This window comes from Providencia sp. UF-224, assembly GCF_058245955.1.
This window is the reverse complement of sequence record NZ_JBSICC010000014.1, coordinates 56700-98943: the sequence shown is the minus strand read 5'-3', so window position 1 is coordinate 98943 and position 42244 is coordinate 56700. Positions and strand designations below refer to the sequence as shown.

At 42.6% G+C, this 42244-nt stretch carries 31 protein-coding genes and 1 tRNA gene; 13 read left to right on the top strand and 19 right to left on the bottom strand.

The annotated features are described in order from the left end of the window. Nucleotides 1–47 precede the first annotated feature (47 nt). The 5 genes from AC4IFO_RS14480 to AC4IFO_RS14460 form a co-directional block, all read right to left on the bottom strand. The gene (locus AC4IFO_RS14480; protein WP_490735364.1) at nt 48–578 is read right to left on the bottom strand and encodes a fimbrial protein; all 531 of its coding nucleotides are present in this window, start codon (nt 576–578) and stop codon (nt 48–50) included. A gap of 604 nt (nt 579–1182) precedes the next feature. Then, entirely contained in the window at nt 1183–2649 is a 1467-nt protein-coding gene (gene glnG / locus AC4IFO_RS14475) for a nitrogen regulation protein NR(I) (protein WP_490735362.1), read from the bottom strand. A gap of 9 nt (nt 2650–2658) precedes the next feature. Further along, nucleotides 2659–3708: a nitrogen regulation protein NR(II) gene (glnL, locus tag AC4IFO_RS14470; protein ID WP_490735360.1), complete on the bottom strand. Its 1050-nt coding sequence runs from the start codon at nt 3706–3708 to the stop codon at nt 2659–2661. Nucleotides 3709–3863: 155 nt separating this feature from the next. After that, nucleotides 3864–5273, bottom strand: coding sequence for a glutamate--ammonia ligase (glnA, locus tag AC4IFO_RS14465; protein ID WP_219245394.1), 1410 nt, complete (start codon nt 5271–5273; stop codon nt 3864–3866). A 356-nt stretch (nt 5274–5629) separates the two neighbouring features. Beyond that, nucleotides 5630–6526, bottom strand: coding sequence for a PadR family transcriptional regulator (locus AC4IFO_RS14460; RefSeq protein ID WP_490735358.1), 897 nt, complete (start codon nt 6524–6526; stop codon nt 5630–5632). Between the two features lie 432 nt (nt 6527–6958). On the opposite strand from AC4IFO_RS14460, the gene typA reads away from it, so the two are divergent. Beyond that, nucleotides 6959–8782, top strand: coding sequence for a ribosome-dependent GTPase TypA (gene typA / locus AC4IFO_RS14455; protein WP_490735356.1), 1824 nt, complete (start codon nt 6959–6961; stop codon nt 8780–8782). A 47-nt stretch (nt 8783–8829) separates the two neighbouring features. On the opposite strand, the gene abgT is transcribed toward typA, so the two are convergent. From abgT to AC4IFO_RS14440, 3 genes are all read right to left on the bottom strand, one after another. After that, nucleotides 8830–10356 (bottom strand): p-aminobenzoyl-glutamate transporter, encoded by a 1527-nt coding sequence (gene abgT / locus AC4IFO_RS14450; RefSeq protein ID WP_225820126.1) that lies wholly within the window; start codon nt 10354–10356, stop codon nt 8830–8832. Between the two features lie 78 nt (nt 10357–10434). Beyond that, nucleotides 10435–11883, bottom strand: a complete 1449-nt coding sequence (locus AC4IFO_RS14445; RefSeq protein ID WP_490735353.1) for a M20 family metallopeptidase — start codon at nt 11881–11883, stop codon at nt 10435–10437. Then, nucleotides 11876–13198, bottom strand: a complete 1323-nt coding sequence (locus tag AC4IFO_RS14440) for a M20 family metallo-hydrolase (RefSeq protein WP_490735351.1) — start codon at nt 13196–13198, stop codon at nt 11876–11878. The genes AC4IFO_RS14445 and AC4IFO_RS14440 overlap by 8 nt, the downstream gene beginning before the upstream one ends. Nucleotides 13199–13461: 263 nt before the next feature. On the opposite strand from AC4IFO_RS14440, the gene AC4IFO_RS14435 reads away from it, so the two are divergent. The 4 genes from AC4IFO_RS14435 to fabY all read left to right on the top strand — a co-directional run bounded on the left by AC4IFO_RS14435 (nt 13462) and on the right by fabY (nt 16605). Beyond that, nucleotides 13462–14373: a LysR family transcriptional regulator gene (locus tag AC4IFO_RS14435; RefSeq protein ID WP_490735349.1), complete on the top strand. Its 912-nt coding sequence runs from the start codon at nt 13462–13464 to the stop codon at nt 14371–14373. Between the two features lie 180 nt (nt 14374–14553). Continuing rightward, entirely contained in the window at nt 14554–15168 is a 615-nt protein-coding gene (yihX, locus tag AC4IFO_RS14430) for a glucose-1-phosphatase (protein ID WP_490735347.1), read from the top strand. Between the two features lie 61 nt (nt 15169–15229). Next, nucleotides 15230–15667 carry a D-aminoacyl-tRNA deacylase gene (gene dtd / locus AC4IFO_RS14425; RefSeq protein WP_490735346.1) on the top strand — a complete coding sequence of 146 codons (438 nt, stop codon included), beginning with the start codon at nt 15230–15232 and terminating at the stop codon, nt 15665–15667. A 23-nt stretch (nt 15668–15690) separates the two neighbouring features. Continuing rightward, nucleotides 15691–16605 (top strand): fatty acid biosynthesis protein FabY, encoded by a 915-nt coding sequence (gene fabY, locus AC4IFO_RS14420; protein WP_490735344.1) that lies wholly within the window; start codon nt 15691–15693, stop codon nt 16603–16605. 65 nt (nt 16606–16670) lie between these two features. Here fabY and AC4IFO_RS14415 read toward each other — a convergent pair whose 3' ends face one another. Continuing rightward, complete coding sequence (locus AC4IFO_RS14415) at nt 16671–18443, bottom strand: AsmA family protein (RefSeq protein WP_490735342.1); 1773 nt, start codon at nt 18441–18443, stop codon at nt 16671–16673. Nucleotides 18444–18554: 111 nt separating this feature from the next. Then, nucleotides 18555–19943 carry a uracil-xanthine permease family protein gene (locus tag AC4IFO_RS14410; RefSeq protein WP_490735340.1) on the bottom strand — a complete coding sequence of 463 codons (1389 nt, stop codon included), beginning with the start codon at nt 19941–19943 and terminating at the stop codon, nt 18555–18557. Nucleotides 19944–20179: 236 nt separating this feature from the next. Here AC4IFO_RS14410 and gltS point away from each other — a divergent pair, with 236 nt between their 5' ends. Then, entirely contained in the window at nt 20180–21394 is a 1215-nt protein-coding gene (gene gltS, locus AC4IFO_RS14405; protein WP_206084875.1) for a sodium/glutamate symporter, read from the top strand. 98 nt (nt 21395–21492) lie between these two features. Here the strand turns inward: gltS and recG are convergent, their stop codons facing one another. From recG to gmk, 5 genes are read right to left on the bottom strand one after another with little or no spacing between them, the layout of a single operon-like run. After that, complete coding sequence (gene recG / locus AC4IFO_RS14400; RefSeq protein ID WP_490735337.1) at nt 21493–23574, bottom strand: ATP-dependent DNA helicase RecG; 2082 nt, start codon at nt 23572–23574, stop codon at nt 21493–21495. 15 nt (nt 23575–23589) lie between these two features. Beyond that, nucleotides 23590–24303 carry a tRNA (guanosine(18)-2'-O)-methyltransferase TrmH gene (gene trmH / locus AC4IFO_RS14395; protein WP_490735335.1) on the bottom strand — a complete coding sequence of 238 codons (714 nt, stop codon included), beginning with the start codon at nt 24301–24303 and terminating at the stop codon, nt 23590–23592. 5 nt (nt 24304–24308) lie between these two features. Next, nucleotides 24309–26426 (bottom strand): bifunctional GTP diphosphokinase/guanosine-3',5'-bis pyrophosphate 3'-pyrophosphohydrolase, encoded by a 2118-nt coding sequence (gene spoT, locus AC4IFO_RS14390; RefSeq protein ID WP_490735333.1) that lies wholly within the window; start codon nt 26424–26426, stop codon nt 24309–24311. Nucleotides 26427–26445: 19 nt separating this feature from the next. Beyond that, nucleotides 26446–26721: a DNA-directed RNA polymerase subunit omega gene (rpoZ, locus tag AC4IFO_RS14385; protein WP_006659598.1), complete on the bottom strand. Its 276-nt coding sequence runs from the start codon at nt 26719–26721 to the stop codon at nt 26446–26448. A gap of 57 nt (nt 26722–26778) precedes the next feature. Then, nucleotides 26779–27402, bottom strand: coding sequence for a guanylate kinase (gene gmk / locus AC4IFO_RS14380; protein WP_353243976.1), 624 nt, complete (start codon nt 27400–27402; stop codon nt 26779–26781). Between the two features lie 310 nt (nt 27403–27712). On the opposite strand from gmk, the gene ligB reads away from it, so the two are divergent. Further along, nucleotides 27713–29419 (top strand): NAD-dependent DNA ligase LigB, encoded by a 1707-nt coding sequence (gene ligB, locus AC4IFO_RS14375; protein WP_490735330.1) that lies wholly within the window; start codon nt 27713–27715, stop codon nt 29417–29419. A gap of 23 nt (nt 29420–29442) precedes the next feature. Here ligB and AC4IFO_RS14370 read toward each other — a convergent pair whose 3' ends face one another. After that, nucleotides 29443–30057 carry a trimeric intracellular cation channel family protein gene (locus AC4IFO_RS14370; RefSeq protein WP_206085224.1) on the bottom strand — a complete coding sequence of 205 codons (615 nt, stop codon included), beginning with the start codon at nt 30055–30057 and terminating at the stop codon, nt 29443–29445. A 143-nt stretch (nt 30058–30200) separates the two neighbouring features. On the opposite strand from AC4IFO_RS14370, the gene AC4IFO_RS14365 reads away from it, so the two are divergent. Beyond that, complete coding sequence (locus tag AC4IFO_RS14365) at nt 30201–31508, top strand: YidR family protein (protein WP_490735328.1); 1308 nt, start codon at nt 30201–30203, stop codon at nt 31506–31508. 292 nt (nt 31509–31800) lie between these two features. Here AC4IFO_RS14365 and AC4IFO_RS14360 read toward each other — a convergent pair whose 3' ends face one another. After that, nucleotides 31801–32121 (bottom strand): YceK/YidQ family lipoprotein, encoded by a 321-nt coding sequence (locus AC4IFO_RS14360; protein ID WP_490735326.1) that lies wholly within the window; start codon nt 32119–32121, stop codon nt 31801–31803. A gap of 391 nt (nt 32122–32512) precedes the next feature. Here AC4IFO_RS14360 and AC4IFO_RS14355 point away from each other — a divergent pair, with 391 nt between their 5' ends. Continuing rightward, nucleotides 32513–34171, top strand: a complete 1659-nt coding sequence (locus AC4IFO_RS14355; protein WP_490735324.1) for a putative transporter — start codon at nt 32513–32515, stop codon at nt 34169–34171. A 346-nt stretch (nt 34172–34517) separates the two neighbouring features. Here AC4IFO_RS14355 and AC4IFO_RS14350 read toward each other — a convergent pair whose 3' ends face one another. Further along, nucleotides 34518–35774 carry a valine--pyruvate transaminase gene (locus AC4IFO_RS14350; protein ID WP_490735322.1) on the bottom strand — a complete coding sequence of 419 codons (1257 nt, stop codon included), beginning with the start codon at nt 35772–35774 and terminating at the stop codon, nt 34518–34520. Between the two features lie 205 nt (nt 35775–35979). Next, complete coding sequence (locus AC4IFO_RS14345; RefSeq protein WP_490735320.1) at nt 35980–36543, bottom strand: DNA-3-methyladenine glycosylase I; 564 nt, start codon at nt 36541–36543, stop codon at nt 35980–35982. Between the two features lie 202 nt (nt 36544–36745). Here AC4IFO_RS14345 and glyQ point away from each other — a divergent pair, with 202 nt between their 5' ends. From glyQ to AC4IFO_RS14325, 4 genes are all read left to right on the top strand, one after another. Continuing rightward, nucleotides 36746–37654 carry a glycine--tRNA ligase subunit alpha gene (gene glyQ, locus AC4IFO_RS14340; protein ID WP_004262647.1) on the top strand — a complete coding sequence of 303 codons (909 nt, stop codon included), beginning with the start codon at nt 36746–36748 and terminating at the stop codon, nt 37652–37654. A gap of 9 nt (nt 37655–37663) precedes the next feature. Next, nucleotides 37664–39733 carry a glycine--tRNA ligase subunit beta gene (gene glyS, locus AC4IFO_RS14335; RefSeq protein ID WP_490735317.1) on the top strand — a complete coding sequence of 690 codons (2070 nt, stop codon included), beginning with the start codon at nt 37664–37666 and terminating at the stop codon, nt 39731–39733. A gap of 221 nt (nt 39734–39954) precedes the next feature. Beyond that, nucleotides 39955–40031 (top strand) — tRNA-Pro (locus AC4IFO_RS14330). Between the two features lie 239 nt (nt 40032–40270). After that, on the top strand, nt 40271–41836 hold the full coding sequence (locus AC4IFO_RS14325) for a ShlB/FhaC/HecB family hemolysin secretion/activation protein (RefSeq protein ID WP_490735315.1): 1566 nt from the start codon (nt 40271–40273) through the stop codon (nt 41834–41836). Nucleotides 41837–42244: the final 408 nt, after the last annotated feature.

Genomic DNA, 42244 nt, shown 5'->3' with positions numbered 1-42244 from the left:
AGTAATACAGGAATAAGGTTTAAGTCCGTTTAAACCTTAAAGTCCAATTAGTTATAATTGATTGTGAACGTTGCTGTTGAATTTGCTTGACCGACACCGACCGCATCAGACATCGCAATATAGCGCGCCGTAAAATCCAAATTGTTGACTGTATTTTGTTTTAATGCATAAGCACTAGACTCAGCAAACAGTGGAACGGTTGCACCGGTTACATCTTGAATTTGAATACCGACATTTTTAGCGGTTGTATTTGCCGTAGGGTCAGTTAGCTGGAGCACATTGTTGTCTCCTGCGTAGCTAATAGCATCAAACTTAACGGTTGCACTTGTGACTGTTTGTGGGCAATTTTCTAATTTAATGGTGAATTTAGTCGCGGCAGCTGTACTTCCTGTACTTGGTAAAGTTGTTTTTGACACTTTACCTAAGTTCACTGTAAATACATCTGAGCCTGTTGCCAGTTCACATGCTTGATCTGTGATTTCACCGGTAAATTCGATAGTACCGTCAGCGGCTAATACATTATTAATAGCAAAAATAGACGACGTCGCAATTAACGTTGCGATAATATTCTTTTTCATTTATGACTCTCCAATAAAGATATTTTATTTGATGTTATTGAGGGGGGTAAATATCGCCTTTCTCAATTGGTATGTATTTTGTCGTTTATTTTTATAATAAACAATATGCGAGTAATTTAGGTTTAATTATTTTGTTTTTAATATTTACGGGAGGTTTGTTTGGTATTCACATTATGGGTTGGGTGGTTTTTAACTAAGTTTCTCAAAGTTCAATTTTTATGTTTTTTATTGTTAAGGCTGTAATGAAAATAAATATTAAATATTTAAACTAATTTTAAATTGATATTTACATTTTATATTTCACGCATAATGTGTTCGTGGGGGATTTAATAATTACGCTGAGCTAAATAAGATGAGTGGTTTTGTTGAAAGGAATCATTAATGTATTGCATTAAATTGAATATCTTATTTCAATGTTCAATATAAGGAATGAAGTTGGAGCTGGATTATCTAAAATAGAGGGTGTTTATTTGTTCTAATATGAAACCTTAATATAACTCGGCCATAACTTTAATTTTTAACTAATAAAAAGGCGTAGAGTTTTCCTCTACGCCTTTTTAAATAATCACCAAAATCAAGTGAAGTGACTTAATTTTATTGTGGTTTATTCAATGCCGAGTTCTTTTAATTTACGGGTTAGGGTATTTCGCCCCCAGCCTAATAGGCGAGCCGCCTCTTGTTTATGCCCATCAGTATGTTTCAGTGCGCAGTTAAGCAGAGTGCGCTCTAATAGTGGGACTGTTTGTGTTAATAAATCGTCTTTACCTGCGGATAACGCATGATCAGCCCACTTTTCCAATAATTCAAACCATTGTACATCTGAGTTGGTTTGATGCACTGGCAAAGTGACGGGTTCATTGGCTGTCGGTTTGCTGACTTCCGTTTTTTGTATCGGGTGCTCTTCCAATAAATCATCGGGCAAATCTTGCGGTAAAATTTCTTGGCTTGCCGCCATGACAGTCAGCCAGCGGCAGACGTTTTCCAATTGACGTACATTTCCTGACCAATAATAGCGTTGCAGAATTTTTTCACTATCTGGGTGCAATACCTTGCTTTCTACCCCTAACTCTTTTGCGGTATTTTGTAAAAAATAGTGTGCGAGGCGTGGGATGTCTTCCGTGCGTTCCCGCAATGGGGGGAGTTGCACTCGAATTACGTTTAATCGGTGAAATAAATCCTCACGGAATAAACCTTCTTTGACCCGTTTTTCAAGATCTTGGTGGGTAGCGGCAATAATTCGTACATCCACTTTTACAGGGGTATAGCCACCAATACGGTAAAATTGCCCCTCAGCAAGCACGCGCAATAACCGTGTTTGTACATCAAGGGGCATATCGCCAATTTCATCTAAAAATAATGAGCCGCGGTTGGCTTGTTCAAAGCGCCCTTGGCGAACTTGGGTTGCCCCCGTGAACGCCCCTTTTTCATGGCCAAAAAGTTCTGATTCGATGAGATCTTTTGGAATAGCCGCCATGTTCAAGGCAATAAAGGGCTCGTTAACTCGTGGGCTATGTTGGTGCAAAGCGTGAGCAACGAGCTCTTTCCCTGTGCCTGATTCACCGTTAATCAGTACGCTAATTGATGAGCGAGATAAACGGCCGATAATGCGGTATACCTCCTGCATTGCAGGTGCTTCACCAATCATGGTGGATGAAACAATCGGCGCTTTTTGCTTTGTTTCGCGTCCCGTATGGTTCTGTTCACGGCTATGATTTAACGCTCGTTCAACCAATGCCACGGTTTCATCGATATCAAACGGTTTAGGTAAGTAATCAAAGGCACCTGACTGATAGGCATTTACGGCAGCATCGAGGTCTGAGTGAGCCGTCATAATGATGATCGGTAAAAGGGGGTGTGATTGCTTAATGGTATTGAGTAGCTCAATACCATTGGTTCCGGGCATGCGAATATCGGATAACAAAACATCAGGGAGGGCGTTTTCCAATGCAGCAAGTACCGCATCAGCACTGTCAAAACAGGTGCAGACAAATTCTGCATTGTTGAGTGCCCGCTCTAGAACCCAGCGAATGGAACTGTCGTCATCTACGACCCAAATTTTTCCCTGTGACATGGTTATCCCCTATTTTTTGATGGGTAGATAAATAGAAAACTCAGTGTGCCCCGGCCAACTGGTAAACTCGATTTTTCCTGCGTGTTGATCCACTAAACTTCGCGCAATTGACAGGCCAAGTCCTGTCCCATCAGGTCGTCCACTTACCATTGGGTAGAAAAGCGTATCTTGAATAGCCAATGGAATACCTGGGCCGTTATCTTCGATATCAATACGCGCAGCTAACCGATAACGCTCTCCTTGTAACATGACTTGAAATGCGGTACGTGTGCGTAGCGTGATATGACCACCCGTATCGGCGAGGGCTTGCAGCGCGTTACGGGTGACGTTCAACAATACTTGCTCAATTTGGTCGGGGTAATATTCTAAATCGGGCAAACTCGGGTCATAGTCACGAGTCAATGTGACGTTATCGGGTTTTTCGAGGGAAACCAAGCGAGTGACATTTTCCATTATATGGTGGATGCTTTGCTGGGTTTTGGGCCCCGGATATTGCGGTCCCAGTAATCTATCGACTAAAGCCCTTAAACGGTCAGCTTGTTCGATTATAACTTGAGTATATTCATTTAGTTGCGGGTCAGGTAGTGCCTTAGACAACAATTGCGCAGCGCCTCGTAAACCGCCTAATGGGTTTTTGATTTCATGGGCGAGTCCACGAATAAGTTCACGTGCAGCAAGCTGTTGTGCATTTTGCACCAACTCTTGGCTAAGGCGCCGCTGGCTATCGAGTTGTGATAACTCGACTAAAATAAATTGTTCTGAAAATGGCTGTGCGCTGAAGGACATCACATGGGAATGGTTGTTAAACACTAACGTGACTTCGTTTTCCGTAAAACTGTGGCCTTCTTTTAAGCTACTGAGCATCAATTCATCATTGAGCGAGCAATAGCTAAATAACAGTGGAAGAGGGGTTCCGTATAGTTTGCGCTGGCTTTGGGTTAGGATTTGCAATGCAGCATGATTGGCGTAATGGATAACCAAATCGTAATCCAAAATAAGCACGCTATTAATGAGGGAGTCGAGAATTTGTTCGGGTGCTGGCAAATGTTCGGTTTTCATGTAATGTTGCTCCTGCACTATTTTGGTGCATTATACCTGATAGACCAAACAACCGATATTTGATTTTGCCTCTTTGGTGCAGTAGAGAGAAAAGGCCCCATCAAAAGATGGGGCAAGTGCTTCACGGCAACAAAGACTATCAGTGGAACGGCGTGTTACACACTGTAGTACATTTCAAATTCGAGAGGGTGCGGTGCCATACGAACACGTTGGATGTCGGCACGAGTTAATTCAATATATGCATCGATAGCGTCATTCGTAAACACACCACCACGGGTTAAGAACTCGCGATTTTTATCCAGCTCAGCCAGCGCTTCGTCTAAAGAACCTGCTACAGTCGGGATTTCTTTCGCTTCTTCTGGTGGTAAGTCATACAAGTTTTTGTCCATTGCATCACCTGGGTGGATCTTATTGATGATGCCATCAAGACCCGCCATTAACTGCGCAGCAAACGCCAAGTATGGGTTAGCCGCTGGGTCTGGGAAGCGCACTTCAATACGACGTGCTTTGGTGCTTGCAACCACAGGGATACGGATAGATGCAGAGCGGTTACGCGCTGAGTAAGCCAGCATAACGGGTGCTTCAAAGCCCGGAACTAAACGTTTGTATGAGTTAGTTGTTGGGTTAGTAAATGCGTTCAGTGCACGTGCGTGTTTAATGATACCGCCGATGTAGTACAGCGCCATTTCAGATAAACCGCCGTATTTGTCGCCCGCAAACAGGTTCACGCCATCTTTTGATAAAGACATGTGGCAGTGCATACCTGAACCGTTATCACCCACTAATGGTTTCGGCATAAAGGTCGCTGTTTTGCCGTAGGCATGTGCAACGTTGTGAACGACATATTTATAAATCTGAGTTTCATCCGCTTTTTTGGTCATGGTATTAAAGCGGGTAGCGACTTCGTTTTGGCCTGCGGTTGCCACTTCATGGTGGTGAGCTTCAACAACTAAGCCCATCTCTTCCATTGTGGTACACATTGCAGAACGCAGGTCTTGTGATGAGTCAACCGGTGGCACTGGGAAGTAACCGCCTTTAACTGCTGGACGGTGGCCTTTATTGCCGCCTTCGTATTTTGTGCCTGTGTTCCATGCTGCTTCGATATCATCGATATGATAGTAGCTGCCGTGCATGTTGTTACCAAAACGAATATCGTCAAAAACGAAGAATTCAGGTTCTGGGCCAAATAACACGATGTCAGCGATACCACTTGAACGCAGGAAATCTTCCGCACGTTTGGAAATGGAACGAGGGTCTCTGTCGTAACCTTGCATAGTACCCGGCTCTAAAATATCGCAACGGATAATTAAGGTCACATCAGCAAAGAATGGGTCTAACATTGCGGTAGATGCATCAGGCATCAGTACCATGTCAGATTCGTTGATGCCTTTCCAGCCACCAATTGATGAACCGTCGAACATCTGGCCTTCTTCAAAGAAGTCTTCGTCAACTTGGTGAGCAGGGATAGTGATATGTTGCTCTTTACCTTTAGTGTCGGTAAAACGCAGATCAATAAATCTTACATTGTGCTCTTTAATTAACGATAAAACATGTTCAGCGGACATTCTCGGCTCTCCTGGTCGGGTCTAATCAACAAATTGCATCATATTTTGCGTTTGTTGGTTTGTCTGGCGTGGCGGCGGTGATGAATCACATTAATACACGTTGCTCGCTCACTATGAATACTATAAGCGAAAAGCGTGCCAACTTTTAAAAGAAGAGTAAATACTGATTGTTACGAAGGAATGTCAATCGATTGAGTTAAAAATAGGTGTGATTTGCACTGTTATGGTGCAATATTGTAATGGGCTGCATTATTTTGGTGCATCTAAGCCAGGGGATAGAGAAAAAAGGCCAGCTTTGTGCTTAATAATAAGCCCAAAGCTGAATTGGCAGACATTATTTAACGCGAGAGGAGATGTTATTCATCATCACTGTTGGTTAATAATGTATTTACTTCTTCAATTTGTTTCACAGCATCATTGATGATGGAAGCGATTTGGCGCGTTTGTTCTTCATTCAGTTGTTTCAGAACCATTTTATGGCGCAGCAGGGCTTTAAAACGGCTGACAGCCATTTCGATGTCTTCTGCTAAATTACTGCCTTGCTGCATATCACGTGCTTTTGCCAGCTTGCGAGCAATTACCGCTTCCGTTTCTTTATTCTGCGCTAAGTGCGTAGCGCCTTCCGGCGTAATCGTAAAACTTTTGCGATTGCGCTCAACAATTTGAGACTCTAAAAAGCCTTGTTCTTCCAACAGTGTTAGTGTTGGATAAATAACACCCGGACTTGGGATATAGAGGCCGTTTGAGGCTTCTTGAATGTCTTTAATAATTTCATAGCCATAGCTCGGTTTTTTCGCAACTAATGAAAGCACCATAATGTGAAGATCGCCGTGGTCGAATAAACGACGCAGGCCTTTGCCTCTACCACGACCTTTTTGGCGTTCATTGCCGTGTCCATGACGGCCTTCACCGTGGCAGCGTTCGCCGTGCCCGTGTCCATGACGGCCTTCACCGTGGCAGCGTTCGCCGTGCCCGTGCCCATGACGGCCTTCGCCGTGGCAACACTCGCTGTGCCCGTGCCCATGACGGCCTTTGCCATGGCAACGTTCGCCGTGCCCGTGCCCATGACGGTCATCACCGTAATAATGGTCATCGTGGCTGCGGCGTTCGCCTCCGTGGCAACATTCATCATGGCCATGACGACGTTCATTGTGACCGTGACGACTTTCGCCATGGCAACAGCCATCGTGGTGACCGCGCTGATTTTCGTCATGGCGTGCATAATATACATGACGACAAGATTTAATTAGCATATAGTTACTCCTTAGTTTGTAACTTTAGATATATCGAATTTATTTTATGGCTCTACTATATTTAGATATATCTAATCAGTCAATTTAGATATATCTAAATAACATAAAAAGACATTAAAAATGGCGGTTAAGAAAGAAAGTCTATTTTTTGTTCTTTTTTTGGGCTGCTAATATTAAGTTTTTAGCGTATTATTCTGTCACTTCGTGGTTTCGCAGAGATGATGCTCATTATTTTATGAGGGAATCTGGCACTGTTACGCAACTGAATGTTTTTTCGTTAAAAACTTTTTATACAGTGATGGGTTTCACATTTATTCCACTTGTGCGGAAAAACGTGTAAAATAACAGCAAATTAACGTAGAAAGTATGTTTGGGTAATTAGAATACCGCAAAAAACATATTCCTTTCCTGTCAATTAAACGGTAAAAATCCTTGTCAATTCAAAACTTAAGAAACATCGCCATCATCGCTCACGTTGACCATGGCAAGACAACACTGGTTGGTAAATTATTGCAACAGTCAGGTACGTTCGGCGAACGTGAAACTGTCGATGAGCGTGTTATGGACTCCAACGACTTGGAGAAAGAGCGCGGTATTACCATTCTTGCTAAAAATACGGCAATCCAATGGAATGGTTATCACATCAATATCGTAGACACCCCAGGCCACGCCGATTTCGGTGGTGAGGTTGAGCGCGTAATGTCTATGGTTGACTGCGTTCTGCTGGTTGTTGATGCGATGGATGGCCCAATGCCACAAACACGTTTCGTAACGCAAAAAGCGTTCGACCACGGTTTACGTCCAATTGTTGTTATTAATAAAGTTGACCGCCCAGGCGCACGTCCTGATTGGGTTGTTGACCAAGTATTCGACTTATTCGTGAACTTAGGTGCAACGGATGAGCAACTCGATTTCCCTATCGTTTACGCATCTGCATTAAACGGTATCGCAGGTCTTGACCACACTGAAATGGCTGAAGATATGACTCCGCTGTACGAAGCTATCGTAGAGCACGTCGCGCCACCAGCCGTTGATGTCGATGGTCCTTTCCAAATGCAAGTTTCGCAGTTGGATTACAACAGCTACTTAGGCGTTATCGGTATCGGCCGTATTAAACGCGGTGTAGTTAAACCTAACCAACAAGTGACTGTTATCGATAGCGAAGGTAAAACTCGCAACGGTAAAATCGGTAAAGTATTAACGCACTTAGGTTTAGAGCGTATCGATTCACAACAAGCTGAAGCGGGCGATATCGTTGCACTGACAGGTTTGGGTGAACTGAACATTTCTGACACTATCTGCCAGGTGGGTAGCGTTGAAGCATTGCCTGCGTTAGCAGTTGATGAGCCAACAGTTAGCATGTTCTATTGTGTTAACACCTCACCATTCTGCGGTAAAGAAGGTAAATTCGTGACTTCACGTCAAATCCTTGACCGCCTGAATAAAGAACTGGTTCACAACGTTGCATTGCGTGTTGAAGAAACTCAAGACCCAGACGCATTCCGTGTATCAGGTCGTGGTGAGCTGCACTTATCTGTTCTGATCGAAAACATGCGTCGTGAAGGCTTCGAGCTGGCTGTATCTCGTCCAAAAGTTATCATTCGTGAAATCGATGGTCGTAAACAAGAGCCGTTCGAACAAGTGACTTTAGACGTTGAAGAACAAAACCAAGGTGATGTGATGAAAGCGTTAGGTGAGCGTAAAGGCGACCTGCGTGACATGATGCCAGACGGTAAAGGCCGTGTGCGTCTTGACTACATCATCCCAAGCCGTGGTCTGATTGGCTTCCGTACTGAGTTCATGACAATGACTTCAGGTACTGGCTTACTGTACTCAACATTCAGCCATTACGACGATGTTCGCCCAGGCGAAATCGGTGGTCGTCAAAACGGTGTTCTGATCTCTAACGGTCAAGGTAAAGCAGTTGCTTACGCACTGTACAGCCTGCAAGATCGCGGTAAACTGTTCTTAGGTCACGGTGCTGAAGTGTATGAAGGCCAAATCATCGGTATTCACTCACGTTCTAACGACTTAACCGTTAACTGCTTAACCGGTAAAAAACTGACTAACATGCGTGCGTCAGGTACCGATGAAGCAACAACACTGTCACCACCAATTAAAATGACTCTGGAACAAGCGCTTGAGTTTATTGATGATGACGAATTAGTTGAAGTGACTCCGCAGTCTATCCGTCTGCGTAAACGTCACCTGACTGAGAACGATCGCCGTCGTGCAAGCCGTTCTAAAGATGACTAATTTTAGATAAATTAGACAGTGAAAAGGCGCCTATAAGGCGCCTTTTTTTATGGATTGAGCTGCGGGTAAACCCCCGGCCCGATAGGTAAGCCTGCAAAGTACCAACCGACCAGTAATAGCATCCAAACAATAAAGAATACAATTGGATACGGCAATATTAAGGTATAGTAGGTCCCTAGCTGAGCATTTTTATAGTAGCGTTGTAAAAAGCCTAAAAAGAGCGGAAGGAACGGTGACATCGGCGCAAGGGGTAAAACAGCAGAGTCAGCGATACGGAACACAATCTGTGCGAAAGCAGGGTGAAAGCCAAGTAGCACAAACATCGGCACAAATATTGGTGCCAGTATTGACCAAATGGCAGAGCCACTGGCGATAAACATACACAGGAAAGCAGATAAAAACATTAACCCGATAAATGCAGGCACACCCGTCATTCCCAAGTTTTCGAGCAAGTCAGTTAAACCAATCGCCATGAATTTCCCCATATTGCTCCAGTTAAAGAATGCAACGAACTGAGAAAGCGGGAAAACCATCACAATGAAACCTGCCATGCTCTTCATTGGGTCGACTAATAAGTCTGGAATATCATTTGGCTTTTTGATTTGTTTGGTTGATACACCATAGGTAATGGAAACGACGAAAAAGAAAATAATAATGACAGGAACAATACCCTTGATAAATGGCGAAGGGATCACGGTATCTGTCACTGGATCACGCAGTGGTGCGCCTTCTGGGGCAACCATGAGCGCAACTAAACCGATAAAGATTAACGCAGACAAGCCACTCATCAATAACCCACGGTTTTGAATTGGCGTCAATTCTTCGAGTCGGTCATGTGACGTGCCTTCCCACACGGGTAAGCGGGGCTCTATAAATTTGTCTGTCAGTAGCGCACCTGCAATGGTTAATACAATCACTGATGTGGCCATAAAATACCAGTTATCGATCACGCTGACATGTAGATTCGGGTCAATCATCATTGCCGCTTCTGTACTGATCCCTGATAACAGGACATCGGTGGTGACAATCAATAAGTTTGCGGTAAAACCCGAGGCGACCCCAGCAATTGCAGCTAATAGACCAGCTACAGGGTGACGACCTACTGCGATAAAAATCAAGGCTCCCAGTGGAGGCATGACAACTAACGCTGCATCTGAAGAAATATGGCTGAAAAAGGCGATAAACAACACCATATAACTGGCATAGCGTTTATTAATACCTGATGCCATTTTGTACATCAATGCTTGGAGTAAACCGACTTTTTCAGCTAAGCCAGCCCCAATAACTAATGCGAGAATGGCGCCGAGAGGGGCAAAGCTACTAAAGTTTTTAACGATATTAGGTAAAATCCATTGCAACCCTTCCACGCTTAATAAGTTTTTGACGCTGACCATTTCGTCATTGGCGGGGTTTTTGACGGATAAATCAAACCAAGATAATACTGCCGTTGCAATCATCAGCACGGCGATTAAATAAACGAACAAAATGAACGGGTTTGGGATTTTGTTTCCCACGCGTTCTATCCAGCGAAAAATTGCCCCGGGGCTTTTGTGCACAGTTGTTGAGTCGCTCATAGGGTTTCCTTGTGTCTATCTTCATTGTTATTGTTATGACTTATGGGCGGGTAAACCCCGCCAGTATTAAGGAACTGCTTATTTTAATTTTGAAGGCTTAATATCTTTGGGAATAGGGCACTGATAAGGGGTAACTTGTCTTTGTTGCGTAAATTCAGCTTTTGCTTGTGCTAATAAATCGGGTTTTAAGAACAACTCAAGGGCGCTGGAGGCCATGATTTTACCCGCAAGCAGCATCCCTTTATGGGCAATAGAGGTGCGCCCTTGTGCCACTAATTGCCATGTATGCAGTGCGGTACCAAAGGCAAAACAGGGACTAAAGCATTGCACGGTAGGGGCAACCCAACTGACATCACCCACATCGGTTGAGCCGTACATCAACTCTTTGGACTCAACGTAAGGTAGCACTTCATCCGTGAGCACTTTATTGCCCTGCCTTTCACACCAACGTTTACCTTCTTCTCCGCCACTGCGGGCAGCATTGAGCTTGGCATTACGTAAATCATCTTTCGTCAATGTATTGTGAATTTGCTCAGCAAATTGACGTTCTTTATCGGTATATTCAGGGATGCCAAATTCAGTAATGTGGTTAAACATGGCGTGTTCTAGCGTCCGATTAGGCACGTAGTTTGAGCATGCTTTATCAAAACGCACTTCTAGCTGCGTTCCCGTCATCAGGGCAGCCCCTTGCGCAATATTAATCACACGCTGGTAAATATCTTGTGCTTCATCTAGTTGTGGAGCGCGGACAAGGTAGAGGGCTTCTGCATCAGCTTGTACGACATTTGGGGATGCGCCTCCTGTGTTGGTGACGGCATAGTGTATCCGAGCTTCTTGAATAATGTGCTCGCGTAAAAACTGCACGCCAACATTCATCAATGTGACGGCATCAAGGGCGCTTCTGCCAAGGTGTGGGGAGTTTGCTGCGTGGGAAGCAATGCCTTTAAAGCGAAAAGCGGTTTGAATGTTAGCAAGGGATTGTACATTAAAGACGCCACTAAATGACTCTGGGTGCCATGTAATGGCGGCATCAATATCATCAAACAAACCTTCTCTGACCATGAATGTTTTACCTGAACCGCCTTCTTCCCCTGGACAGCCGTAAAACCGTACCGTACCGGATAAATTATTGTCGTTCAGCCAAGCTTTGACGGCAAAAGCGGCCGATAATGCGGCGGTTCCGAGTAAGTTATGACCACATCCGTGACCATTACCGTTTTCTACTAAGGGGTTTGGTTCGCTGCAAGCCGCGTGTTGGCTTAACCCTGCGAGTGCGTCATATTCACCCAGTAATGCAATGACAGGTGAACCCGAGCCATAGCTGGCGATAAACGCGGTTTCAATATCACCCACCCCTCTTTCAACGTTGAAGCCCTCTTGCTCTAGCGCATCAGCAAGTAAATTAGCAGAATAGGTTTCTTCAAAGCGGGTTTCAGGGTGATCCCAAATATTGTCGCTCAGCGCGGTAAACTGGGCGCGGTGATTTTCAATATAATCACCAATAAATGATGTGAATTGTTTATCCATTTTTAGCTCCGAATTCAGGGAGATGCAGGGCAATGGTTGACAGTGTTTTTACTGCCGTTGTCATCACGTCTTCATCAAAATCAAAGCGCTCGTTGTGGTGACCTGCGCTAAGGTGTGTGCCAAAAATCATGTAAGTGGCTTGGCCTCCACGCGCTTTTACGCGTTCCATAAAATAGGTCGCATCTTCCGAGCCTGCAGCTTGTGGGCGGTTTTTGACGATAGAGGTTAACTCAGGAAGGTGGTTTTTTGTTAAATCACAAATAAAATCAACCCATTGCGTGCTAGGGTGGCTGCTTTGTGCCGCACCCATCAGTTTGATATCAAAGGCGACATCTTGCATTTTTGCAGCACCTTCAATGATATTCATCGCTTTTTCATAGACAAACTCGTTGATTTCATTGGTTTCTCCGCGTGTTTCAACTTTTAGCAGTGCCGTATCGGGAATGACATTGCGGCCGATACCAGCTTGCAATACGCCGACATTAATTCGTGAGCTTCCTTCACTGTGACGTGGGATACCGTATAGGCCTAAGGTTGCATGAGCTGCGGCAATTAACGCATTTTTGCCATCTTCAGGTTTTGCACCTGAATGTGCTGCAACACCTTGATAGGTCACATCAAACTTTGTGGTCGCTAAAAAGTTTTTACTGCCACAGACGACTTCGCCTTTTGGCACACCTGTACCGATATGGATAGCCACAAAGAAATCGACATCATCAACCACACCGGCTTCCATCATGGATTTAGCACCACGAGTGCCTTCTTCAGCAGGTTGAAAGATAACTTTGATGCGGCCAGACAGCTTCGCTTCATATTGCTTGAGAATACGGGCAAGGCCAAGGCCAATGGCGGTGTGCCCATCGTGGCCGCACGCGTGCATCATGTGTGGGTTACAGGACGCAAAACCTTCATTATGTGGACGGTGTTGGCACGAATGTTCTTCATTTAAATCAAGGGCATCCATATCGACACGAAAGGCCAGTGTTGGGCCTGGACGACCAGTATCAAGTGTGGCAACGATACCCGTGAATCCCCCTGAAAAGTGGGGTAGCCATTGAGTTAAAGCGCCTTGTTCAATCGCTCTTTTTTCTTGTTCTGCTAATTTTTCTTCAGAGGGAAGCCCCATTCGCGCATCTGCTTTAACAACTTCTTTGCCTAATTGCAGTTGGTAGCCAAGCTGATGCAGTTCTTCGGTAACCAGCGTTGCTGTACGAAATTCAAACCAACCTGATTCTGCATATTGATGAAAATCACGCCGCCATGCTTGTAATTGTTGTGCCATCTGCTGGATGGTGCTATTTAAGTCAGTATTCATTTTGTATCTCTTTTAGTTATCACAAGAAAAGTCAGTACAGGGATGTTGAAATAGGGGTGTGCATAGGAACTAAAATTAAAATTCGTTTAGTCTTAAAAAATAGTATATTAATTTGCGTTATTTATTTTAATTTATAAAAAATTGTTTAATTTACTAAATGTTAATTTTTTGTTTCTCTATTTCCTGACTGTACACAATCAAATTAGAGTGAAAAAGATACAATTATCTTTGGCTATATAACTAAAAGTTATCGGGGTATTGATATGGCACCACCCATAAAATTAAATCAGCTCAGGGCATTCGTCGAAATTAGCCGCCATGGCAGTATTCGAGCTGCCAGCCGTTTTTTACAACTTTCTCAACCAGCATTGACGAAATCTATTCGTGAATTAGAGAGCAGCTTGGGGGCTAAACTGTTTATTCGCAGTAACCAAGGGATTTATTTAACGGAATGCGGCGAGGGCTTTTTACGTCGTGCGAGCTTAATACTTGAAGAATTACGTGTCGGGCAAGAAGAGATTTCACAGCGTATCGGGTTGATTGGTGGAACGGTGAATATCGGTGTTGCAGGCAGTATTGCTCGTTCATTAATGCCAAAAGTGGTGACTCAATTTCATCGCGACTATCCCAATATCAAATTACGTATTATGGAGGGGCAATTATTGACGATGCTAACGCAATTGAGACAGGGAGAACTGGACTTCACGATTAACACTTATTACCCCGGTAGCTTGGATGCAGAGTTTAATTTTGAGCGGCTAATGCAAAAAGAGTACAAAGTGATCATGCGCAAAGATCACCCCTTACGACATGCGAAATCGCTCACTGAGCTAGTGGACTGCGATTGGACGATGCCAACCCCAAAAGGCACATATTACAAGCAGCTCGCCGATGTGTTCTCCATGATGGAGCGGCCCATGGATTTCAGTGTGACCTGTGAAACCTTAATTGGTTGCTTAAGTTTAGTCGCACAAAGTGATTTTTTGACCATTGTGTCGATAGACACGGTGGATGAACCCCTCTTTGAGCAGCGGTATATCGCATTGGATTTAATCGAAAAATTACCGTATGCCACATTTGCCCTCGTGCAGCGTCGGGACGCAACGTTGACCCCAGCTGGGGAGCATTTAGCTCGGTTATTCCGTATTTATTGCCGTAGTAATGAATCTGCATAAACGTGGTAAATAGTTCCGTCATGGTATTTGCAGTGAAAATAGTTAGGTTGGCCGCGATTTTCTGGTTTAAGTGCTCAATCGATAAATTGACAAAATAACGTGAATTATCACCAATTAGGGCTGTTCAGTTGGACGAATAATGATTAAAGTAAATTTAGTGAATAACAAAGAGGAAAATTTATGCTGTATATCTTCGATATGGGTAATGTGATTATTGATATCGACTTTAATCGTGTGTTTGATAAATGGTCTGAACTGAGCGGGACGCCAAGTGAAGAAATCAAATCACGGTTTACTTTTGGCAATATCTTTCAATTACATGAGTGTGGGAAAATTTCAGATATAGAGTTTGCAGAGCTGCTTTGTGAAGAAATGGGGATCACGCTGAGCTTTGAAGATTTCGCTGAAGGCTGGCACGCTATTTTTATTTCGTTAAGACCGGAAGTGATTGATATTATGGAGCGCCTGCGTGAGCAAGGCCACCGTGTTGTCGTCTTATCGAATACCAATCGCCTACATTTAGACTACTGGCCAGAACACTACCCAGAAATTGCAGCATCCTCCGATTTTCTCTATTTATCCCAAGATTTAGGTATGCGTAAGCCGGACCCTGAAATCTTCAAATATGTTCTGCAATCTGAAGAGTTTGACGCGGCAGATGCGGTTTTCTTCGATGATGTAGAGGAAAATGTCAAGGCAGCGCAAGCCCTAGGTATCCGTGCTGTTCATGTTGTGGATAAAGATACCGTTCCTGAATATTTCCGTACTTACGATTTTAGTGCTGAAGTTGAATAACATTTGATATTGATGATGGAGCAACGGTTAACGTTGCTCCATCTTTTTGTGCAGAGTAATCATGATTGCATTAATCCAGAGAGTCACTCACGCGAGTGTTGTTGTTGATGAACAAACGGTTGGGCAAATAGACTCCGGTTTATTGGTTCTGCTTGGCGTCGAAAAAGACGATGACGAGCAAAAAGCAAAACGCTTATGTGAAAAGGTACTGGGCTACCGTATTTTTAGTGATGAACAAGGGAAGATGAACCTGAATGTTCAGCAAGCAGGGGGCAGTTTACTGGTTGTTTCACAATTCACGTTAGCGGCGGACACCAAAAAAGGCATGAGACCCAGTTTTTCTGGGGGAGCAGAGCCTGAAAAAGCCGACAAGTTGTACCAATATTTTGTGGAACAAAGCCGTCAGCAGGGTGTCATGACCCAAACAGGGCAATTTGCTGCGGATATGCAAGTGAGCTTAACCAATGACGGCCCTGTGACCTTCTGGCTGCAAGTGTGATTCCATTTTTAAAGGGGGAGCCGATGTACCATTTACGTACACCGAAAGATGAAATTGAATTTGCGACTTACTACCACTTTCGTTGGGAAATGTTGCGAAAACCCTTCAACCAACCCCTTGGTTCTGAAAAAGACGGTTATGATTTAACGGCTCATCACCAAATGGTGGTGGATGATAAAAACCGTATTTTGGCGATTGGCCGTTTATATATTAATGCTGATAACGAAGGTGCAATTCGCTTCCTCGCCGTAAACCCTGTCATGCAAGGCAAAGGGCTGGGTAAGCTGATTATTATGGCGCTGGAGTCTGTTGCTCGGCAAGAAGGCGTAAAACGTATTGTTTCCAGTGTACGCGAAGAAGCCGTTCCTTTCTTTAACAAAATGGGGTTTGAAAATAGGGGACAAGTTGCAGGGCAGCTTAAAACACCTGTTCGCCACTATTTGATGATCAAGCCGATTGAAACCCTAGACCAAATTCTGCATCGCCCTGATTGGTGTGGTGAATTACAGCAAGCGTGGCATAAATACATTCCGTTAAGTGAAAAAATGGGTGCTCGCATCGAGCAATATACAGGCACCCGTTTTATTACGACGATGCCAGAAGCGGGTAATCAAAACCCTCATGAAACCATTTTTGCAGGTAGCCAATTTTCACTCGCTACATTAACTGGCTGGGGGCTGATTTGGCTGTTAATGCAAGAGCATCAACTTGGTGGCGACATTGTGTTAGTGGATGCCAACATCCGCTATGGTAAACCCGTTAGTGGTAGGCCAACAGCGATTGCAGATTTAGCGAATATGAGTGGTGACCTCGATCGCTTAGCGCGGGGCAGTAAAGCACGCGTAAAACTGAAAGTTGAAGTGAGCAACCCAGACAACCAAGTTGGTGCAGTATTCAGTGGGGTGTATATGGTGTTGCCAGTCGAAAAAACAAAGTAGAACATATTATTGTCGGTTGAATAATATGAAGAGGCAGGTCATGTGACCTGCCTTTTACTTGTTCACTATTGTGTTATTAAAGCTGGAACTTGTGGTGTTGCATCTTGTGGCACTGGCGTTGTTTCCATATTTGGTATGCCTTCTTGTGTTTCCACCGAAGAAGTTACAACCCCTTTTACTACCGTGCGATATAAGCGCTTACCTTGAAGTGGCATCGCCATCAGTTCGCCATTTAAACTTTTGGCGACGGAAGGTGCAAGAAAATCGCCCTGTAGTGTTGCATCAAAATCCCCGACAACTTGTGCTGGGAAACCTGACCATCCCCATTGGTTTAAATCGATTAAATCAATGTTAGTCCCAGAGGCCCGCAATAAAAATGGCACTTTTTTCGGTTCTTGTTTCACCAATACGCCAATTTTACTGATCCCTCTGTCAGTACTGACTGTCAAACTCGCTGCTGCAGAAGATTTCCCGCTTTGACGTACTTCTAAGAATGGGCGGCGAACTAAAACTTGGTTAATTGTGCCGCTATCGGCATTGAATGTCGCTTTACCGCTCCAAACTCCCCACTGTTTTTGCTTAATGAGGTCAACATCTTCAATATTGGCGCTTAATGCTGTGAATTCGAACGGGAACTCTGGCTGGATATTCATTAATAAAGATTGAGTGACAGTAAATTTTTTGATGGATAAGCCAGACAGCCAAGATGGCGCGGGCTCAGCAAAAAAGGTCAGCCATGTTTCTGGCAAGGTATATAAAATGCCACCTAATTTACCTTCATTAATGGTAAGAAGTTGGTCATTACGTTGCCAAGCACCACTTAAATTAAATACGCCTTTGTTGTAGTAGCCTGATAATTTATTGATGTTGAGTTTGTCTCCATCAATATTTAGGTCACCAATTAGTGTACTAAGTTGCTGATCTTTGATGACCAACTGGTCAACGTTAAAGCTGATTTTACTTTTAGGGCCTGTCCAACTGCCTCTGACCAAACTGAGTTGATCGATTTGTGCACTCAGCCCTGAAAGCGCCCAGTCTTTTCCTTGAATATCAATATTGGTTAATTCAAGATTTTTGATTTGAATGGTTCTATCGCTATTAATCGCATCAAATAATGTATCGAAATCAACATTGTTTTCCCAGCCAACCTTATTCATTGCCAAGGAATCAATGGTTATTGCCCCATCAGTAAACACTTTTCCTTCACCCACAATATAACCGTTATTCAGGTAGGCACTTGCTTTGCTGATTTCAGTGACTTGCTCTTGCAATTTTCCAGTCAGCGCGACATTTTTAAATGGTAATTCATTAATTTTTAACTGGTTAGCGGTAAACCGAAAATCACCATAGCCAAACGGGTGATTAACTGTTGGTTTCCATGGCGTGATCCCACCAGTAAAGCCCGTGGCGGAAATGGTTTCATCACCTTGTTTAAGGGTTAATTGGCTATTTTCAAATTGCAGAATACTCGCCGAAATAGGCAGTGGTGTTGATTCAGGGGATACGGTGGTGGAAAGCTCACCTTGTGTGATGACGAAGCGGTGAATTGCTGTGCCGCTGAAGATATTGCGCCAATTCACATCAACCACGATTTGGCGTGCATCTAAGGACAAATCTTTGTTTTGTGACGCTAATTTAACATCTTGGAAGATGAATTCCCCGGGATTGGAAAATTCATGGCCCATAATCCCTACATGGATATCGTAGTCAGTAAATTTGCTAAGGAATTGGCTCGAATAGGAAGCGCCCCAGCGCGTTTGTAATCCTATGTAGGCGGCGATAAACAATAGCAGCAGTAGCAAGAATGCGTAGGTAACAAATTTAATTAACCATTTCACAGCTAACTGCTCCTCAAATTTGCGGGGGAATGCGTTTAATATCGCGACAATTTAAGGATAGCATACAGAAGAACCGCCAGAATATTCAACTCTAGCGGTTTAGATAAAAGATTATTTTTCGAGTGGGAAAACTAAATTCAGCACAATTGCCGTTAATCCGCCTGCGGCAATACCAGAAGAGAATAAGGTTTTCAGCCAATCAGGGGCAAATTGCAGAATTAACGGCTGTTGTGAAACGCCCATGCCAACGGCAAGGGACAGCGCGATAATCATAATCGCTCGGCGGTTGAGTGGCTCACGGGAAACAATACGCACGCCAGATGCTGCAATGGTACCAAACATCACAATAGTTGCACCGCCAAGAACAGGCTCAGGGATTTGCTGTACAAAACCCGCAACAGCAGGGAATAGCCCCAGCAAAACAAGCATTAATGCGACGATATAACCCACATAGCGGCTAGCCACACCCGTTAACTGAATAACCCCGTTGTTCTGACCAAAACAGGAATTAGGGAAAGTATTAAATACGGCAGAAACCATTGAGTTTAAGCCATTTGCTAATACACCACCCTTAATGCGTTTCATATAAAGTGGGCCGCGGACAGGTTGCTCTGAAACGTCAGAGGTTGCGGTGATATCACCAATGGTTTCCAAAGAGGTCACCATAAAGATTAAAATCAGTGGGACTAACAGGTTCCAGTCAAATAACAGCCCGTAATAAAAAGGCTCCGGAACAGTAATAAAGGATTGGTTTGGCTCAGTCGGCTGCGCATTTGGCAACATATCCATCCACCACGCTGCAAGGTAGCCCACAGCCATTGCAATCACCAAAGAGGCAACGCGCAAATACGGATTTTTTTGGCGATTGAGTAAAATAATGACCGCAAGAACGATGCCCGCCAAAATTAAATAGTCGGGGGAACCGAAGGTGTTATCACTAATTGCGCTATAGCCACCGCCAATGGAGGTTAGCCCGACTTGGATCAGCGATAACCCAATAATCATCACGACCACACCAGACACCAGCGGGGTAATGACGCGACGTGCTAAATGCAAGAAGCGAGATAAAATGACTTCAGTGAGTGCAGCGACTAATAATGTACCAAATAGTGCTGCCATCATGGATGGAATATCCGCCCCGCCTTGCTTGAGTGCAACACCGCCCATGATTAAAGGTGCAACAAAGTTGAAACTGGTTCCTTGAATAGATAACAACCCTGAACCAATCGGCCCCCATGCTCTGATTTGAATTAAAGAGGCAACACCAGAGGCAAATAAAGACATGCTAATAATGCGTTGGGTATCGTGTGCAGGCAAGCCGAGGGCTTGGCAAATCAGCATGGCGGGGGTGATAACAGCAACAAACATCGCGAGGAGATGCTGCCCAGCCGCAAACAGGGCTTGGGGAAGCGGTGGCCTGTCTTCTAATTTATAGATGAGCTCGCTCTGGGTATTTATGGTTGATTCTGTATTTTGTTTTTCAGACGTTGCTGTATTCATTGCCTTCATTTCCCACCAACAAAAAACGCATTGTAAAGCGATCAAATTAAAAAGCAATCGTTTGCGCAAAATAAATATTGTAAATAGTTAAACTAAGTTCATCACATTTTTATATCTTTTAACTTGTATTTATAACAGTTTTTTTTTCTAATCTGTTCACCTGTTTTTGGCGTTTTAAGGAAGATATTAACGTCTTACTAATATTTTATAATTTTAACAACAGACGAGGTACGTAAATGTATCATCTTGATGTCTACGGGACTTTGGTAGCAGCAACACTAGTACTATTGCTTGGGCGGAAACTCGTTAAAACCGTTCCTTTTTTAGAAAAATATACAATTCCAGAGCCTGTTGCAGGCGGATTGTTAGTTGCTTTTAGTCTACTTTTGCTGAAGCAAATGTTTGACTGGAGCTTATCTTTCGACTTATCACTGCAAGAACCGATGATGTTGGCTTTCTTTGCCACCATTGGTTTAAATGCCAACCTAGCGAGTTTGAAAGCAGGTGGTAAAGCCCTGTTTATCTTTATTTTTGTGGTTGTCGGCTTATTACTTGTTCAGAATACAGTGGGGATCGCCCTCGCTAAATTGCTGGGACTAGACCCATTAATGGGGTTACTTGCTGGTTCAATCACGCTGTCTGGTGGTCATGGTACAGGCGCAGCATGGGGAAAAATTTTCTCCGAGAGCTATGGTTTTAAAAGTGCAACCGAAGTTGCAATGGCCTGTGCAACATTTGGATTGGTCTTAGGTGGGTTGATTGGTGGCCCTGTTGCACGTTTCCTAACGCGAAATATCCCTACGCCAGGTACCTTAGAAGACGATAAAGACGTACCCACCGCGTTTGAAAAGCCACAGTCAGGTCGTATGATAAGCTCAATGGTGCTCATTGAAACTATCGCTTTAATCGCAATTTGTTTACTGGTCGGTAGCTACCTTTCGGGTTTATTAGCGGAAACAGTTTTCGCTTTACCAAAATTTGTGTGTGTTCTTTTTGTTGGTGTGATCCTCAGTAATGGCTTATCCATACTGGGTTTTTATCGGGTATTTGACCGTGCAGTTTCCGTATTAGGTAACGTCAGTTTATCGCTGTTTTTAGCCATGGCATTAATGAGCTTAAAATTATGGGAATTAGCATCATTAGCAATTCCAATGATTGTCATTCTTGCGGTACAAGCGTGCGTAATGGCAGGATATGCGATTTTTGTCACCTTCCGAGTGATGGGTAAAAACTACGATGCTGCTATTTTAGCGGCGGGGCATTGTGGTTTTGGTTTAGGTGCGACACCAACGGCGATTGCCAACATGCAAGCCGTAACGGATAGATTGGGACCATCTCACTTAGCATTCTTAGTTGTGCCAATGGTTGGTGCATTCTTTATTGATATCGTGAATGCTATTGTCATCAAATTGTATTTAATGTTACCCGTTTTCCCGACGATTGCGGGATAATTTATATTCTAATCATTGATAGTAAAACAGGTATTGCCGTGAATAAGTTCACGGCAATTTTCGTTTAAAGAGATGTATTCAGCAGTTTGATTATTTGCTTAAGCATGCCCATATTGTTCGCGCTCAGGTAGCCAACGTTCAATAATTTGTTGTGCATTTTCAGGGTATTGCTGTTGAATATGGCGGGCGATCCGTTGCACTTCTGGCAACATATATTGATCACGAAGTAAGTCTGCCACTTTAAATTCCGCATTACCTGTTTGCCTTGTGCCTAATAACTCCCCCGGCCCACGAATTTCTAAGTCCTTCTGGGCGATGACGAACCCATCATTGCTATCACGTAACACTTGTAGGCGCTGTTTTGCAGTATGTGTGAGAGGTGTTTTGTACAACAGTACGCAGTGAGAAGCAATCGCGCCACGACCTACGCGGCCTCTTAACTGGTGAAGTTGAGCAAGGCCTAAACGTTCAGGGTTATCGATAATCATTAGACTGGCATTCGGGACATCAACCCCAACCTCAATCACGGTTGTTGCGACAAGTAGCTGAATTTCATTATTTTTGAATGCCGCCATAATGCTTTGCTTTTCCGCAGGCTTCATTCGCCCGTGGACTAAACCCACTTTAAGTTCAGGGAGTGCAAGCGCCAATTCTTCACTGGTTACCTGAGCCGCTTGCGCTTCTAATAGCTCGGAATCTTCGATAAGCGTACATACCCAATAGGCTTGGCGACCTTCATCAATACAGGCTTGGCGTACACGTTCGATAATATCATTACGTCGTGTATCCGGGATGGCAACGGTCGTTACGGGCGTTCGTCCCGGCGGGAGTTCATCAATCACCGAAGTATCTAAGTCCGCATAGGCTGTCATCGCCAATGTACGTGGGATTGGCGTAGCGGTCATAATGAGTTGATGAGGGTGGAACCCTTGTTGTTCACCTTTTTCACGCAGAGCGAGGCGCTGGTGAACACCAAAACGGTGTTGTTCATCAATGATAACCAGCCCAAGAGCATTAAACTTCACTTGCTCCTGAAAAATGGCATGTGTACCAACCACCATCGAAACGTCGCCGTTTGCAATAGCTTCTTGCTGTTGTTCCCGTGCTTTGCCCTTTTGTTTGCCTGCAAGCCAGCCGACTTTGATGCCTAATGGCTCGAGCCATTGTTTGAAGGTGTTAGCATGTTGTTCCGCTAAAATTTCAGTCGGTGCCATTAAGGCGACTTGTTTACCATTCTCGATAGCACAGACTGCGGCTAGTGCAGCGACAAGGGTTTTCCCCGATCCCACATCCCCTTGGATTAGGCGCATCATTGGTGCATCTTTCGCAAGATCAGCTTCAATTTCCCCCACCACACGGTTCTGTGCATTGGTCGGTGAGAAAGGCAGCTGTGCGAGTAACTGTGCTTTTAGTTTACCGCTAGAGGTGAGCCGCTGTGCATACAAACGTTCGTTACCTGCTCGGATCGCCAACATGCTTAAGTGGTGAGCTAATAATTCTTCAAGTACCAAACGTTTCTGCGCGGGGTGATGGCCTTTTTCTAGCTCACTGAGTGCCACATTCGGTGGTGGATTATGAAGAAGCCGTATTGCATCAGGCAGGCTTATCATGCCACGACTCAGCTCTTCAGGAAGTAACTCTTTAATCTTTCCGTTATCAAGCATGGTCAGAGCTTGATCCATGATTTTACGTAACGTGGCTTGGCGAACGCCTTCAGTTGTAGGGTAAACTGGCGTAAGGTTTTCTTGTAATGCGATGTTGCCCGTATCTTGGGAGACTTTATATTCAGGGTGAATAATTTCAGGGCCTGTATTACCTCTGCGAATTTCACCATAGGCGGTAACTTGCCGGCCTTCTGCTAAGTTGTTTTTCATCGCAGCAGAGAAATTAAAAAAGCGCAATGTTAAGTTGCCAGTGCCATCAGTTATGAGGCAGGTCATCATGCGCTTTCGGCCAAAAACCACTTTTGTTTGGAGTACTTCACCAGTAATGGTGGCAGTTGTTCCAGGTAGAAGGTCTTTGATTTGGTACAAACGGGTATGGTCTTCGTAGCGCAGAGGAAAATGAAGAAGTAGGTCTTGAACGGTGTTCAAACCGATTTTACGCATTTTTTCTGACTGGCTAGCACCAATTCCATGTAGAGAAGTCAGTGAAATGGTATCAAGTAACCCATTATTCATGTTCTTTCCTTTTCCTTAACCAAATTGTTGTCTTTTCATTTTTTCAGTTAGTTGCATTTGTACCCACCAATCCTCAGTGGCTTCAATTTGCCCTTGTTCATTGATATGCGGGCGCGGTAAACCTTTGCGTTTAGCCACTTCGGCGAGCACGGGGTAACCCCCTTCAAACAGCCACTCTTGCTGTTCTTGTTCAGATAAAACGCTATGTTCGCGATCATACATTCCCGCTAACTGCCGTTGTCTTTGCGCTTCATAGAGTATTAAGGCAGAGGCGACGGAAACATTCAATGATTGAACCATGCCTGCCATGGGAATGATAATGTGCTTATCTGCCAGTGCGAGCGCTTTTTGTGAAATGCCTTTTTTCTCTTGCCCCATCATAATACACGTTGGGCGGGTGTAATCAATTTCACGAAAATCAACGGCATGTTCGGACAAGTTTGTCGCTAATACCTGCATGTTTTGCGATTTTATTTGTGAAATAGCCTCTTCAGTTGACTGATGAGAGATAACTTTTACCCAACTGTTACTGCCAGCGGCGGAAGAGACGGATAACTTGACGTGTTGATCTGGCCAAATAGCATGGATCTGGTGAATCCCCACAGCATCAGCACTGCGGACTATCGCAGAAACATTATGGGGTTTATGGATTTCTTCAAGGCAAATTGTGAGGTCTGGCTGCCGCATCGCCATCATTTGGCAAATGCGGCGATAGCGGCGTTCATTCATATTCGTCAGTTACGGTTTCGGCTTACGCGTAGAACATCTGGCATGATACGTATTTTGCGCATAACATTTGCCAGCTGAACACGGTTTTTAGTGGTAAGGCGGATAAAGGCGCAGTATACGCGGCCATCTTTTTCCTCAGTATTCATGCTCTGAATGCTTGAGTTTGCATCATTAATTGCAGCCGTAAGGTTTGCTAATGCACCTTGATGGTTAATCATATCTACCTTGATTTCAGCGATGAAATCGGCGTCTGTTTCGTTATCCCATTCAACGGCCATAAATTTATCAGGCTCTTTTTGGTAGCCACGGATATTACGGCAAGATTCATGGTGGATAACTAGCCCTTTACCGGGGCTAATATGCGCCACGATAGGGTCACCAGGAATTGGGCGACAACATTTTGCAAAAGTGATTAAGACGCCATCTGCACCTTTAATAGAAAGCTTATTGCGGCTCTCAACGACAACCTGATCTTCAGGTGTGCTTTGTGGGTTGTTTTGCAAGTTCCTTGCGACAACCACACTCATTGCATTGCCTAAGCCAATTTCGGCGAGTAGGTCATCAATCGAGTTGAGCTTCATACGCGCCAGTTCTGCATCAATATTACTTTGTGGAATATCGGTGAGTTTATTACCAGCTCCTAGGGCATGATTAAGCAGCCGGCGACCAAGGTTAATCGAGTCTTCGCGTTTTAAGTTCTTCAGTAATTGGCGAATTTTGGCGCGAGCTTTTGAGCTGACGACAAAATTAAGCCAAGCGGCATTTGGACGCGCACCCGGTGCAGTAATAATTTCAACAGTTTGGCCACTTGTTAATGATTGCGAAAGTGGATACGGTTGGCGGTCAACACGCGCACCAACACAGGCATGCCCAATATCGGTATGCACTGCATAAGCGAAATCAACAGGGGTTGCACCCGTTGGCAATTCAACAATACGACCTTCAGGAGTGAAAACGTAAATTTCATCAGGGAAGAGGTCTGATTTCACGCTTTCGATAAATTCGAATGAACTCCCCGCACTTTGCTGTAATTCAAGCAGGCTTTGCATCCAGCGCTGCGCCCTGACTTGGGCGGTCGTGCCTTGCTCACCTTGCTCTTTATAAGCCCAGTGAGCAGCAACCCCCATCTCTGCCATTTGGTCCATATCTTCTGTACGAATTTGGACTTCAACTGGCACGCCATGCGGCCCAATTAAGGAGGTATGTAGGGATTGATAGCCATTGGCTTTAGGAATGGCAATATAGTCTTTAATACGCCCCGGACGCGGTTTGTATAAGCTATGCATCTGGCCTAAAACACGGTAGCAAGTATCTACATCTTTGACGATGACCCTAAAAGCATAGATATCCATGATGGAATGGAAACGCTGCTCTTTTTGGTGCATCTTGCGGTAGATAGAATATAAGTGTTTTTCTCGACCACTGACACGACAAGGAACACCTGCTTCAGTAAGTCGACCGTCAATCTCAGAGAGAATTTTTTGGATCATCTCTTTGCGGTTACCACGAGCCGCTTTAACGACTTCTTTGATAACTCGGTAACGGTTAGGGTAAAGCGCTTCAAAACCAAGCTCTTCAAGCTCAGTTTTTATATGATGTATGCCCAGCCGATGTGCCAGCGGGCTATAAATCTCAAGGGTCTCACGAGCGATGCGACGACGCTTATCTGGCCTTAAGGAGCCTAAAGTGCGCATGTTGTGAGTGCGGTCTGCCAGTTTTATCAAAATGACGCGAATGTCTTTGACCATCGCCATAATCATTTTGCGGAAGTTTTCTGCTTGAGCTTCTTTTTTGTCGCGAAAGTTGAGCTTATCAAGTTTGGAAACACCTTCAACAAGACCTGCGACGGTTGTTCCAAATAATTCTTCTATGTCCTGAAATGTAGCTGGAGTATCTTCTATCACATCATGAAGTAGCGCTGCCATTAATGTTTCATGGTCCAGACGCATTTCAGCAAGAATACAAGCAACAGCAACAGGGTGAGTAATATAAGGCTCACCACTTGAACGGGTCTGTCCTTCATGGGCATCCCGTGCGACAACATAGGCTTGTTTTAGTAATTCAATTTGCTCTTTAGGGAGGTACTTTTGAATAACTAAATTAAGGCTTTCAAACAGATACAAGGCAGACCCACCTTAGTAATTAGCGACGACCTTCAGCAATAGCAGAAACTGCCTGCATTTCAGCCGCTTCTTGCTCTTGCTGTTCTTGGCGTTCACGCACATCCAAAATGTGACCGTTAATTAAACCTTCTTCTACTTCACGTAGCGCGATAACTGTGTGTTTATCGTTTTCTTCAGGAACTAAAGGATCTTTTCCACCGGTTTGTAACTGGCGAGCTCTGCGTGCTGCGACCAATACGAGGTCAAAGCGGTTACCAATTTTTTCTACTGCGTCTTGAACAGTTACGCGTGCCATAAGTGTGCTACTCCAAAAGAAATAAAAAAATGACCTGATATGATACTGAAACTATTCTCAGTCTGCTAGTAATTTGCTGATTAAAGCATCATGTCTCTGAACTTGGCGCCCTAATCTCAAGCGTTCAGTGCGGATAATGGATTGTAAATCGCCTAATGCAGTGTTGAAATCATCATTAACGATAAGGTAATCATACTCGTTGAAGTGCTCGATTTCACCTACTGCTTGTGACATTCGTTTTTCAATTACTTCATCACTATCTTGGCCTCGGCCGCGTAGTCTGCGATAAAGTTCGTCTTTTGATGGTGGGAGAATAAAAATACTGCGCGCTTCTGGCATTCTAGCCCTGATTTGTTGCGCTCCCTGCCAATCTATATCGAGAAAAACATCCACACCGCTTTTTAAAACGTCTTCAATGATAGGTTTAGACGTCCCATAGTAATTTCCAAAGACACAAGCGTGCTCTAAAAAGTCACCATTTTCGACCATTTGTAAGAAATCAGTCTCTGATACAAAGAAATAGTGCTCACCATGAACTTCACCAGGGCGTGCAGCTCGTGTTGTATGAGAAACAGAAACTTGCGTGTCATACAACGGTTGTGTTTTCAATAGAGCCTGAATGAGGCTTGATTTACCCGCACCACTAGGCGCAGAAACAATATATAACGTACCTTGTATCATGATGATTTCTTGAATAGTCGAGGGTTAAACATAAAAGATGGTGATAAACCCCACATAGTATACACATACTTCCATCAACATGCAGCGATATCAATAAAACATGAATAACAGAGAATAGAAATTTGATCTATGAGTAATTTGCGAGCCGCTTCCAGAAATTAATTGTTTATTCCTGCAAATCTTATTTGTCTTGCGAAGCTTTTCGCAAAAAAACACATTTTAGTGTGAGAGTTAAGAAGAATGCTTTCATGCTTCAAGATATAAAGCGTGGTGGGTATATGGAGTAGTTAGTTATTCACAAGGAATTGTTATGGCATATTTTATGGATAAATTAGCATTGATTGTAAGTATCTGGATTATTGGTTTTTTATGGATTGGCGGAGCAGCCTTTGCTTCCAGTAATATTGAATTAGATGAGCGCTGCAAATTAGGTAGTATAAGTAAAATTGAGAGAGAAAGTGGCCGGCTAGGCGCTCAGCTACAGCAATGGAATCAGGTTTATCGGTTATCTGGAAATAGCCAAATAAGTGATGAAGCTTATGACCAATTACTTTATCAGTGGCAATCTTTACGTCGTTGTCTGAGGCTCTCTGAAGAACTTCCCGACGTTGTGCTACCTAAAAAGGTACAGCTGACGAAGCATCCTATTCCCCATACAGGGTTGAAAAAACTCACAGAATCTAAGGTATATGAATGGGTCGACTCTCGCCGTGAAATTTGGTTACAGCCGAAAGTTGATGGTGTGGCAGTTACTCTTGTCTATCAAAATGGCAATCTCGTTTCCATGATCAGCCGTGGAAACGGCACCGAAGGCCTTGAGTGGCGCGGTAAAGCAGACTTTATTTCGGCTATACCAAAGCAAATTGATTTACAAAACGAGGTTATTTTACAAGGTGAGCTTTTTTGGCAACTGAGTGAACACATACAAGCAAAGGATGGGGGAGTAAACGCCCGTAATAAGATAGCAGGTTGGCTAATGCGCAAGAAAAGCCCCAAAAAAGTGGAACCCAATATCGGAATCTTTATTTGGGCATGGCCAGGTGGTGAATCAGAACCTAAAAAGCAATTTGAGTATCTAGCTCAGCTAGGATTTCCCTTAGTAAAAAAACATAGCCACAAAATTGAAAATAAAGGCCAAGTAAAGAAATGGCGTGAGCACTATTATCAACGTAACCTGCCTTTTGCTACGGATGGCATCGTACTAAAAAGTTATCCATTTCCAGATGTATTTGCATGGCAACCAAATCAAAATAGCTGGGCTGTGGCATGGAAATACCCATTGCGTCGGGTAGTTTCAGAGGTCAAGCATTTGCAATTTAAAGTTGGCCGCACAGGGAGAGTGAGCGTGGTTGCAACAATTAACCCAATCAATCTTGAGGGGAAAAATATATCCAAAGTGAGTGTTGGGTCATTAGCATCATGGGGAAAGAAAGACGTAATTGAGGGGGATAAAGTCACTGTTTCTCTTTCAGGTTTAGGAACACCAAAAATAGAAGATGTCATTTGGCGACTTGAAACACGGGTCTATCCGGATCTTTCTACCTTTGGTAGTTTCAACTCGCTCACTTGTCTCACCTATACAGAACACTGCCTACAACAATTTGTGGCTCGTTTAACTTGGCTAGGAAAAAGCTTAAAAATCAAAGGAGTCAGTGAGGCTACATGGCGAGATTGGGTCGAAAATTATCAGCTAACAGAGTTAACGACTTGGTTACGGCAGGATTGGCAAAACGCATTACCGAAAAATAAAAAAAATGCCTCTTCAATCAAACAATTTCAATCAGTTAAATTTCAATTAACACCTTTATGGTTAAAAGGTTTAGGTATCCCTTTGCCAAAAACAAAAATTGAACAAATCATGAGGTTAGAGGGGCTTCATGATAGTGTTGAAATTGAGCGGTTGAGCTTAACTCGAAAGCAAAAGGAAAAGTTAGAAAAATGGTTAGCTACGCCAGAGATTCAACTTGCGTTGCAGGATATACAGAAATTAAAAGAAAATGAGTCATTAATTGAATAATTAATGACTCAATAAGATGAAAGCTAATCTTGGTTTTCGTAGTTGAATATCGGCAATCCGAGGCGGTAGCGAATTGCAATTAATCGTGCACTTAATCCGACTACAAGGGTAATGATAACGACGATGTCTTGTGGAAGTGGAGTTTGCAATAGGCCAATATAAATCCATGCGGCAGCAAAAGAGACTCCAGCATAGACTTCTTTTTGGAAAACCAAAGGGATGGTATTACACAGCATGTCCCTAAGGACTCCACCAAATACACCCGTAATAACGGCAGCAATTGCGGCAATAATAGGGCTATAATTCATATCAAGTGCAATTTGAGCACCAAGAATAGAGAAAACGATTAACCCAATGGCATCCAAAATAAGAAACAAGCGGCGCAAGTGTTTCATCATGGGAGCTATCCAGATTGTAACAACAGCGGCGCCAGCAACAGTTAGGATATATTCAGGGTGCGCAACCCAACCTAATGGATAGTGCCCAAGTAAGATATCTCGTACAGAGCCACCGCCTATCGCGGTTGCAGAGGCTATAATAATGACACCGAAGACATCCATTTTACGTCTACCAGCGGCAAGCGCGCCGGTCATGGCTTCAGCGGTGATACCAATAATATAAAGCACACTTAATAACATAATGGTTTTATTCAATATTAAAGTTATTGCTAAAGGGTAATATTACTTTTGAAATTTCTCGACTGAGATTTTCTAGTACCATGTAAAGTAGATTAGTTAAAGTAATCCGATAGCTATATTAAATGATGTGAAAGGATAACAGATTGAATAGTAAATTGCCTTATAAAGAAACACGTTTAACGAACGATAAGCGCAGCCACCAACTTACTAATATTAATGTGTGGACACCTGATAGTCAGTGGGTAGCTTATGATGTTCGACCAAATGGCAGTTCATTTACTGGCTTATCGATAGAAAAAATTCATGTAAATACATTGCAAGAGGTTGAAATCTACCGAGCTAACCATGGTGCGCATGTTGGTGTTGTTACAGTGAGTTCACAGCAACCTCCTCAATATGCATTTATACATGGCCCAGAATATCCCGATGAGCAATGGCATTATGATTTTCACCATCGTCGTGGCGTATACGTTCATGATGATCAAATGAATGTGGCCAGTCCTATTGATGCGATGTGTATTTCACCTCCCTACATTGCTGGTGCTCTTAGAGGGGGAACTCATGTTCATGTATATAGCCCTGATGGTAAATGGTTAAGTTTTACTTATAACGACCATGTGATGCATGAATTAGATGTGAAGCTGGATCAGCGGAATGTTGCTATTGCTGTACCTGCGAGGGCTGTTAATATTGAGCCGAAAAAGCATAACCGAGAATATAATGGTGACTACTTTTGTTGTGTTGTAACTCAGACAACAGTAGAGCCAAAACCTGATAGTGATGAGATTAGCCGTGCGTATGAGGAAGGTTGGGTTGGGCAACGAGGTTACCAAAAGCAAGGTGGCCAGTGGCAAGAAAGGGCACTTGTTTTTATTGGGGATACACATACTCAAAATGGTGAGGTAATCCCTGAAATTTTTATTGTGGATTTACCTTCACAGCCTCAACTTTGCATGGTTGCAGGGGAGAAACCACTTCAGGGAACAGAATTGACTCTACCCGCTCCACCAAAAGGTGTATACCAAAAGCGGCTTACTTATACACATCAACGTAAATATCCAGGTTTAGCCAAACAACCGAGGCATTGGTTACGTACATCGCCAGATGGTAAATCAATCGCCTGCTTGATGCATGATGATTTTGGCAATGTGCAGTTATGGTTAGTCGATATATTAACGGGAAAATTAAATCAGCTTACTCATGGTGATTCTTCGATACAATCTGCGTTTAATTGGGATAGCCAAGGTGAGCATATTTGTTTCATTTACGATAATAGTGTGACCATTTGCCATATTGCGACAAAAACATTAATTAGATTAACTGAGCGTACTGAGCAAGCTCCTAGCGCTGATGCGGTTGTATTCTCACCGAATGATAAGCTTATTGCATTTATGCGGGATGTTGATGGGTTCAGGCAACTTTATACCGTGGAAACGGGTCTACATTATTAGCGTTTTATTAGTGAATCACTATAATGATGAATAAAAGAGAAGTAGTAAGCTCTTTTATTCATAAAAGACTTTATTTTATTCTGAATGATATGCTAACGATTTTAGGTTTTAACAATATAATGTTTAAAATTAGATATTCAACATGGGGATTTTAGTTAAGTTATGGCGGCATATTACTTATTCTGAGAAATAACAATAAAAACGGGCATGGTTAATAAATAGAAACTCGCTCAGTCATTATTTATTCCCTTTTAAATGAGAGAATAAGAAAAAATTTTAGCCTAAATGGATACTATTCTTTCTTTTCTGTTTTTTCTTTTTTATCAATCTCTTCTAAACGTTTTTTAGGCGAATCTTCTTTTCCATCATTGCCTGATCTTGCATAGTCTAAAGGGATTAAAAGCGTATCCATTACAACTGAAAATGGGAGGTCAATCGCAAGAAGTGGCCTAACTACCCAGCCTGTTTCATCATCTTTAATCATCTTGATGCTATTTTTAGAACCTGGATAATAACCATCTGAAGGGCCTGCATGAGTCATAATACTAGAACAACCGCTTAAAAATAACGGTGTGATAAGAGCAATTATTTGTGCGGTATTTAAACTCGGCATACGGTGGTTAACCTATATTTTGCTAATTATTACTAACTTTCATTCATCATATCGAAAAACAAAAAATTCACAATCTCAGTGTTGCATTATTATTTAATTAAATGACATATATTCTTTTAATGAATATTTAATTATATCTTATTGAGGAAGATTGTTTCTTTTTTGTATTTATTCTTATGAGTTGTGAAGGACTTAAAAAAATAAAGAATAATTATTTTGATATTTGTTATCAATCTGAAAATTCAAAGACATAGAGATTTTAATTCGTTCTAAAGTGTGCTCTATGACACATCTTACTCTTTTGCTATTTGGCATAATCGATTCAGTAGTATGTTTTATCGCCGATTTAGGCTTGGTTTATGGGTAACTTGTCGTCAAAAGGATGCGGTCTATGAGTGAATTAGCTCTTACTGTAAGTTTGTTGGCGTTGGCTGCCGCTCTAGGGTTATGGATAGGAAACTGGAAAATCCGTAATGTTGGATTGGGGATCGGTGGTGTTCTTTTTGGGGGGATCATTGTTGGGCACTTTGCTCAACGTTATGGGTTACAGCTCAATAAGGATATGCTGCATTTTATTCAAGAATTTGGCTTAATTTTGTTCGTTTATACTATTGGTATTCAAGTTGGCCCCGGTTTTTTCTCCTCTCTTCGTGTTTCTGGACTGAAACTTAACGGTTTCGCGTTAATGATAGTGGCTTTAGGTGCGATAGTGACTGCCATTATTTATAAAGTTGCCAATATTCCACTCCCTATTATTCTTGGTATTTTTTCAGGTGCAGTTACAAACACCCCATCATTAGGGGCAGGTCAGCAAATTCTGACCGATTTAGGCTCGGACCCAAACCTTGTTGGTCAAATGGGGATGGGATACGCAATGGCTTATCCAATGGGAATTTGCGGAATATTACTGGTGATGTGGTTAGTACGGATCATCTTCAGAATTTCAGTAGATAAAGAAGATTCTGCCTTTAATAGTACCAATTTCCAACAGCGCGATGCACTGCAAACCATGAATATTGCGATCCGTAATGCCAACCTTGATGGCTTGATGATGCAAGATATTCCATTACTTGGTAGTGAAGCGATTGTGTGCTCAAGGCTAAAGCGTGGAGACATGTTGGTTGTTCCTCAGCCAACGACGGAAATTCATTTAGGTGATTTGCTCCACGTTGTTGGGCAAAAAGACGACTTAAATAAAGTGCGCTTGATATTAGGGGAGGAGGTTGATGCTTCTTTATCTACATCAAGTTCCATTTTACATTCTGTTCGCGTAGTGATTACGAATGATGCTGTGTTAAGTAAGAGACTTAAGGATCTGAACTTAAAACAAAAATATGATGTTGTTGTCACTCGGTTAAACCGAACAGGGATTGATTTAGTTGCGAATAATAATTCAGTACTGCAATTTGGTGATATTTTAAATATTGTTGGGCGGCCTGAATCTATTGAGGCTGTTACTGCGTTACTAGGAAATGCCAAACAAAAATTACAGCAAGTGCAAATGCTACCCGTCTTTTTAGGTATTGGGCTTGGTGTGGTTCTTGGGTCGATTCCTGTTTTTGTCCCCGGTTTTCCTGCTGCATTAAAATTGGGGCTAGCTGGTGGGCCGCTGGTTGTTGCTCTTATTTTAGGGCGGATTGGTACGATTGGTCGCCTGTATTGGTTTATGCCACCAAGTGCTAACCTTGCATTAAGAGAGCTTGGTATTGTGATGTTCCTTGCGGTTGTTGGGCTCAACTCTGGCGGTGATTTTATTGAAACACTGATAAAAGGTGATGGATTAACGTGGATTGGTTACGGTCTACTGATTACGTTCGTTCCCTTATTTATTACCGGTATCGTGGCAAGAGTATTTGGTAAAATGAATTATTTGAGTCTATGCGGTGTATTAGCAGGCTCAATGACAGACCCTCCTGCACTTGCATTCGCCAATAATATTCACCCAACGAGTGGTGCTCCTGCATTGTCCTATGCAACCGTATACCCATTAGCGATGTTTTTACGGATTATTTCACCACAATTGCTCGCGATCCTATTTTGGACTATTTAAGTCTTACGATAATTTCGCTCTCTAATTTTTCTGGAGGGCGTTTTATTTTTATATCTCAACATTAAAAATATTTAATATTTCAATTGGATAGAGAGGTATCGATAGGTTAAGGGCTAATATAGCAAAATAAGGTATCGGAACATATAGCGGCTAAAAGTGCTTTTGTTCAAGCTATAACCAAACAAAAAAGATGTTCTAATAGATTTGAATGATATTCGTATTGAAAAAGTTATTTGATTTCAATTACGGAGTTCTCGCTAATTTTTCGCCCTTTCTATTTGAAAGGGCTTTTTTTTACTTAAAATTCGCGAGTCAAAGGTAATCTATACGTTGTTCTTCTACAAAACTAACAAGTTACTTCTTGATATGCCTTTTCTAACTCTTCCGCTAATATTTTGATCCCTTGCTCAATGACTTTGGGCTCAGGGACATAATTCATTCGCATACATTGGTGTGCATGTGGCCAATCTTGTTCAATGCCCGGGAAGAAATAGTGGCCAGGAACCATCAAAACACCACGTTTTTTCAAACGTTGGTATAGCTCTAAGCTATTAATTGGTAAGTCTTTAAACCACAGCCATAAGAAAATAGCGCCTTCCGGTTTGTGAATAAGACATTTATCTTCGGGTATGTAACGGCGAATGATCTCGATAGCTTCTTCAACGCGTTGTTTGTAGAAAGGACCAATAACATTCTTAGAAAGTGAGATTAGATCATCCCTTTTCAGCATTTCGAGCGCTAATGCAGGACCAACCCCGCCAGGGGCAAGGCTAATAATGCCGTTCATATTACTGACAGCTTCAATGATTTCTTCATTGGCGATAATGATACCGCAACGTGTACCAGGTAAACCAAGTTTAGATAGACTCATGCAAAGAACGACATTTTCATTCCAAAATGGCGTTGCTTCACTAAAGATAATACCTGGGAAAGGAACGCCATACGCATTATCTATCAGTAGCGGGATGTTATGTTGCTTAGCTAATTGATCTAAATGCGCAACTTCTTCATCCGTAATCACATTCCCTGTCGGGTTAGTTGGGCGAGAAACACAAATAACACCGATATCGTCAGTGACTTCTAATGTGTTGAAGTCAACACGATATTTAAATTGACCATTAGGTAAATACTCGATTTGCGGTTTATTGGCAACAAACAGGTCATCATCAAGGCCTGAATCCGCATAGCCGACATATTCAGGGGCGAGAGGAAAGAGAACTTTACGAGTGATACCATCTTCAAAGCGACCGGCTAGCAGGTTAAATAGGTAGAAAAAAGCACTTTGGCTGCCATTCGCTAGTGCGATATTTTTCGCACTGATATTCCAGCCTAGTTTTGCTTTTAGCGTTGCCGCAAGCGCTTTCAACATGGCATCTTTGCCTTGAGGACCATCATAGTTACATAAGGTGTCCGTCAATTGACCGTTTGCACACATTTCAGTTAATAATTCTTGGAAGTATTTATCCATCTCAGGAATATGAGCTGGATTACCACCACCAAGCATGATCGAGCCAGGGGTTCTGATGCCCTCATTCAGGTCTTTCATTAATAATGAAATACCCGAGTTTTGAGCGAACTTATTACCAAATTTAGAAAATATCATTGCATTTATTCACATATGTCTATTAGGTTGTTAATGGAATTTAAAACATACTCTGCCCAATCCTAGAGTTCAACCGCTTATTTTTATTTATTTTTAATTTAAAATATTGCAAATAAATAAATAAACAGACATATAGTTTTTGATGTTAATGTTTTGATAGTTTATTTTTCTTTCCCAACTGCGTGATCCATCTATAAATTCTGAATCATTTAAATTGGTAACAACTAATTAAGTGGTCATTTATCATGCCAGTGGCTTGCATGAAGGCATAACAGGTGATTGAGCCAACAAATTTAAATCCCCGTTTTTTGAGTGCGTTGGAGAGTTTTTTGGAAAGTTCTGTTTCTGCGGGGACTTGGGACGAACTTTCCCAGCGGTTGATTATTGGCTGCCCGTCGACAAATTCCCATAGAAAAGTTGAGAAGTCTTCTCCATTTTTTTGCATTGCTAAATAAGCGTTTGCATTTGCAATTATCGCATTGATCTTTAAGCGGTTACGAATAATTCGTGAGTCTTGCATTAGTCGCTCAACATCGTCTTCACTCATCAATGCGATACGTTGAGGATCAAATTGGTAGAATAGCTCCCGATAGTTTTGGCGTTTTTTTAAAATTGTGTACCAAGATAACCCTGCTTGCTGCCCTTCTAAACAGATCATTTCAAATAAATGCTGGTTATCATGATTCGGTTTGCCCCATTCATTGTCATGGTAGGCAATATATTCAGGATCTTGATTGACCCAATGACAACGTGCCGGTGATGTATCCATTTTTCATCCTTTTTCCAATCACAATTAACTTGCCGCAAAAAACACAATATTTATACTGTATATATAACCAGTTTAAAAGGGATGAAAGGATATTTTTTTATTTTTAGAATAAATACAGACATATTCAATGCTGTATATCTGTCGGTCAAAGGGTATACTGGCGTACTTTCATTAAATTTAACGTATCGCGTGCGGATCTAACATGCAAAAGTTTGATACCAAAACCTTCCAAGGTCTTATCCTGACATTACAGGATTATTGGGCGCGTCAAGGCTGTACCATTGTTCAACCACTGGACATGGAAGTCGGCGCAGGAACCTCCCATCCAATGACGTGTTTGCGTGCATTAGGCCCTGAGCCTATTGCTGCGGCTTATGTTCAACCTTCTCGTAGGCCAACTGATGGTCGCTATGGTGAGAACCCAAACCGTCTGCAACACTATTATCAGTTTCAGGTGATCATCAAACCATCACCAGACAACATCCAAGAACTGTACCTCGGCTCGTTGAAAGAGTTAGGGGTAGACCCAACTGTCCATGATATCCGCTTTGTTGAAGATAACTGGGAAAACCCAACACTCGGTGCTTGGGGACTGGGTTGGGAAGTGTGGTTAAACGGGATGGAAGTCACTCAGTTTACCTACTTCCAACAAGTTGGTGGGCTTGAATGTAAACCTGTAACGGGTGAAATCACTTATGGTTTAGAACGTTTGGCAATGTACATCCAAGGTGTCGACAGTGTGTACGATCTTGTGTGGTGTGATGGCCCGTTAGGCAAAACCACTTACGGTGATATTTATCACCAAAATGAAGTTGAGCAGTCTACCTATAACTTCGAATATGCAAATGTTGATTTTCTCTTCAAATGCTTCGAAGAATATGAGAAAGAAGCACAACATTTGTTAGCATTGGAAACTCCTCTTCCATTGCCTGCTTATGAACGCATCTTAAAAGCCGCTCATACTTTCAACTTACTGGATGCGCGTAAAGCCATTTCTGTTACTGAACGCCAACGCTATATTTTACGAATTCGTACCCTCACTAAAGGGGTTGCTGAAGCGTATTATGCTTCACGTGAAGCGCTTGGATTCCCTATGTGTCATAAGAACTAAGAGGCTGTCATGACTCAACAGACTTTCCTTGTGGAAATCGGCACCGAAGAGTTACCGCCGAAGGCTCTTCGTTCATTAGCTGAATCATTCGCTGCAAACTTTACTGCAGAGCTTGATGGAGCTGACATTGCTCACGGCGCAGTAACTTGGTTTGCTGCTCCGCGTCGTTTGGCGCTTAAAGTTGCTGATTTAGCAGCATCGCAACCTGACCGCGAAGTTGAAAAACGCGGCCCTGCTATTGCTCAAGCATTTGGTGCTGACGGCCAGCCGACTAAAGCGGCTGAGGGCTGGGCCCGTGGTTGTGGCATTACCGTTGATCAAGCAGAGCGTTTGACGACAGATAAAGGTGAGTGGTTACTGTATCGTGCGCAAATGAAAGGCCAAGCTGTCAGTGAATTGCTGGTCGATATGGTCAGTCGTTCATTAGCAAAACTACCTATTCCAAAATTGATGCGCTGGGCAGATAAAGACACGCAATTTGTGCGTCCTGTTCATACTGTCACATTGCTACTAGGCAGCGATGTTATTGACGGTGAGATTTTAGGCATCAAGAGTGATCGTACTATTCGCGGTCACCGCTTTATGGGCGAACCTGAGTTTACGATTGATAATGCTGAGCAATATCCGGCTATTTTACGCGAACGCGGTAAAGTCATGGCGGATTACGAAGAGCGTAAAGCGGTTATCAAAGCTGGCGCAGAAAAAGCGGCGCAAGCGTTGGGTGGTAAAGCAGACTTAACCGAAAGCTTATTAGAAGAAGTTGCTTCATTGGTTGAATGGCCAGTGGTATTAACGGCTAAATTTGAAGAGAAATTCTTAGAAGTTCCTTCAGAGGCGCTGGTTTATACTATGAAAGGTGACCAAAAATATTTCCCTGTTTATGATAACGCCGGCAATTTGATGCCGAATTTCATTTTCGTGGCGAATATTGAATCTTCTGACCCACAACAGATTATTTCGGGTAACGAAAAAGTCGTTCGCCCTCGTTTAGCGGATGCGGAGTTTTTCTTTAAAACCGACCGTAAGCAACGTTTAGAAGATAATTTACCACGCCTAGAAACAGTCTTGTTCCAAAAGCAATTAGGGACATTGCGTGATAAAACGGATCGTTTAGAAGCGTTAGCGGGTTGGATTGCAAGTAAAATTGGTGCAGATGTTAACCATGCAACTCGTGCAGGGCTATTAGCGAAATGTGACCTAATGACCAATATGGTCTTTGAGTTTACAGATACACAAGGTGTCATGGGGATGCATTATGCACGCCACGACGGTGAATCAGAAGATGTCGCATTAGCACTTAAAGAACAGTACCAACCGCGTTTTGCGGGTGATGAGCTGCCTTCCACTGACGTTTCAGCAGCGTTAGCACTCGCTGAGAAAATGGATACCTTAGCTGGCATATTTGGTATTGGTCAGCACCCGAAAGGGGATAAAGACCCATTCGCTCTGCGTCGTGCGGCATTAGGTGTTCTACGTATTATTGTAGAAAAAGGTTACCAGCTTGATTTAGTTGAAATGACTGAAGAAGCTGCACGTTTATACGGTGACAAACTAACCAACAAAGATGTTGTGAATGACGTGGTTGAATTTATGCTGGGTCGCTTCCGTTCTTGGTACCAAGAATTGGGTTACAGCATCGATACAATCCAAGCAGTGTTAGCTCGTCGCCCAACGCAGCCTGCGGACTTTGATGCGCGAGTGAAAGCGGTAACTCATTTCCGTACATTGGAAGAAGCTCAGGCACTTGCAGCAGCAAATAAACGTGTTTCAAACATTCTGAGTAAATCAGATGAAAAACTCTCTGATACTGTTTTAGCATCTGTACTTAAAACACCAGAAGAAGTGAAACTGGCAACGCACGTTGTTGTCCTGCAAGATAAGCTGGCGCCAATGTTTGCAGAAAGAAACTACCAAGAAGCACTTGCTGAGCTAGCTTCTTTGCGTGATGTTGTCGATGAATTCTTTGAAAATGTCATGGTAATGGATGAAGACCAAGCGGTTCGAGTAAACCGTTTAACGCTTTTAAGCCAATTACGTGAGCTATTTTTAAAAGTGGCAGATATTTCTTTGCTGCAATAAGGCTAAATTGCACGTTTAATACTCAATTAAATGTCTTTTTATAAAAAGTTAATCTGTTTGATAAATAAGCGCTAAATTGTATTTAGCGCTTATTTTTTTAGTGAGTTTTGTAAAAAGGCTAAGAAACCTTACCTTTTTGATGGTTTTATCAGCAAACGAACTGAATTCGATAAAAATGGGTTGACGATCCCCATTCTTGGCAGTATTATTCACACCGTTTTCGGCGAGTAGCGCAGCTTGGTAGCGCAACTGGTTTGGGACCAGTGGGTCGGAGGTTCGAATCCTCTCTCGCCGACCAAATTCCAAAACCCACCTCATTGAGGTGGGTTTTCTCGTTTTAGTCCCCCTCAAATTAAAACTTTTCGACCGTTATTTTCAGACTAACTTTGGTTGCAACCTATTGCTGTATTTGGTGTTATACCCATCTACGGTTTGAGTTTTTCTCATGAATTACGTATTGGCAGCAGTAAAGCTTATTTATTAGCTCAAGTTGTTTACGGTGCGAATAAAGGTACTTTTCATGACAAGGACTCGTTAATGAAAACCAAACGTGTTAACCCCTCTATTTTTCTTATCGTTTATTTAGCGGCATTGATAGCTGTGATGCCGAAGAGTTTTGCGATGGTAAATCAGCAAAACACGGATATCAATCAGCTCACCCCTCAGCTCTGTATTGTTATTAATGCATTGGATTTAAGGGGCATAGAGCGGCTGCCCAAGATTAAATCTAAACAAATAAAAACATGGCGTGGAATGATTGAAGGCCAATGTATGACTCAGCCTGAGTTACTTACCTATGCTGATTATATAAATACAGAACTCATTCAAGCTGGTTATTTGACCTCTTATTTATCTTATCCCGCACAAGCATTATTTTTGGGTCGTTTGCAGGCAGAAGTCATTACAGGGACAATTTCGAATATTCACTACCAGGGAGTGACCAATATTCTTCCTTTCGAAATTGGTGATGTTCTCAATTTACGACATATTGAACAGGGTTTGTACAATCTACAAAATGCAGCTTGGGTTCCTTATCATATTGATTTAGTGCCTGATAGTTTGGATCCTCAGGCGACTGAAATTGTTGTTGTTGGCGGGGTTACACGCGACCAAAGAGGCGTGCTGTCAATTGAGTCTCGTCCTTTTGATGAACAACCTAAGGCTATCATCTCCCATGATGCTATTTTTGCTAATCCATTACAGATAAATGACCTACTTTATTTAAATGTAAATCATTCTTTAGGTTCTTCGAAAAGAAATAAACGACAAGCCATCGCGCTTGGTTATTCGGCGCCATACCGCTATTGGTTGCTTTCTATTTATAGCCATTATCAAAATTACCAAACAAAGATACCAATTAATGGTATCGCACTGGATATGCAGCAACGTCTGCGAGCATTATTACTCACCTCTCAATATATTCTTAATCGCACTGAAAATAGCGTTACTTCATTCAGTATTAGCTCGCAAATTCAAACCCTTGATACTTTTTTAGCTGGGCAACGGTTGATGACGCAAAGGCGGTTAGTGAGTTATCTGTCTGGTGAGTTTGTTTACCAGCAGGTTTTTTCACAAGGTCAAGTGACAGCATCTTTGGGATATAAGCAAGGGAATAGTTGGTTTGGTGCCAATGCAGTTCAAATCACGGGGCTAGAACGTCCTCAGATTTACCAGTTATCATTTTCATCAGCTTGGGGAAGTGCCCCAATTTATTATCAGAATAGTGTCGATATCCAATTGAGCCGTTCTAAACTCGATGCTCTGTTAGAGCGAGACACTTTTATTGGAAACGGTGGTATACAGGGCTTTTCAAGCTCCGATAATATTGAGATGGGAGACAATAGCTTAAAGCTGCACAATGAGGTTAGTTGGGACATGCCATGGAAATTCATTCAGTTATACAGTTCGATTGGGATGGGAGTAACGGGAAATAATAGAGCAACATTTTGGCGAAAAAATGCCGTATTGGGCTGCAAGGCTGGCGTGAGGGGCACTATAAAAGCAATTAATTATCATGCTTTCATTGAGGTGCCTATTTGGCAGGCCAATCAGGTTGTTGCGAATAACCTTCATTCAGGTTTCCAAGCCAGTATAAGTTATTAATCAATAGCTTCGCAGTAGTATGAGAGAGCGTGTTGAGCGTCTTAGCCAATTGTAGCTTTTAACAACAATATTATAGAATTTTATGCATACAGCCTAATTGATTAAAAAGAACGGATAAAAATTATTTTATTCTTTAAGTTATCAGTTGGTTAAAATTATGTTTAGTGTGAGCAGGCGAATGTTTTTAATATGGATAAAAAATAAACTAAATAATAACATGCTAAAATAATTTCAATCCTCATTTCCTTTAGTGTTTTATTTCAGCAGCTGTTGGATAAAACGCTATATTCGTTCAGTAATTCAGCACTTAATCACAAATATAAAAATAAATAATCTAAGCATAAAACACTAATCAACACTAACAATATGGTTATAACGCCTACTAATTGCTCTGCTCATTGATATTTT

Coding starts and splice junctions, on each gene's coding strand:
- glnL (WP_490735360.1), bottom strand. CDS start 3,708: ATGAAAACCGAACATTTGCCAGCACCCGAACAAATTCTCGACTCCCTC.
- AC4IFO_RS14355 (WP_490735324.1), top strand. CDS start 32,513: ATGAGTGAATTAGCTCTTACTGTAAGTTTGTTGGCGTTGGCTGCCGCT.
- gltS (WP_206084875.1), top strand. CDS start 20,180: ATGTATCATCTTGATGTCTACGGGACTTTGGTAGCAGCAACACTAGTA.
- glyQ (WP_004262647.1), top strand. CDS start 36,746: ATGCAAAAGTTTGATACCAAAACCTTCCAAGGTCTTATCCTGACATTA.
- recG (WP_490735337.1), bottom strand. CDS start 23,574: ATGAATAATGGGTTACTTGATACCATTTCACTGACTTCTCTACATGGA.
- AC4IFO_RS14435 (WP_490735349.1), top strand. CDS start 13,462: ATGGCACCACCCATAAAATTAAATCAGCTCAGGGCATTCGTCGAAATT.
- trmH (WP_490735335.1), bottom strand. CDS start 24,303: ATGAATGAACGCCGCTATCGCCGCATTTGCCAAATGATGGCGATGCGG.
- AC4IFO_RS14325 (WP_490735315.1), top strand. CDS start 40,271: ATGAAAACCAAACGTGTTAACCCCTCTATTTTTCTTATCGTTTATTTA.
- rpoZ (WP_006659598.1), bottom strand. CDS start 26,721: ATGGCACGCGTAACTGTTCAAGACGCAGTAGAAAAAATTGGTAACCGC.
- AC4IFO_RS14460 (WP_490735358.1), bottom strand. CDS start 6,526: ATGCTAATTAAATCTTGTCGTCATGTATATTATGCACGCCATGACGAA.
- glyS (WP_490735317.1), top strand. CDS start 37,664: ATGACTCAACAGACTTTCCTTGTGGAAATCGGCACCGAAGAGTTACCG.
- AC4IFO_RS14480 (WP_490735364.1), bottom strand. CDS start 578: ATGAAAAAGAATATTATCGCAACGTTAATTGCGACGTCGTCTATTTTT.
- abgT (WP_225820126.1), bottom strand. CDS start 10,356: ATGAGCGACTCAACAACTGTGCACAAAAGCCCCGGGGCAATTTTTCGC.
- AC4IFO_RS14350 (WP_490735322.1), bottom strand. CDS start 35,774: ATGATATTTTCTAAATTTGGTAATAAGTTCGCTCAAAACTCGGGTATT.
- AC4IFO_RS14440 (WP_490735351.1), bottom strand. CDS start 13,198: ATGAATACTGACTTAAATAGCACCATCCAGCAGATGGCACAACAATTA.
- glnA (WP_219245394.1), bottom strand. CDS start 5,273: ATGTCCGCTGAACATGTTTTATCGTTAATTAAAGAGCACAATGTAAGA.
- gmk (WP_353243976.1), bottom strand. CDS start 27,402: ATGATACAAGGTACGTTATATATTGTTTCTGCGCCTAGTGGTGCGGGT.
- glnG (WP_490735362.1), bottom strand. CDS start 2,649: ATGTCACAGGGAAAAATTTGGGTCGTAGATGACGACAGTTCCATTCGC.
- AC4IFO_RS14360 (WP_490735326.1), bottom strand. CDS start 32,121: ATGCCGAGTTTAAATACCGCACAAATAATTGCTCTTATCACACCGTTA.
- AC4IFO_RS14445 (WP_490735353.1), bottom strand. CDS start 11,883: ATGGATAAACAATTCACATCATTTATTGGTGATTATATTGAAAATCAC.
- AC4IFO_RS14410 (WP_490735340.1), bottom strand. CDS start 19,943: ATGAATACAGCAACGTCTGAAAAACAAAATACAGAATCAACCATAAAT.
- AC4IFO_RS14345 (WP_490735320.1), bottom strand. CDS start 36,543: ATGGATACATCACCGGCACGTTGTCATTGGGTCAATCAAGATCCTGAA.
- dtd (WP_490735346.1), top strand. CDS start 15,230: ATGATTGCATTAATCCAGAGAGTCACTCACGCGAGTGTTGTTGTTGAT.
- ligB (WP_490735330.1), top strand. CDS start 27,713: ATGGCATATTTTATGGATAAATTAGCATTGATTGTAAGTATCTGGATT.
- fabY (WP_490735344.1), top strand. CDS start 15,691: ATGTACCATTTACGTACACCGAAAGATGAAATTGAATTTGCGACTTAC.
- yihX (WP_490735347.1), top strand. CDS start 14,554: ATGCTGTATATCTTCGATATGGGTAATGTGATTATTGATATCGACTTT.
- AC4IFO_RS14370 (WP_206085224.1), bottom strand. CDS start 30,057: ATGTTATTAAGTGTGCTTTATATTATTGGTATCACCGCTGAAGCCATG.